Raw genomic sequence first — 54,824 nt, 5'->3', positions numbered from 1 at the left:
ACTTTGCTGCCGTATTTCAGGTGTGCGACACATGGTATTGATTACGCTTTCGCTCGGACTTGGCAGCGATTGTTGATCTGTCTTCGGCCCCAGGATGACAACGCGCCATTGGTCGGCGTGGTAATGCCGGTTGAGCGCGGTTTTGATTGATGCGAGGTTCAGCTTCAAGGCTGCTTGCGTGGCGAAGTCGAGGTCCAGCGGCAGATTGTGAGCGCTGATGGCGTGCAACTGTCTCAGAATCTGCACATTGGTAGCGCTGTTCAACGGCGCGCTACCGGCCAGTTGCTGTTGGATGTCGTCGAGTTCCTGTTGGGTCGGCCCTTGGGCGAGGAAGTCGCTGAACATCGTCTTGATATGGGCCAGCACGGCATCGGCCTGCTCTGGTCGGGTCTGTAATTCAATGGTCAGCAACCCTTGTGCCTGAAGGGCTGAGAGGTCGGCTTCAACGTGGTAGGTCAGGCCTCGGCGTTCACGGAGTTCATTGCTCAGTCGGTTGGTGAAAACCCGCATGGCCATCTGCAGCGCGTCGTAGTCCGGACTGCTCCGCAGGACACTTGGCTGGGCAAGGTGCAGGTAAGCCTGGGTCGATGGTCGCTCAACGCGCAGCAGACTCGGGGCCGTTAGACTTGTCACTGGCTGGATCGCGGCAGTGGCAGGCCCCAGGGGTAAGGCCGCGGATATCTGCGCACCGATGCGCTGGGCTTCTTCCTCGGTGAGGTCACCGACCAGCGTGATCTGGGTATTGCCCGCGGCATAGGCTTCGCGATGAAAGTCTTGCGCCTGGGTGCGGGTGATGGAGGCAAGCCCGGCCCGGGTTCCGTAGAGGGACTGAGAATAACCGTGGTCAGGAAACAACTGGCCGAGATTGGCTTCTCGGGCTTGAGCGGCATGGGACTGGTCATCACGGTCTAGAAAGTACTGCAATTGGGATTTCACCGCAGGCAGGGACTCTTGCGGCAACAGCGGCTTGCCGAGTACTTGGGCAAACAGTTCCAGGGCTGGAGTGCGCCGGGCTTCGTCACTCAGGCTGCGCAAGGAAAAATGGGTCCGATCCTGGCTGATCTCCATACCCATCCGTGCGCCCAAGTCATCGAGCGTCGCCTGTATGGCATTGACGTCTTTACCGGCCACGCCTTCATTCAAAAGGCTGAGGGTCACCGCTGCCAGGCCGGGTTGATGCGGTGTGTGGGCGCTGCCAGCGGCAAAGCTCACAAGGATGTCAAACATCGGCAAGCCAGGCGTGCGGATGAACAGGATCTTCGTTCCGCTGAGAGTTTTGTAACCCTTGATCGACAGCGTGCGGTGGATCGCCGGAGTCTGTGGCTCATTGAGCGATTGCAGCACTGGTTTCTGGGGCGCCGTAGTTGCAGCGGCAGGGGCCTGTGCACTCAGCAGCATGCCAGCCAGGATCAATCCATTGATGAAGCCTTTGAGCTTATCCATTGTTTTTCTCCGGCAAGATTTTCGCGGTGCTCAGGCGTTCACGTGTCAGGTACGTCTTTGCGACCTCTTGAATCTCCAGGGGCGTAACCTTGTTCAACTCAGCCGTATCCTGATCGGCCAGCCGCCAGTCCAGCCCGATGGTTTCCAGCAGGCCCAAGGTGTAGGCCTGCCCTTCCAGATCATCTTGTGCATAAACCGTGTTAGCGATCAGGAGGTTTCGCGCGCGCTCCAGTTCTGCCGGTTCCGGTGCCTTGCTCTTCAGTGAATCGATCACTTGCCATAGACGGGCGAGGGCTTCGTCAGCGTCATTGAGCTTGTCCGGGTTGAGCTGTGTGCTGATCGTCAGCAACGAATCGCCGCGATTGAAGGCGTCGTACCCTGAGTGGGCCTCAGTGAATATCGCCTCGCTCAGTTGCAGTTGCTGTTTGATCCGCGCGCTGTTGGACCCGGCCAGTAACGCATTGAGCAGGCGCAAGGCATGAACGCTCCGTCGATTTTGTGCCGTGGTCAGGCTGGGCGTGTTGAAACTCATGATGAGGCGCGGGGACGATATCGGTGCATGCAGGGTCAGTGAGCGCTCACCGGCAGCGGCCAACTCAACGGGTGTTGGGGCCACGGGTGTCGCACGTCGCTCAAGGTGGCCGAAGTGCTGCTGTGCCAGGGCCTTGATCCGCTCAGGCGCAACATCGCCAACGACCACCAGCGTCGCATTGCCCGGCGAATACCAGGCCTGATACCACTGTTGCAATTGAATGGCATTCATTCGTTGCAGGTCGTGCATCCAGCCAATTGTCGGGGTGCGGTTGCCGCTGGCCGGGTAGGCGATGCTGTTCAGTCGTTCGTGAGCCGACGCGGTGATTTCATCATCAACACGCATCCGACGCTCTTCCTGAATGACCTTGAGCTCCGGTGTGAAGTCCTGTGCATCCAGCTCGGCCGTACTCATCAGGTCGGCCAGTATTTCGAAAGCGACGCCTGTCCGGGCGGAAGGCAGTGTCTGGTAAAAGACCGTGAAGTCAGTGCCGGTAAATGCGTTTTGGCTGGCGCCCAGTTTTTCCAGTATCGCCGCGAACTCTCCGGCGCAGGCCTTGCTGCTGCCTTTGAAGACCATATGTTCGAGGGCGTGGGACAGGCCCGACTGGCCGGGCGGTTCGTAGCTTGAGCCGACCTTGATCCAGAGTTGGGCGGTGACGATGGGGGAGCGGTGGTCCTCGCGCACGACAACCTTGAGGCCGTTATCCAGTAAGAAATCTTGTGTTGCAGGGGGTGTTGCCGCGGCAGCCATGAGTGGCAACCAGGCGATAAAGGACAGCACCAGCGTGCTGCAGGAGATGTTCATCCGTGTACATCCTCAGTGGTTTGCAGGTAGTTGCGCAAACCACTGTGGATCATCCGGATAGGTGTCAGGCGGTAACTATGTAGTGCACTCCACAATCGACTCGGGAGTCGTCATCTCGCCGGAGTATCAGGCGCTTCGTTGCCACAACGAGTAGTAGACGCGCCCGGATTTCTGCTCCCGGTGCAGGCGCCAGTTCTCCGGCAGGCCCAGGGTCGACGGCGCGGACTCGCTTTCGGTGTACACCCAGGCATCTTCGGCCAGCCATTGGCGCTCTTCGAGCAACTTGCAAACGGCGGGCAGCAGGTTCTGGTTGAACGGCGGATCGAGGAATACCAGGTCGTAGGCCGTTGCGGTCTGGGTTTCCAGGTAGCGCAGGGCGTCGGCGGTCTGGACCTGGCCGTTGGTGCACCGCAGGGTGCCCAGGTGCTCCTTCAGGCTGGACACCGCGATGCTGCTGGCGTCCAGCGCCTGGCCCATGGCCGCGCCACGGGACAGGGCTTCGAGGAACAGCGCGCCGCTGCCGGTAAACGGGTCGAGCACCTTGGCGCCCGGCACGTACGGCGCGAGCCAGTTGAACAGGGTTTCACGCACGCGGTCCGGCGTCGGGCGCAGGCCCGGGGCGTCGGGGAAGCTCAGTTTCCGGCTACGCCACTCGCCGCCGATGATGCGCAGCTGGTTGACGCCGTTATGGACATTGCGTGCAGGTTTTTTTGGACTGGCCATTAATGCTCCGGAACCCCGAGCGGCTGCTCGGAAGGTTTATCAGTAGGGGCCGGTAACGGCTTTTGCGGCACGGTTGGGCCAGCGCTGACGATGACCATTTTGTCCGTGCTCAGGTGTTTGTTCATGGCGGCCTTGACCTGTTCGACGGTCAGGGCCTGGGATTGCTGCATGAAATCTTCCAGGTGGCTCAATGGCAGGTTATAGAAGCCAATGGCACCCAGTTGCCCGACGATGTCGGCGTTGCTGGCGGTGGACAGCGGGAAGCTGCCGGCCAGTTCACGCTTGGCGTCGTCGAGTTCTTTTTCGGTCGGGCCGGTTTTAAGGTAGTCGGCGAGCACTTCCTGCACCAGTTTCAGGGTGCCTTCACTCATTTCGGCGCGGGTTTGCAGGTTGATCATGAACGGACCGCGTACCTGCATCGGGGTGAAGCCCGAATATACGCCATACGTCAGGCCGCGTTTCTCACGCACTTCGCTCATCAACCGGGTGCCGAAGCCGCCACCGCCGAGGATCTGGTTACCCATGGACAACGCTGCGTAGTCCGGATCGTCACGGTCGATGCCCAGTTGCGCGAGCATCAGGTTGGTCTGCTTGGACGGGAACTCGATGTGGCCGATGCTGGCCTTGGGCTCGACGGGTTGCGCGATTTTCGGCAGAGCCGGGCCTTTGGGCAGGGCGCTGGAAACCTGTGCGGCAATCGCCTCGGCTTCTGCGCGGGACAGGTCACCGACCAGCGCGATCACCACGTTACCCGCTGTGTAGGCTTTCTCGTGGAACGCCCGAAGCTGCGCCAGGGTAATCGCCGGTACGGTTGTCGCCGTGCCGTCGCTGGAATGGGCGTACGGGTGGTCGCCGTACACGCGATTCATCAGTTCCAGGCTGGCCAGTTTGCCGGGGTTCTGCTTCTGGTACTCGAACCCGGCGAGCAGCTGGTTCTTGATGCGCGCAAACGAATCGGCAGGGAAGGTCGGCTTGCCGACGACTTCGGTGAACAGCTTCAGGGCCGGCTCGCGTTTGTCATTGGCACTGAGGCTACGAAGCGAGGCAATCGCCATGTCTTTATAGGCGCCATTACCGAAGTCGGCCCCCAGGCCTTCGAAGCCTTGGGCGATGGCGCCGACATCTTTCCCTGCCACGCCTTCGTTGAGCATGGCGTTGGTCAGTTGCGCCAAGCCTGGTACGTCGCCGTCCTGGCTGCTGCCGGCGGCAAAGATCAGGCGCATGTCGAACATCGGCAGCTCACGGGCTTCGACGAACAGGACTTTTGCGCCTTCGGTGGTGCTCCAGGTTTGTACGTCGAGTTTGCGGTGGCTCGGCGCCTTGTCGTTGAGTTCGGTCAGCGATTGCAGCTTCTGGCTGGCCTTGGCTTTGTCGAGGGCTTCGCTGGCGCTGGTTTCGCCGGAGCGCGACAGGTAGAACGCGGCGGAGCCGATAACGGCGACGGCGATCAGGCCGATCAGGGCCAGACGGGATTTTTTACGCTCACTCATGAGTCGTCTCCAGTGGCAGTACATGGGCGACGCTGAGACGTTCGCGGGTGAAATACAGCTTGGCGGCGTTCTGGATGTCTTGCGGTGTCACGCTTTCCAGATCGGCCAGTTCGGTGTCCATCAATTTCCATGACAGGCCGACGGTTTCCAGTTGGCCGATGGCGGTGGCCTGGCTGGTGATCGAGTCGCGCTCGTAGACCAGGCCGGCGATGACTTGCGCACGCACGCGCTCCAGCTCTTCAGCGGATGGCGCGGTGGTTTTCAGCTGTTCGAGCAGCTTCCACAAGCCGGCCTCGGCCTGGGCGATGGTCTTGTGTTTCTGGCTGTTGGGTGTGGCCGACAAAGTGAACAAGCTGTCGCCGCGGGTATAGGCGTCGTAACTCGACGAACCGCCGGACACCAGTTCCTCGCCCCGTTCCAGTTGCGCCGGGATGCGTCCGCTATAGCCGCCGTCGAGCAGCGCCGAAATCAGTCGCAGGGCATTGACCGGGCGCTTGTCTTCGGCGGTGGCAATGCCCGGCACGTTGAAGGCCAGCATCAGGCTTGGCAGTTGGGTCTGCACATGCAGGGTGATCTGGCGTTCGCCGGGCTCGGCCAGCTCCAAAGGTTTTTTCGCGGCCGGCACATCGCGCCTGGCGATCGGACCGAAATAACGCTGGGCCAGGGTTTTGACTTCGTCAGGCGTCACGTCGCCGACCACCACCAGCGTGGCGTTGTTCGGCACGTACCAGGTCTGGTACCAGTGGCGCAGTTCTTCGACTTTCATCCGCTCAAGGTCAGCCATCCAGCCGATGGTCGGCGTGTGATAGCCGCTGGCCGGGTAGGCCATGGCCTTGAAGCGCTCATAGGCTTTGGACATCGGCTTGTCGTCGGTGCGCAGGCGACGTTCTTCCTTGATGACTTCGATTTCCTTGGCGAACTCGTCGGCCGGCAGGCGCAGGCTGGCCATGCGGTCGGCTTCCAGTTCGAAGGCTACGCCCAGGCGATCCCGGGCCAGTACCTGGTAGTACGCGGTGAAGTCGTCGCTGGTGAATGCGTTCTCTTCGGCGCCGAGGTCACGCAGGATCAACGAGGCTTCGCCGGGGCCGACTTTCTCGCTGCCCTTGAACATCATGTGTTCCAGGGCATGGGACAGGCCGGTATTACCCGGCGTCTCGTAGCTGGAGCCAACCTTGTACCAGACCTGGGAAACCACCACGGGTGCGCGGTGGTCCTCACGCACGACCACCTTCAGGCCGTTGTCGAGGGTGAATTCGTGGGTGGGTTGCGGGTCGGCAGCCAGGGCTGAAAGGGGCAGGCAAACTGTGCTGAGCAGCAGGCCTGCAGCGCGGCGGGCTAGAGCATTCATTCGTTTTTAAACCTTTGGGGCTGCCCGCTTGGTCTTAGCGTCAGCGGGCGAGAGGGTGCTAGGATACTGATCCGTTTTAGCGGCGGCCACGCCTATCAGGCACGCATGTTTGATCAGGTTGTATGGGTTTGCGACGGAATGTGGATATTTATCAGCTAAACTCCGCTTTTTCGCCGATTTTGCCGCATCTGTCCCGTGTGAAATCGTTTCCTTGAGGTGGTGTTGTCCATCTCGACAAAATGTTGCGCGTGAACAAGCTGCGTCAATCGCAGTCTGTTCTGCATCGAATTTTTATTTGCCGAGGCGCCATTGGCGCGTCGCTACCGTGAGATAGCCGTCCTCCATGTTTGGTTCCAACGACGACAAGAAGACCCCAGCTACGGCTGGCGAGAAGAAAAGCCTGTTCGGATGGCTGCGCAAAAAGCCGCAGGAAGCCGTCGTCGAACAGCCACCAACCATTCCTGAACCCGCGCCGGCCCCGGCCCCGGTAATAGAGGTGCCCGCACCGGTTGTCCTGCCGATTGCCGAGCCGGTGCTGCAATCGCAGGCCTCGCCTGTCAGCGAGATCATCGAACAGCCGCTGGCCACTGCTGCCGAACCGTGGCTGACTTTGCCGGTGGCGGAAGAGCCGGTGGCGTTGGTCGAAAATGACCTGGCTCCCCACGTGACGCCACCGATTCCGGCACCGACTGCTTTTGCGCCTGCACCGGTTGAAGCGCCTGTGGTCGAACCGGTCGTTGCACCCGTCGTTATGGCTGAGCCCGAGCCGGTTGTGATCGAGCCAGTAGCGCCGATTGCTCCAGTTGCTCCAGTTGTCCAAGCGTCTGCGCCTGCGCCTGCACCTGCACCTGTGCCTGCACCTGCACCTGTGCCAGTAGTTGCACCGGTCATCGCTCCCGTCGAAACCCCGGTCGAACCTGTACGTACTGAAGAAACCAAGGCCGGTTTCTTTGCCCGCCTCAAACAAGGGCTGTCCAAGACCAGCGCCAGTATTGGCGAAGGCATGGCCAGCCTGTTCCTGGGCAAGAAGGCCATTGATGACGAGCTGCTCGAAGACCTCGAGACTCGCCTGCTGACCGCCGACGTTGGTGTCGAAGCCACGTCTGTGATCATTCAGCGTTTGACGCAGAAGGTCGCGCGCAAAGAGCTGGCCGACTCCGATGCCCTGTACAAATCCCTGCAAGCCGAGCTGGCTGCGATGCTCAAGCCTGTCGAGCAGCCGCTGAAGATCACCTCGCAGAACAAGCCGTTCGTGATTCTGGTGGTCGGCGTCAATGGCGCGGGTAAAACCACCACCATCGGCAAGCTGGCCAAGAAGCTGCAGCTGGAAGGCAAGAAGGTCATGCTGGCTGCCGGCGACACCTTCCGCGCCGCGGCGGTCGAGCAATTGCAGGTATGGGGTGAGCGCAACAAGATCCCGGTGATCGCCCAGCACACCGGTGCCGACTCGGCCTCGGTGATCTTCGACGCCGTGCAGGCCGCCAAGGCCCGTGGCATCGATGTGTTGATCGCCGACACCGCCGGTCGCCTGCACACCAAAGACAACCTGATGGAAGAGTTGAAAAAGGTTCGCCGGGTGATCGGCAAGCTCGACGCCGACGCGCCGCACGAAGTGTTGCTGGTGCTCGATGCCGGTACCGGTCAGAACGCCATCAACCAGGCCAAGCAATTCAACCAGACCGTCGAACTGACCGGCCTGGCTTTGACTAAACTCGACGGCACCGCCAAGGGCGGGGTGATTTTCGCCCTGGCCAAGCAGTTCGGTCTGCCGATCCGCTACATTGGTGTCGGTGAAGGCATCGATGATTTGCGTACCTTTGAAGCCGAACCCTTTGTCCAGGCATTGTTTGCCGAGCGGGAGCGTTCATGATTCGTTTCGAACAGGTCGGTAAACGCTACCCGAACGGTCACGTCGGCTTGCATGAGCTGAGCTTTCGAGTCCGTCGTGGCGAGTTTCTGTTTGTCACCGGCCATTCCGGCGCCGGTAAATCCACGCTATTGCGCCTGTTGCTGGCCATGGAGCGCCCGACCAGCGGCAAGTTGCTGCTCGCCGGGCAAGACCTGAGCACTATCAGCAACGCGCAGATTCCTTTCTTGCGTCGGCAGATCGGCGTGGTGTTCCAGAATCACCAGTTGCTGTTCGATCGTACGGTGTTCAATAACGTCGCGTTGCCTTTGCAGATCCTGGGTCTGTCCAAGGCCGAGATCGCCAAGCGCGTGGACTCGGCACTGGAGCGCGTGGCGCTGTCGGATAAAACCGATCTGTACCCGGGTGACCTGTCCACCGGTCAGCAGCAGCGCGTCGGCATCGCCCGCGCCATCGTCCATCGCCCGGCCTTGCTGTTGGCGGACGAACCGACCGGTAACCTCGACCCGCGCCTGGCGGCGGAAATCATGGGTGTGTTCGAGGATATCAATCGTCTGGGCACCAGCGTGCTGATCGCCAGCCACGACCTGGCCCTGATCGCCCGCATGCGCCACCGCATGCTGACCTTGCAGCGCGGTCGATTGATCGGCGACGGGGAGGCCGCAGTATGAGTGCGACACGCAGTCCAAAGGTTTCCGAGCGCGTGGCCCCCAAGGCCGCGGATCCGCAACCGACCAAGAAAAAACACGACGATGATGACGGTCCGGACTTCGCCACGTTGTTCCGCGCCTGGATCGAAAGCCATCGCGCCAGCCTGGTGGACAGTTTGCGCCGCCTGGGCAAGCAACCCATTGGCAGTTTTTTCACCTGCATGGTGATGGCGGTGGCCCTGAGTTTGCCCATGGGCCTGTCACTTTTGCTAAGTAACGTCGAGCGTCTTGGCGGGTCCTGGCAGCGCGCGGCGCAAATTTCCCTGTATCTGGACCTTGAGGCCAAACCGGCTGAAGGCGAATCGCTGCGCGATCAGATCAAGGGCATGCCTGGCGTGGCCGATGCCGAATATGTTGGCCGGGAGCAGGCCCTGGAAGAGTTCCAGCAACAGTCCGGTCTGGGCGAGGCGCTCAAGGAATTGCCGGAGAACCCGCTGCCGGGCGTGGTCCTGGTGACGCCGAACGAAGTCGACAAGCCGGCCCTTGAAGCATTAAGACAAAAACTATCCGAGCTGCCGAAGGTACAGCAGGCGCAACTTGATTTAGTCTGGGTCGAGCGTCTGGCAGCCATCCTCAAGCTGGGTGACCGGTTTGTCTTCGGTCTGACTGTGCTTCTGGTTTCTGCATTACTTTTGGTGATAGGCAATACCATTCGTCTTCATATTGAAAACCGCCGCACAGAGATAGAAGTGATTAAACTGGTCGGCGGCACTGACAGCTATGTACGCAGGCCCTTTCTATATATGGGCGCGCTGTATGGCTTCGGTGCGGGGATTCTGTCCTGGGGCGTACTGGCGTTCGGCCTTGACTGGCTGAACGACGCGGTGGTTGGGCTGGCCGGTTTGTACGGCAGTGATTTTGCGCTGGCTGGAGTGCCAGTTGCCGACGGTCTGTCTCTCTTGCTTGGCGCGGTGCTGTTGGGGTATATCGGTGCATGGATTGCAGTCGCACGCCACCTGAGGGAGCTTGCGCCTAAGTAGTATCACTTTGCTCGTATTGACCTTTCAGCGTTTTTGGGAACTTGTCTTTTGGTTTCCGGTCAATTTTCGCAGTGCTGAACTGCACGAGTTTGTAAGTCGGAGGTTTTTTCGTATGACCAATTCTTTGCAACCTGCATATGCTCTGGTCCCGGGTGCGAACCTGGAGGCCTATGTGCACACCGTCAACAGCATTCCATTGCTGTCGCCGGAGCAGGAGCGTGAACTGGCCGAGAGTCTCTATTATGAGCAGGATTTGGGGGCGGCTCGGCAGATGGTGCTCGCCCACCTGCGTTTTGTCGTACATATCGCCCGTAGCTATTCCGGCTACGGCCTGGCTCAGGCTGACCTGATCCAGGAAGGCAACGTCGGCCTGATGAAGGCCGTGAAACGCTTCAACCCGGAAATGGGCGTGCGCCTGGTGTCCTTTGCCGTGCACTGGATCAAGGCGGAAATCCACGAGTTCATCCTGCGCAACTGGCGCATCGTGAAAGTCGCGACCACCAAGGCCCAGCGCAAGTTGTTCTTCAACCTGCGCAGCCAGAAGAAACGCCTGGCCTGGTTGAACAACGAGGAAGTCCATCGCGTGGCAGAAAGCCTGGGTGTAGAGCCCCGGGAAGTGCGCGAAATGGAAAGCCGCCTGACGGGCCATGACATGGCGTTCGACCCGGCTGCCGAAGCGGACGACGACAGTGCTTTCCAGTCGCCGGCCAATTATCTGGAAGACCACCGGTACGACCCGGCCCGTCAACTGGAAGACGCCGACTGGAGCGACAACTCCAACCACAACCTGCACGAAGCACTGGAAGTGCTGGACGACCGCAGCCGTGACATCCTCTACCAGCGCTGGCTGGCGGAAGAAAAAGCCACGCTGCACGACCTGGCGCAGAAGTACAACGTGTCGGCCGAGCGTATTCGCCAACTCGAGAAGAGTGCGATGAACAAGCTCAAGTTGTCGATCGCGGCGTAACCGGCGACCCGGCAATAAAAAACGCCCCGATCATTGATCGGGGCGTTTTTGTTTGTGCCGATGATCCCTGGTACACCACAGAGCAAATGTGGGAGCGGGCTTGCTCGCGAAGGCGTTCTGTCAGTCGACATTTATGATATCTGACACACCGCTTTCGCGAGCAAGCCCGCTCCCACAGGGGATCTTCAGTGTTATTCGGCCCAAGGCGCCCGGCGCGAGTCGTTCAGCCCGACCAGATAGCTGTCCCCGCCCAACTGACTCATCTGCTGCCTGATCCAGCCAGCCCGACGTGAAACGTAGGTGGTCGGATGGCTCGCACTCCAAACCCGCGGGTTGGGCAGTACGGCGGCGAGCAGGCTCGACTGCTGGCGGCTGAGGCCTTTGGCGCTCACGCCAAAGTGATGCCGGGCCGCCGCTTCGGCGCCAAACACGCCGTCATCCCACTCGACACTGTTGAGGTACACCTCAAGAATCCGCTGCTTGGGCCAGAGCACTTCGATCAGTCCGGTGAACCAGGCTTCCAGGCCTTTGCGCAGCCAGCTGCGGCCAGACCACAGGAACAGGTTTTTCGAGACTTGCTGGCTCAGGGTGCTGGCGCCACGGATCGAACCGCCGCGCTCGTTATGGGCAAACGCCGCCTGAATCGCGCCGATATCGAAGCCCCAGTGCTCGGAGAACTTCTGGTCTTCCCCGGCAATCACCGCAACTTTCAGGTCATCGGAGATCTCGTCCCAGGGTTTCCAGGTGCGTTGCAGGTCAATGGGTTCGCCGTCGAACCAGGATTCGATCTTGCGCTCGACCATCAGCGCCGTCCCCGGTGGCGGCACCACGCGAAAGATCAGCACCAACAATACGCTGCCACTCATGAACCAGAGCACGGCCTTGGTGAAACGACGAAAATAGATACGCAGCATAGAGATGGCTTGGCCGAACCCGTTGAGCGGGCCATTATACAGACCCTTTAGATCGAAACTGACTGGAGTTCTGCATGCTGCGTGGCTTTCTGATGCTGGCCGCTTTTTTCGGCTTCACCGGTGTCGGTCTCGGGGCCTTTGCCGCCCACGGCCTGAAAAGCCGCCTGAGCGCCGAGTACCTGGCGATCTTCCATACCGGCGTCACCTATCAACTGGTGCATGCCCTGGCGCTGCTCGGTGTCGCAGCGCTGGCCACGCAAATTCCCGGTCGACTCGCCACTTGGGCCTGCGTATCGTTTGCCATCGGTATCCTGCTGTTCTCCGGTAGCCTGTATGTGTTGACGCTGACGGGCATCAGCAAGCTCGGCATCATCACCCCGTTCGGTGGCCTGGCGTTTCTGGTGGGCTGGTTTTGCCTGGGCCTGGCCGCCTGGCGTTTGTAACCTACCGCTTGACGCTTGTTGCTGACCTTTAGGTCCTGATCAAGCTAGAATGCCTGCCCCAAAAAATGATGGCGGCATCCGGCATGCGCATTCAGTTGAACGGCGAATCCTTTGAACTGCCCGACGGTGAAACCGTTGCGGCCCTGCTGACCCGTCTGGACCTGACCGGACGCCGGGTGGCGGTCGAACTCAATCTGGATATCGTCCCGCGCAGTCAGCATGCAGACACCACGTTGAACGACGGCGACAACGTCGAAGTGGTGCACGCCATCGGTGGCGGCTAGTCGTCTCGGCCGAGTGGTCACAGAATTCTGCAAGTACCTCACCCCTACAGAGGATTTCCCATGAGCATCGTTCGCAGCGACAAGCCTTTCGTCCTGGCCGGTCGTACTTACCAGTCGCGTTTGCTGGTCGGTACCGGCAAGTACCGTGACATGGAAGAAACCCGCCTGGCCATCGAAGCCTCGGGTGCCGAGATCGTCACTTTCGCCGTGCGCCGCACCAACCTCGGTCAGATCGAGGGCGAGCCGAACCTGCTCGAAGTGCTGTCGCCGGATCGCTACACCTTCCTGCCGAACACCGCCGGTTGCTACGACGCCATCGAAGCCGTGCGCACCTGCCGCCTGGCCCGTGAGCTGCTCGACGGCCACAACCTGGTGAAGCTGGAAGTGCTGGCCGACCAGAAAACCCTGTTCCCCAACGTGATCGAAACCCTCAAGGCCGCCGAAACGCTGGTCAAGGAAGGCTTCGACGTGATGGTCTACACCAGCGATGACCCGATCATCGCCCGGCAACTGGCGGAAATCGGCTGCATCGCGGTGATGCCGCTGGCCGGTCTGATCGGCTCCGGCCTGGGGATCTGCAACCCGTACAACCTGCAGATCATCCTCGAAGAAGCCAAAATTCCGGTGCTGGTGGATGCCGGTGTCGGTACCGCTTCCGACGCCACCATCGCCATGGAACTGGGTTGTGATGCCGTGCTGATGAACTCGGCCATCGCCCACGCCCAGCAGCCGGTCATGATGGCTGAAGCCATGAAACATGCGATCGTCGCGGGCCGCCTGGCTTACCTCGCCGGCCGTATGCCGAAAAAACTCTATGCCAGCGCCTCTTCGCCGCTGGATGGTCTGATCAAGTAAGAGCCATTGATGACTGAATCGAACGACACGCCTATCCAGACGGAAGAAGGCGACGAGCGCCAACACCGCCGCATCAAGAGTTTCGTGATGCGTGCCGGGCGCATGACCGAAGGCCAGCAACGCGGCCTGGAGCAGGGCGCGCCGCTGTACGTGCTGCCGCTGGCCGATGCGCCGGTGGACTTCGACCAGGTGTTCGGTCGCTCGGCACCGCGCTCGCTGGAAATCGGTTTCGGCATGGGCCATTCGTTGCTGGAAATGGCAGCGGCTGCGCCGGACCAGGATTTCATCGGCGTCGAGGTTCACCGTCCGGGTGTCGGGGCGCTGCTCAATGGCGTGCTGACCCAGGGTTTGACCAACCTGCGGGTCTACGATTGCGATGCCATCGAAGTGCTCAACCGCTGCGTGGCCGATAACAGCCTCGATCGCCTGATGCTGTTTTTCCCGGACCCGTGGCACAAGAGCCGTCATCACAAGCGTCGCATCGTTCAGGCGTCCTTCGCCGAGCTGGTACGCAGCAAGTTGAAGGTCGGCGGCATTCTGCACATGGCCACCGACTGGGAACCGTACGCCGAATACATGCTGGAAGTGATGAACGTTGCGCCGGGTTACCGCAACCTCGCCGAAGACGGCAAATGCGTACCGCGCCCGGCCGAACGGCCGATCACCAAGTTCGAACGCCGTGGCGAACGTCTTGGGCATGGTGTGTGGGATTTGAAGTTCGAGAAGCAGTCTTAAGACTTACACAGTAAACAATGTGGGAGCGGGCTTGCTCGCGAAGGCGTCGTGTCAGTCGACATTAATGTTGTCTGATACACCGCTTTCGCGAGCAAGCCCGCTCCCACAGTTGTTTTGTGTATGGCTCGGGATTAGCGGCGGTCGGCGACTACGCCAATCAACACCAACACCACCAACAACACCGGCGCCAAGCTGTAGTTGTTGAACTGGCTCAAGCCGCGTACGACCCATGGCGTGGCGTAGATCAGTGCCGCGCCGCTGCCGATCATGCACAGCAGGGACATCAGCGGCACGCGCAAGGCGCCGGCGATGCTGCCCAGACGCTGCTCGACCCAGCCTTTGAAATCCGCACCAAACAGCACCAGCAGGCAGCCCACCAGGGCCAGGGCTATTTCCGAGAGGTTGCTGCGGCTCCAGCGAGACACGGTGGCAAGCAGGTCGAGTACCAAATCCATTCGATTTCCTTATGTCAGAAATTTCTGCAGCAAGTCGTTGAGGAAGAGTTGTCCGCGTTCGGTGGCTACCAGACGTGACGGTTCGACCTGCAACAGGCCGCTTTGTTCGGCTTCACGGCGTCCTTCAGCAAGGCTTTCCAGGGTCATGCCGGTACGTTCCGGGTATAGCCGCGATTCGACGCCTTCAGTCAGGCGCAACGCGTTCATCAGGAATTCGAACGGCATTTCATCGTTGCCCAGCGCTTTCTCGCCGGCCCGGAAGCTTTTTGCCGGATTCAGGTAATCCTTCGGCAAGCGGGTTTTCCAGGTGCGAACAATGCGCCCGTCCGGGTGACTGAGCTTGCCGTGGGCGCCGGCACCGATGCCAATGAAGTCGCCAAAACTCCAGTAATTGAGGTTGTGTCGCGCCGGACGTCCGGGCAGGGCATAGGCCGAGACTTCGTACTGGGCGTATCCGTGTTCAGCCAGCAGCGCTTGCCCGGCTTCCTGAATGTCCCACAGCGTGTCGTCTTCCGGCAGCGTCGGCGGCTGGTTCCAGAACACCGTGTTCGGTTCCAGGGTCAGTTGATACCACGACAGGTGTGTCGGTTTCAGGGCGATGGCTGTGCGCAGGTCGGCCAAGGCATCGTCCAGTGACTGATTCGGCAAGCCATGCATCAAGTCCAGATTGAAGTTGTCGAACCCGGCCTGCCGCGCCATGCCGGCGGCACGTACGGCTTCGTCGCCGTTGTGAATCCGCCCCAGGGCTTCGAGCTTTTCTTGCTGAAAACTCTGGATGCCGATCGACAGGCGATTGATGCCCAGCTTCCGGTATGCCACGAACTTGTCTTGCTCGAACGTACCCGGATTGGCTTCCAGCGTGATTTCGATGTCGCTGGCAAAGGGGATGCGTTGTTCGACGCCTTTGAGCAAGCGACCCAGCGAATCGGCACTGAACAGGCTCGGCGTGCCGCCACCAAAGAAGATCGAGCTCAGCTCACGACCATAGACGGCGTGCAGGTCCTGATCGAGGTCAGCCAGCAGTGCGTCGACGTACTCTTCTTCCGGCAGCACCGGGCTGGCGGTGTGGGAGTTGAAGTCGCAATAAGGGCATTTGCGTACACACCACGGAATGTGGATGTACAGCGCCAGGGGCGGCAGTACTGGCAGGGCCGCCCGAGGCGATTGAACGTCGCCGCCGAAGATCAGCGGCGACGCGGATGATTCACGGGTCATTTCAAGCCCAGACGCTGGCGCAGCAGATCCATTGCACGGGCGCGGTGGCTGATCTGGTTTTTGTCGCCCGGGCTCAACTCGGCGCTGGAGCAATCGCGCTCCGGCACCCAGAACAGCGGGTCGTAGCCAAAACCGTGTTCGCCGCTGGCCTGGGTCAGGATTCGCCCGTGCCACAAACCTTCACAGAGGATCGGCAATGGATCATCGGCGTGACGCACCAACGCCAGCACGCAGACGAACTGCGCACCACGCTCGGCTTCAGGCACGTCTTTCAACACGTCGAGCAGCTTGGCGTTGTTCGCTGCATCGCCCTTGCCGTCGGCATAGCGCGCCGAATAGATGCCTGGCGCACCACCGAGGAAATCCACCGCCAGCCCGGAATCGTCGGCCAGCGCTGGCAGGCCGGAAATGCGCGCGGCATTGCGGGCCTTGAGGATGGCGTTCTCGACGAACGACAGACCGGTTTCTTCAGGCTCGACGCTGCTGAACTCGCCGATCGAGCGCAGATGCACTGATTCGCCGAGCATGGCCTGGAGTTCCTTGAGTTTGCCGGCGTTATGGCTGGCCAATACGAGTTGCGTGAAGTTGATCATTGGCCGGGGAAGAGCTCTTGGTTGAAATTGATGGTGTTGATTTTGTCACCGGTCTGCACCTTGATGTCGAAAGTGCGGACCTCCGGTTGATCTACCGGATATTGTGCGATGTAGTAGATCGCGCCTTGTTCGGTGATCTGTTTGAACTTCAGTGGCACGGTCTGGCTGGTCAGGTCTTTGACCGAGCCGCTCACCTGGGCTATCAATGGCTTGCCTTCCTTGAGCACCGAGATATTGATCACGCCCTGGTTCTTGCTGCGGATCAGTTCGGCGGACTTGGCAATGTCCGGGGTCAGGTAAGTGGAGTTGAAGGTGTTGTAGTGCACCGTCACGTCGCCGAAGGTTTCCTGGCGCTCGCTCTTGATGGGTTCGGCGCCCATGGCGGTGACGCTCAGGCAGGCAGTGAGTAGAAGCAACGCTAGACGACCCATGATCGTTCTCCTTGAAATAGGGTGGATCAGACCGCGACCTTGTGGTCGGAAAGTCCCGGACTGCTGACGCGGTAGATTCCGATCTCACCTAACAGATTAGGCCATAGCTTACTGGCCCACCCGTGCCGATGCTGTTGATCCACGGCAAGCCGATCAATGACCTTCGCCTCACGTTCGCGACACAAGGCTTCAAAGTCCGCGAAGGTGCAGAAGTGAATGTTCGGTGTGTTGTACCAGGTGTACGGCAGGAACTCGGAAACCGGCATCCGGCCCTTGCTCGCCAGGTACCAGCGGCAGCGCCAGTGACCGAAGTTGGGGAAGGTGATGATGCATTGGCGACCGACACGCAGCATTTCGTCGAGGATCTTGTCCGGATAGTGCACTGCTTGCAGCGCCTGGGTCATGACCACGATGTCGAAACTGTTACTGGCAAAGTTGCCCAGGCCCTTGTCCAGGTCCTGCTCGATGACGTTGATGCCTTTGGCTACGCACTCGGCGATGTTGTCGGCGTCGTTTTCCAGGCCATAACCGGTGACTTGCTTGTTGTCGCGCAGCCAGGTCAGCAGTTCGCCATCGCCGCACCCGAGGTCGAGCACGCGGCTGCCGGCGGGGATCCATTCCTGGATGATTTCCAGATCAGCTCTCATGGCTTTCTCACAACGTAATGCGGTTCATGTAATTGCCGAATGCCTGCAGGTAGCGCGGGATCGGAATCAGGAAGGCGTCGTGGCCTTGCGGTGCGTCGATCTCGAGGTAGCAGACGTCCTTGCGCGCGGCCATCAGCGCGTCCACCAGTTCCCGCGAACGGGCAGGGGAGAAGCGCCAGTCGGTGGTGAACGACATCACGCAGAACTTGGCTTTGGCGCCTTCAAAGGTTTTTGCCAGGTTATCGTCGAAGTTCGCCGCCGGATCGAAGTAGTCGAGCGCTTTGGTCATCAACAGATATGTATTGGCATCGAAGCGCCCGGAGAACTCTTCGCCCTGATAACGCAGGTAGCTTTCAACCTGGAACTCGACGCTGTGGAAGTCGTAGTTGAGTTTTTCGCTCTTCAGCCCGCGGCCGAATTTCTCGCCCATGGAGTCATCGGACAGGTAGGTGATGTGCCCGACCATCCGCGCCAGCATCAGGCCGCGCTTGGGGATCACGTTGTGTTCCTGGAACGAACCGCCGTGGAATTCCGGGTCGGTGAGGATCGCCTGGCGCGCCACTTCGTTGAACGCGATGTTCTGTGCCGACAGCTTGGGCGCCGAGGCGATGGCCAGACAGTGACGGATGCGGTCAGGGTAGGTGATGCTCCATTGCATCGCCTGCATGCCGCCGAGGCTGCCGCCGATCACGGCCGCGAACTGGGCGATGCCGAGGCGATCGGCCAGGCGCGCCTGACTGTGCACCCAATCCTCGACGGTCAAGACCGGGAAGTCGGCGCCGAACGGCTTGCCAGTGTCCGGGTTGATGCTGCTCGGCCCGGTGGAGCCGTTGCAACCGCCAAGGTTGTTCAGGCTGACCACGAAGAATTTGTTGGTATCGATCGGCTTGCCCGGGCCGATGCAACTGTCCCACCAACCGGGTTTGCGGTCGTCGGCGCTGTGGTAGCCGGCGGCGTGGTGGTGTCCGGACAAGGCGTGGCAGATCAGCACGGCGTTGCTCGCCATGGCGTTCAACGTGCCATAGGTTTCGTAAATCAGGTCGTAGGCCGGGAGCGAGCGACCGCAAGCGAGGGCTAGGGGTTCGCTGAAGTGCGCCACTTGCGGCGTCACCAGACCAACAGAATCGGGGGGAAAGGCAGCTGGCATCGACCCTGCTCTCATTGAAATGAGGCGTAAGTCTAAAGACCGCTGGGGTTAGCGGCAAGCAAAGGCCGGGCCTGATTTCATTCATTCAGACCGAGGTGCGCCATTCGCGAGCAAGCCCGCTCCCACAGGGGAATGCATTCCAATGTGGGAGCGGGCTTGCTCGCGAATGAAGCGACTCGGTGGATCAGGCTGGACGCACCAGATCAGGCAAATCCGGCAACTTCTTCGGCGAACAAATTCGCACCCGTTTCTGCCGGTTCAACTCGCCGCTGATCAAACTGACCTGGCTCTTGGACACGCCAAAGGCCTTGGCCAGAAACGCCATCAGATACGCGTTGGCCTTGCCCTCGACTGGCGGAGCGGTCAGGCGAATCTTCAGGCGATCACCGTGCAGCCCGGCGAAGTCATCGCTACGGGCTGCCGGTTGCAGGTGACATTCCAGAATCAGGTCGTCACCGTCCCAGCGAAAGTAGCTCATCAGATCAGGCCGAGCAGCCCCTGCGGCATGAAGGCAAAGTACGCAAGGCGCGGGATCAGCCAGCTTTGCAGCAACTGGATCACGATGAACGCGAAGATCGGCGAGATGTCGAGCCCACCCAGGCTAGGGATGATCCGGCGGAACGGTGCAAGGACCGGTTCAGTGATCTGAGCGACCAGTTCTGCGCCAGGGTTGTGGCTACCCGGTGCAACCCAGGACAGAATCACACTGATGATCATCGCGTAGAACAGAACATTCAAAAACAGCGAGAAAAGGGCGATCAGAGCCCAAGGCACCAACAGCAGCAAGTCGACCTCGAAGCCTTTGAGCAGCAGGATGACCGCCATCAGCACTATCTGCACGACCAGCGCCAGTACCAGTGACGACATGTCCAGCCCGAACATGCTCGGGATGACCCGGCGCAGAGGCTTGAGCAGTGGTTGCGTGGCCTTGACGATGAACTGGCAGAGCGGGTTGTAGAAATTCGCCCGAACCAGTTGCAGGATGAAGCGCATCAGTACGATCAGCAGGTACAGGCTGCCAAGGGTTTTAATGATGAAAATGGCAGCGTCATTGAGTCCAAGCATCGTTGATTCCTTTGTAAGAGCTGATTAGCGACCGAGTTGCTCAGCCATCTCGGCCGAGCGATGCGCGGCAGCACTGAGTGCTTGTTCGACCAGGGCTTCAAAGCCATTGGCTTGGAACGACTTGATTGCAGCTTCCGTGGTGCCCGCGGGCGAGGTGACGCGGCGGCGCAGCTCGGCCGCGTCGACGTCGCTGGAGACGGCCATGTGTGCGGCACCCAGTGCGGTTTGCAGGGTCAGTTGCGCGGCGATGTCCGCCGGCAGGCCGAGTTTCACACCGGCGGCGGTCATGGCTTCGATCAGCAGGAAGAAATACGCCGGGCCGCTGCCGGAAACGGCGGTGACCGCGTCCAGTTGCTGCTCTTCGTTCAACCACAGGGCGATGCCGACTGCGGACAGCAGATCCTGGGCTTGCTGACGCTGTTCGGCGGTCACTTCGGCGGTAGCGAACAATCCGCTCACGCCCTGACGCAGCAGCGCCGGGGTATTGGGCATGCAGCGCACGATCGGCTGGGCGCCGAGCCAGTTGTTCATGCTGGCGCAGGTGATGCCTGCGGCAATCGACACCACCAGTTGATTGGGTTTTAGGCTTGGGCGGAGGGCTTCGCACACGGCTTTCATCGCCTGCGGCTTGACCGCCAGGACGACGACGTCGGCACCTTCGATGGCCTGGGCGTTGTCGGCGAAGGTTTCGATGCCGTGTTCAGCGCTCACGCGAGCGCGGGTTTCTTCGCCCGGATCGCTGGCGCGGATCTGCGCCGCTTCCAGACCCTTGGCCCGCAGGCCGCCGATCAGGCTGGCGGCCATGTTGCCGGCACCGATAAAGGCAATACGCGTCTTGCTCATGTCAGGTCCTTATTCAGATGTGTGTCAGCCATGGTTCATGGTTGACCGTAGTCGCGGGCACCAAACAGGGCCGTACCGATACGGACCCACGTGGCGCCTTGGGCGATGGCCGATTCGAGATCGTGGCTCATGCCCATGGAAAGTGTGTCGAGTGGCAGGTTCAGGCTGGCTTGCAGGCTTTGTACGGCAGCAAACGCAGCATCCTGGGCGGCGCGATCTTCAGTCGGCTCGGGAATTGCCATCAACCCGCGCAACTTCAGGCGTGGCAGAGCGCTGATGGCGTTGGCCAGAGCCGGCAGGTCGGCCGGGGTGCAGCCGGATTTGCTGGCTTCACCGCTGACATTGACCTGAATGCAGATGTTCAGTGGCGGCAAACCGGCGGGACGTTGTTCGGACAGGCGTTGTGCGATTTTCAGACGATCCACGGAATGCACCCAGTCGAAGTGCTCGGCGATAGCACGAGTCTTGTTCGATTGAATGGGGCCGATGAAGTGCCAGATCAAGGGCAGGTCGGCCAGTTCGAGTTGCTTGCCCAGCGCTTCCTGCAGGTAGTTCTCGCCAAAGTCGCGCAGGCCGGCGGCGTAGGCTTCACGCAGGTCTTGTGCGGGTTTGGTCTTGCTCACGGCTAGCAGTTGAACGCTGTTTTCGGCGCGGTTGGCGGCGAGTGTTGCGGCGTTTATACGCGAACTAACTTCGAGAATGTTGTCTGCTATGGTGGACATCAAGAGGCGCCAGCGGTCTGAAGGTTCGCGGCATTCTACTGGAATTGAGAGGCGCTATGGATATCACCGAACTGCTGGCATTCAGCGCCAAACAGGGCGCATCCGACCTGCACTTGTCCGCCGGCCTGCCGCCGATGATTCGGGTGGATGGCGATGTGCGGCGCATCAACCTGCCGGCCATGGACCACAAGCAGGTGCAGGCGCTGATCTACGCCATCATGAATGACACCCAACGGGCGGACTTCGAGAAGCACCTGGAAACCGACTTTTCCTTTGATGTGTCCGGTGTTGCGCGTTTTCGGGTCAATGCGTTCAACCAGAACCGTGGCGCAGGTGCCGTGTTTCGCACCATCCCGTCGAAAGTGCAGAGCATGGACGAACTGGGCATGGGAGAAGTGTTTCGCAAAATGACCGATGCTCCCCGTGGCCTGGTGCTGGTGACCGGTCCGACCGGCTCCGGCAAATCCACCACACTGGCGGCGATGATCGATTACCTGAACACCCATCGCCATCACCATATCCTCACGATTGAAGACCCCATCGAGTTTGTCCACGAATCGCGCAAATGCCTGATCAACCAGCGTGAAGTCCATCGCGATACCCGCAGCTTCGCCACGGCCTTGCGCTCGGCGCTACGGGAAGACCCTGACGTGATTCTGGTGGGCGAGATGCGTGACCTGGAGACCATTCGTCTGGCATTGACCGCCGCCGAAACCGGCCATCTGGTGTTCGGCACGCTGCACACCACGTCGGCGGCGAAAACCATCGACCGAGTGGTGGATGTATTTCCGGGGGACGAGAAGGCGATGGTGTGCTCGATGCTTTCCGAGTCGCTGCTGGCGGTGGTGTCCCAGACACTGGTGAAGAAGGTCGGTGGCGGGCGTGTTGCTGCCCACGAAATCATGCTGGGGACCTCGGCGATCCGCAATCTGATCCGCGAAGACAAGGTGGCGCAGATGTACTCGGCGATACAGACGGGAGGGGCGTTGGGCATGCAGACGCTGGATATGAGCTTGAAGAACCTGGTGACCAAGGGGTTGATCAGTCGTGATCATGCACAGGAGAAAGCGCGGTCGCCGGAAGGCTTTTGAGGAGGATGTGTGGTGCTTTCAAGGGCCTCTTCGCGAGCAAGCCCGCTCCCACAGGGGAATGCATTCCAAAGTGGGAGCGGGCTTGCTCGCGAAGGGGCCATTATGTTCGATACAGATTCAGGGCACTGAAATCAGCGCTGAACCACACGCAACTGATTCGGCTCTTTCGGCAGAACCCGCTTGGCAACCACGTAGTGGTTATCCCAGTACGGTTTATTCAAAGTGTCGATGGACACCGACTTGCCACGACGTGGCGCGTGGATGAAGCGGTCATTGCCCAAGTAAATGGCAACGTGATTGACCCGACGGCTCTTGATATTGAAGAAAATCAGGTCGCCCGGTTTCAGGTCGTTGCGATCGACTTTCTCCCCATGACCGCTGGCCATGGCGTTGGAGGTGCGTGGCAGGTCGAAGGTGGCGTCGTTGAACGCGTATTTCACCAGGCCGCTGCAATCGAAACCTTTGCTTGGGCTGCTGCCGCCCCAACGATAGGGAGTGCCGAGGACATTCACAGCGCGACTCAGCACGTTGCTGCTTTCCTTGGTGCCCATTGGTGGAACCAGGCCGCTTTTGTCGCTGGCCAGGGTTGGAGCATATTTAGCGGATTTTTTGTCTTTGCTCGAAGGAGCAGAGGCATGGGATTTTGGGGTGTAACCATTAACGTTAGGAAGACGTTGCTCACGATTGGTGGCGTGGGCGGCCAGTGGCATCAAAAGGCAAATGGTTAGCCATGTCTTGAAAAATGAACGCATTAGGCAAGGCTCTTAATAAGTTAGCGCGCAACTTTATAACAGCTTTTTTGCCGCTTCCGAGGCCGTTGGTCGATTCAACCTTGGGGGCAATGGTGGCAAAAATGCGGCAAAATGGCGCAATTGTCGGACAGGAGTCCGGTGTTACAAGGCTTTGACGGGGGTGAAGGTAGCACCTGCCATACGTCGGGTGCCTGTAAAAAAGTCACAAAGAATTAAAGAATATTTATCTATCGTGTGATTCGAGGCCATTCATGAACCCCTATCAACAGGCTGTCCCGCAGCAAGACACCCACAGCAAAGTGATCGGTTACCTGCTGTGGATTTTCGGTTTTACCGGCGCTCATCGCTTCTATTACGGCAAGCCGGTGACCGGGACGATCTGGTTCTTCACCTTTGGCTTGCTGGGGATCGGTTGGCTGATCGACCTGTTCCTGATCCCGTCCATGGACCGTGAAGCGGACCTGCGGTTCACCGCCGGGCCGATCGAATACAACGTGGCGTGGATTCTGCTGACGTTTCTCGGGGTATTCGGCGTGCACCGGATGTATCAGGGAAAATGGATCAGCGGGCTGCTGTACCTGCTGACGGGCGGGCTGTTCTTTATTGGCGTGCTGTATGACTTCTGGACGCTGAATGACCAGGTGTCGCTGCGCAACGCACAGCGTCGCTGATTAATGTGGCGAGGGAGCTTGCTCCCGCTGGGGCGCGTAGCGGCCCCAAGATGGGCCTGCTGCGCAGTCCAGCGGGAGCAAGCTCCCTCGCCACAGGGTCTTACGCCTGGTGGCTGATTCGCCCGTCCACCAGGGTGTAACGCACCACGCCCGGCAGGCTGTGGCCAATGAACGGGCAGTTTTCGCCCTTCGATAGCCAGTTTTCACCCGCGACGGTTGAAGCTGCCGGGTCGAACAGCACGATATCCGCCGCGCCACCTACCGCCAGGTTACCCGCTGGCAGGCGCAGGGCCTCGGCAGGGCCGGCGCTCAGGCGTTTGAGCAGCGTCGGCAGGTCCAGCAAGCCGTCTTCAACCAGGGTCATCGCCAGCGGCAGCAGTAGTTCAACGCTGCTGATGCCTGGCTCGGTCGCGCCGAACGGTGCCAGCTTGGCGTCACGCTCATGGGGTTGGTGGTGACTGGAGATGGCCGAGATCACGCCGGATTTCACCGCGGCGCGCAGGCCATCGCGGTCGGCGCGGGTGCGTAGCGGCGGCTGGACGTGATACAGGCTGCTGAAGTCGATCAGGGCCTCGTCGGTCAGGATCAGCTGGTACAGGGCGACATCTGCGGTCACCTTCAGGCCACGGGCCTGGGCCTGGGCGATCAGCTCCACGCCGCGAGCACTGGTGAGCTGGCTGAAGTGCGCGCGCACGCCGGTCTGTTCAACCAGCAGCAGATCCCGGGCGAGGGCGACGGTTTCGGCGCTTTCCGGAATGCCCGGCAAGCCAAGGAAACTGGCGGTCGGGCCTTCGTGGGCCAGGCCACCTTCGGCCAGGTCGTAGTCCTGGGAGTTGAAAATCACCGTCAGGTCGAAAGTCGCGGCATAGTCCAGTGCCCGGCACAGGGTGCGGGTGTTGCGGAAACTCTCCAGGCCATTGCCGAAAGCCACGCAACCGGCGTCGCGCAAGGCAACCAGCTCGGCGAGCTGTTCACCGTCCAGGCCTTTGCTCAGGGCACCAATCGGGAAGACTTTGGTGTTGCCGGCCTCACGGGCGCGGTCGAGGATCAGTTCGGCCACCGCCGAGGTGTCCAGTACCGGCTTGGTCTTCGGCGGGCAGCACAGGCTGGTGACGCCGCCAGCTGCCGCCGCGCGGGTTTCGCTGACAATCGTGCCTTTGCGGCTGTAACCCGGCTCGCGCAGGGCAACGTTGAGGTCGACCAGGCCGGGAGCGGCCACCAGGCCTTTGGCGTCGATCGTGTCGACGGCGACAAAACCGGCAGGCGCCGCGCCAAAGGCGACGACTTTGCAGGCTTCAATGTGGATATCAGTCACTTGATCCAGGCCACTGGCCGGATCGATCACGCGGGCGCCGAGAATGCTGAGTTTCACTGGGCGTTCTCCTGCTCGAATTGACGCTGGGCAGTCTGCCCGCTCATGGCCATGGACAGCACGGCCATACGAATGGCGATCCCGTAGGTCACCTGGTTGAGGATCACCGAGTGCGGGCCATCGGCCACCGCTGACTCGATTTCCACGCCACGGTTGATCGGTCCCGGGTGCATCACGATGGCATCGGGCTTGGCGCCGGCCAGGCGGGCGGTGGTCAGGCCGAACAGGCGATAGAACTCGCCTTCGCTCGGCAGCAGGCCGCCGGTCATGCGTTCACGCTGCAGGCGCAACATGATCACCACGTCGACGTCTTTCAGGCCTTCGGTCATGTCGGTGTAGACCTTCACGCCGTATTGCTCGATGCCGATCGGCAGCAGGGTTTTCGGTGCGATCACACGGATGTCCGGGCAACCGAGGGTTTTCAGGGCCAGCATGTTCGAGCGCGCAACCCGCGAGTGCAGAATGTCGCCGACAATGGCCACCGAAAGGTTTTCGAAGCCGCCCTTGTGCCGGCGGATGGTCAGCATGTCGAGCATGCCCTGGGTCGGGTGCGCGTGCCGGCCGTCACCGCCGTTGATGATCGCCACTTGCGGGCAGACATGTTCGGCGATGAAGTGCGCGGCACCCGAATCGCCGTGGCGCACGACAAACATGTCGGCGGCCATGGCTTCCAGGTTGCGCAGGGTGTCGAGCAGGGTTTCGCCCTTGCTCGCCGACGACGTGGACACGTTGAGGGTGATCACGTCCGCCGACAGGCGTTGAGCCGCCAGTTCGAAGGTGGTGCGGGTGCGGGTCGAGTTCTCGAAGAACACGTTGCACACGGTCTTGCCGCGCAGCAACGGGACTTTCTTGACGGCCCGGGCGCCGACTTCGAGGAAGGAGTCGGCGGTGTCGAGGATTTCCGTCAGCAGCTCGCGGCGCAAACCGTCGAGCGAGAGGAAATGGCGCAGCTGGCCCTGGTCATTGAGCTGCAGCGGGCGCTTGGTTTCTAGAGGCGTCATCGCAAGGGGGACTCTCAATAGGGCGAATTAAAGGGCGAGGTCTTGCAGTTCGAGCGCGAGCTCCGGGCCAGACAACTTCACGCGTTCGTGGGCCGCCAGTGACAGGGTGGCGCCGACCACGTTCGGGCGGATCGGCAGTTCGCCGGCGTCCAGGTCCAGCAGGCACACCAGCGTCACGCTGGCCGGGCGGCCGTAGTCGAACAATTCGTTCATGGCCGCGCGGATGGTGCGACCGCTCATCAGTACGTCGTCGATCAGCACCAGGTGCTGGCCTTCGATCTCGAACGGCAGCGCCGAAGGGCGAACCTGCGGGTGCAGGCCGTTCTGGCTGAAATCGTCGCGGTAGAAAGAAACGTCCAGGGTGCCGAGGGGCTCATTGCTGCCCAGTTCCTTGAGCAGGGCCTGGGCCACCCAGACGCCGCCGGTACGAATACCGATGAAACGCGGGTCGCTGATGCCTCGTTTGACCAGATAGGCGTCAAGTCGGGTCGCCATCTGGCTGATCAGTTCGACGGGATTGGGCAGGCTCATGGTTGCTCCTTCTTGGGCCCGGGCCGGCTTGTGCGGGAAGTGGCTCGGGTTGTAGCTAAGAGAGACGCACAGCGGTTCTTCAGGATTCAAACAGTGCGGTGTTTTCGTCAAGCCAGCCTTGCAGCAGCAGGGCGGCAGCGATGGCGTCGACGGGGTTGTCGCGGTAACTGCCTTTCTGGCCGCCCCGGGCCAGGCGTTCGCCCTTGGCCTCGAAGGTGGTCAGGCGTTCATCGTGGGTATAAAAGGGCAGGTTGAAGCGGCCGTTCAGGCGCCGGGCGAACTTTTCCGCGCGGGCGCACATGTCACTGGGCGTGCCGTCCATGTTCAACGGCAGGCCGACCACCACGGCATCGGGTTTCCACTCTTTGATGAGGGCTTCGACCTGTTTCCAGTCGGGAATGCCGTTTTGCGCTTTCAGGGTGCACAGCTCGCGAGCCTGGCCGGTAACCACCTGGCCGACCGCAACGCCGATCTGTTTGGTGCCGTAGTCGAATCCGAGAATCAGCCGCAGGGCCATCAGGCGTGCCCCGCCTGGCTGGTCAGCAGGCTGAGGTTGACGCCCAGGTGTCTGGCGGCCGCTTCCAGACGAAGTTCGCTGCTGGTGTTGAACAGGATGTCGGCGTCATACGGGCAGTTCAGCCAGGCGTTCTGCGCCAGTTCGGCTTCAAGCTGCCCGGCTTCCCAACCGGCGTAACCGAGGGCGATCAGGCTTTTCGCCGGGCCGATGCCGTCAGCGATGGCGAACAGCACATCCTGGGACGTCGACAGCGACAACTCGCCTTCCAGATCAACGGTTGCCTGGAAGCTCAGCCCCTTGGGGTGCAGGACGAAGCCGCGATCGGTCTGCACCGGGCCGCCGATAAAGATCGGCACATGCTGGCAGAGTGCAGGCGGTTCGATTTCCGGGCGCAATTGCTCAAGGATATCGGCCAGGTTCAGCTCTTGCGGACGGTTGACCACCAGCCCCATGGCACCATTGGCCGTGTGCTCGACGATGTAGGTCAAGGTGTGCGCAAAGTTCGGGTCGGCCATGTGGGGCATGGCGATCAGGAATTGATGCTTGAGGTAGCTGGGAATGACGTTTTTCATGTGCGCTAGTGTGGCGTTCGGGGGGCGAACTGACAAGCTGGGGATGCCGCAAATTGGCTGTCGACACCGAACAAATGTGGGAGCGGGCTTGCTCGCGAAGGTGTTGTGTCAGTCGAGATCAATGTTGAATGAATGACTGCTTTCGCGAGCAAGCCCGCTCCCACAGGGGATTTGTGGCGGTCAGTTGCTGGAAAGTCGATCGCCGCGGGCAAATTTCCAGGTGCGGATAATTTCCAGTCGGTCGATATCCGACAAATCCCCGGTAAATGGTGCAAACGGCGCCGCCAGCCGGACGATCCGCTGTGCCGCCTGGTCCAGCAGCGGCTGGCCTGAAGATTCCAGCACCAGCACCTCATACAGCGAACCGTCACGATTGATCGACACCATCAAACGCAAATTGCCGTAGATCTGTTTGCGCCGCGCTTCGTCGGGGTAGTTGAGGTTGCCGATACGCTCGACTTTCTTGCGCCATTCGTCCTTGTACCAGGCGCCCTTGTCGCGCATGGTCGAGGCCGCGCTCAAGCGGTGAATACGCGGGCGCTTGGCGTATAGCTGTTGTTCGGCGGCCAGTTCCGCTTCGAGGCTGGCGATGTCGCTGGACAGTTGCTCGCTGTCGAACGTCGGCGCCTGGATCTGGGGTTTGACTTCGGTCTTGGGCTCCTCGGTCTTGGCCGGGGCTTTTTTCGGCTTTGGCGCCACGGTGGTCACGGCAGCCTTCGGCGGGGCTTCCTGCACTTCAGGCTTGGCGGCCGGCGGTGGCGTGACTTTCTGCACCTTGTTGTCCTGGAACGGCGCGACCTCGGTGGTCTTGGGAATCGCCTTTTTATCCAGGGTGCCGCTGCCTTGCTGATTCTCTTGCGCGAGGAAGTCGGCCTTTTCAGGCTTCTTTTCGCTTTTGAAGGTGGCGAGGGTGATTTCTAGGGTTTTGCTGATCTGCTTGGGCTCGACCACTGCGAATCCGACGCCCAGCAGCAAGGCCAGGTGGATCAGTGCCGCCAGAAACAGGGTAAAACCGAGGCGATCGGCCGGGCGCACGCCACGGTGGGCGAGTTCGGCAGGCAGATCGGACGGGAGGGTCATGGCACAAAAACCAACATCGCGTTTTTACGGGCCCGGCATGATAACGCAATGTTGGTTTTTAGCTTCAAGCTTCAAGCTGCAAGCGACAAGCTGTAGAGGGGCAGCTTCAAGCTTGCTGCTTGAGGCTTGCAGCTTGCAGCTGCTTCTCAATGGCATCCATGAGCATGCCGCCAATGTCGGTGCCGAACGCGTTATCAATCTCGCGAATGCAGGTCGGGCTGGTGACGTTGATCTCGGTCAGGTGTTCGCCGATCACGTCCAGGCCAACGAACAACAGGCCTTTTTCCCGCAGGGTCGGGCCGACTTGCGCGGCGATCCAGCGGTCCTTGTCGGTCAGCGGACGGGCTTCGCCACGGCCACCGGCAGCGAGGTTGCCACGGGTTTCACCCTGGGCCGGAATCCGTGCCAGGCAGTAATCGACAGGCTCGCCGTTGATCATCAGGATGCGCTTGTCGCCGTCCTTGATTGCCGGCAGGTAGGCCTGGCCCATGATCTGCTGGGCGCCGAGGGCGGTCAGGGTTTCGAGGATCACCGACAGGTTTGGATCGCCCGCGCGGTGACGGAAAATCGAAGTGCCGCCCATGCCGTCCAGCGGCTTGAGAATCACATCGCCATGTTTGGCGGCGAATTCACGCAGCACGTCGGCGCGGCGGCTGACCACGGTCGGCGGCGTGCACTGCGGGAACAGCGTGGCGAACAGTTTTTCGTTGCAGTCGCGCAGGCTTTGCGGCTTGTTGACCACCAGCACGCCAGCGCGCTCGGCCTGTTCCAGCAAATAAGTGGAGTAGACGAACTCCATGTCGAACGGCGGATCCTTGCGCATCAGGATCACGTCCAGGTCGCTCAGCAACGCGTCGCTTTCGGCGCCCAGTTCGAACCATTTTTCCGGATTGGCGAACACCTGCAGCGGACGCATCCGGGCCCGGGCCTGGCCCTCACCTTGATACAGGTCGCGCTGTTCCATATAGAACAATTCCCAGCCACGCTTCTGCGCGGCCAGCAGCATGGCCAGCGAGCTATCCTTTTTATAGGAAATGCTGGCGATAGGGTCCATGACAATCCCGACGCGAACGCTCATTGGGTTTTCCTCGAAAATTGGGTGGCCTGTGTCTATCTGTAGGAGCGAGCTCGCTCGCGATAAACCTGAGAACCCCACGGGGTGTCAGGCTTTGCGTGTCATCGTTGACGATCATCGCGAGCAAGCTCGCTCCTACAAAAGATCAGCGTATAAAAGTGGCGTCAGAGTGGCGCTGAGTGTGTTCCCGGTCAAGGAAAAACCATCGCCCCGGTCGGCCGATAGATTGGTTCTGGAGACTGTGCTAAAAAGGCTGCCATGCCGTGCTGGCCCTTGAGTATCAAGGGTTTCGAGCCGCCAATTACCCGTAAGCGGACAATTTGATTCGTAAAGGCGACGCAGAGCATCTTATGGAACAGCACCCCAGCGCCTTGAAAGTCATGGTGATCGACGATTCGAAGACGATTCGTCGCACTGCCGAAACGCTGCTCAAGAACGTCGGGTGCGAGGTCATTACGGCCATTGACGGCTTCGATGCCCTGGCCAAGATTGCCGACAACCACCCCGGCATCATCTTTGTCGACATCATGATGCCGCGCCTGGATGGTTATCAGACCTGCGCCTTGATCAAGAACAACAGCGCGTTCAAGTCCACGCCAGTGATTATGCTGTCATCCAAGGACGGGCTGTTCGACAAGGCCAAGGGGCGTATCGTCGGCTCCGACCAGTTTTTGACCAAGCCTTTCAGCAAGGAAGAATTGCTTGATGCGATCCAGGCCCATGTGCCTGGCTTCGCCGCCGTTTTGCCGCAGTAGGACACGCACAGTGACGCTCGGCCATCGGGCCCGGCGCCGACAAGAAATGGGGAAGACCATGGCACGTATTCTGATCGTCGATGATTCGCCGACCGAAATGTACAAACTGACTGGCATGCTGGAAAAGCACGGTCATGAAGTGTTGAAAGCCGAAAACGGCGCCGACGGCGTGGCCCTGGCCCGCCAGGAAAAGCCCGACGCGGTGCTGATGGACATCGTCATGCCTGGCCTCAACGGCTTCCAGGCGACCCGCCAACTGACCAAGGACCCGGAAACCGGGCACATCCCGGTGATCATCATCACCACCAAGGATCAGGAAACCGACAAGGTCTGGGGCACTCGCCAGGGCGCCAGGGACTACCTGACCAAACCGGTCGATGAAGACACCCTGATCAAAACCCTGAACAACGTGCTGGCCGGTTGATCGTCAGGCCATGAACGAAGCGCTGACGGCTTTCGAACTGCTGCTGCAAATCGACCAGCGCTGTCGTTTGCTGGCGGCGGACTTGCCGTCCCAGCCGGCCCGGCGGGACAGCTGGAGCGGCATCGGTTTTCGCCTGGGCGAGCACTGGTACGTCGCGCCCATGAGCGAAGTCAGCGAAGTCTTGCACGAGCCGCGCTTTACCCAGCTACCGGGGGTCAAACCCTGGGTCAAGGGTGTCGCCAACCTGCGCGGGCGTTTGCTGCCGGTCATGGATTTGTGCGGCTTCTTCGGGCACGAGCTTTCGGCGGTGCGCCGACAGCGGCGGGTTTTGGTGGTGGAACATGAAGAGGTGTTTGCCGGGTTGCTGGTCGATGAAGTCTTCGGCCTCCAGCACTTTGCCCAGGACAGCCTGGAGCCGGTGTCGGCAGACGAGTTGAAGGGGGCGATGGCGGCGTTCGTCAAAGGCCGGTTTCAACGTGAGCAGTGCTGGCAGGTGTTCAGCCCGTTTGCGTTGACGCAGTCCCAGGGATTCATGAACGTCGCGGTTTAACCGGAACAACACAGATCCAATGTGGGAGCGGGCTTGCTCGCGAAGGCGGTAGATCAGCCAATATCAATGTTGAATGGACTGCCGCCTTCGCGAGCAAGCCCGCTCCCACAGGGTTCCGGACAGGCCCGGAAATGGGTAAACAGGCGAGGACCGATGATAAAAGCAAAAGCAGGCAAGCCAGTCGAAGGGTCGCGCAGCCGGTCGCAGATTATCGTGCTGTTCATCGCGCTGATCGTCTTCATCATGCTGCTGTTCGCCAACTTCGCGTACCTCAACACCCAGGCGATCTACGACAAACAGTACATCGGCCACGCCGGCGAACTGCGCGTGCTGTCCCAGCGTATCGCCAAGAACGCCACCGAAGCCGCCGCCGGCAAGGCTGCCGCGTTCAAATTGCTCAGCGATGCGCGCAACGATTTTGCCCAGCGCTGGGGTTATCTGAAGAAGGGCGACCCGGCCACCGGTCTGCCGCCGGCCCCCGCCACCGTGCGTCCAGAGATGCGTGCGGTGCAACAGGACTGGGAACGCCTGCTGAAAAACACCGATGCGATTCTTTCCAGCGAGCAAACCGTACTGTCGCTGCATCAGGTCGCCGCGACCCTGGCCGAAACCGTGCCGCAATTGCAGGTCGAGTACGAAAAAGTCGTCGAGATCCTCCTGCAACGGGGCGCCCCGGCGGCCCAGGTGGCGATGGCCCAGCGCCAGTCGCTGCTGGCCGAGCGGATCCTCGGCGCGGTCAACACGGTATTGGCCGGCGACGAAAATTCACAGCAGGCCGCCGATGCGTTCGGACGTGACGCGACGCAGTTCGGCAAGGTGCTCAATGGCATGCTCCAGGGCGACCCGGCGCTCAAGGTCAGCCAGGTCGAAGACCGCGACGCCCGTGCGCGACTCGCGGACATCGCCGAATTGTTCGAGTTCGTCTCGGGCTCGGTGGACGAAATCCTCGAAACCTCGCCGGAGCTGTTCAAGGTCCGCGAATCGGCCTCGAACATTTTCAGTCTGTCGCAAACCCTGCTCGACGAAGCCTCTCACCTGGCCAGCGGTTTCGAAACCATGGTCGGTGGACGCACCACCGACACCATTGGCGGTTATGTACTGGGCTTGCTGGCGCTGGCTTCGATCATCCTGATCGGCATGGTAATGGTGCGCGAAACCAATCGTCAGCTGCGGGAAACCGCCGAGAAAAACGAGCGTAACCAGAACGCGATCATGCGCTTGCTCGACGAGATCGAAGACCTGGCCGACGGCGACCTCACGGTGACTGCCTCGGTGACAGAAGACTTTACCGGCACCATCGCCGACTCGATCAATTACTCCGTCGACCAGTTGCGCGATCTGGTCGCGACCATCAACCTCACTGCCGGCCAGGTCGCCGCCGCCGTGCAGGAAACCCAGGCCACCGCCATGCACCTGGCCCAGGCCTCGGAGCATCAGGCCCAGCAGATTTCCGAAGCGTCCATGGCGATCAACGACATGGCCGAGTCCATCGACCAGGTGTCGGCCAATGCCGCTGAATCTTCGGCGGTTGCCGAACGCTCGGTGGAAATCGCCAACAAGGGCAACGAGGTGGTGCACAACACCATCCACGGCATGGACAACATTCGCGAGCAGATCCAGGACACCGCCAAGCGCATCAAGCGCTTGGGCGAGTCCTCCCAGGAAATCGGCGACATTGTCAGCCTGATCGATGACATTGCCGACCAGACCAACATCCTCGCCCTCAACGCGGCCATCCAGGCCTCCATGGCCGGTGACGCCGGTCGCGGTTTTGCCGTGGTCGCCGATGAAGTGCAGCGGCTGGCCGAGCGTTCATCCGCCGCCACCCGGCAGATCGAAACCCTGGTGCGGGCGATCCAGACCGACACCAACGAAGCGGTCATCTCCATGGAGCAGACTACGACCGAGGTGGTGCGTGGCGCCCGTCTGGCGCAGGATGCCGGTGTGGCCCTGGAGGAAATCGAGGGTGTGTCGAAGACGCTCGCGGCGCTGATCCAGAGCATCTCCAATGCCGCGCAACAACAGACGTCGTCGGCCGGTCAGATTTCCCTGACGATGAACGTGATCCAGCAGATCACCTCGCAGACGTCGTCGGGTTCCACCGCCACGGCCGACAGCATCGGCAACCTGGCGAAAATGGCCAGTCAGCTGCGTCGTTCGGTGTCCGGTTTCACCTTGCCGGATGCCAAGGCACAGGTTGTGGATAAAGCTTGAACCGCCCATGGGTATCTGAATTGTGATTGGAGTGGTTATGGGTGATCGGCACGACTACGTGGCCCTCGAGTGGGTCAAGGGCGAGATTGCCGAAACGCTGAAACAGGCTCATCACGCGATCGAAAACCTGCTCGATGACCCGCAGGCGACGCAGGCGCTGGATGAATGCCTGGCGTGCATCCATCAGGTCCACGGCAGTTTGCAGATGGTCGAGTTCTATGGCGCGGCGTTGCTCGCCGAAGAAATGGAACAACTGGCCGTGGCCTTGCAGGGCAACCGTGTCAGCCATCGCGACGAGGCGTTGCACCTGTTGATGCAGGCCCTCGGGCAATTGCCGATCTACCTTGACCGGGTGCAAGGTGCGCGCCGCGATTTGCCACTGGTGGTGTTGCCCCTGATCAACGACCTGCGCAGCGCCCGTGGCGAAAGCCTGCTGTCGGAAACCAGCCTGTTCAGCCCGCAATTGCTCGAGTTGCCAGCGTTGGGTGCAGAAACGCTGGCGCAGCTGGAACCGGACGAATTACCCAATGTGCTGCGCAAGTTGCGGCAGATGCTGCAAATGGCGCTGGTCGGCTTCCTGCGTGAACAGGACAGCGACACCAATCTCGATTACCTGGCCAAGGTCTTCGCCCGCCTCGAAGCACTGTGCGGCAACGCCCCCCTGAGCCCGTTGTGGCAAGTGGCTTCGGCCCTGGTCGAAGGCATGCAGGGCGGTGCGATTGCCAACAGCCCGGCCTTGCGCAGCCTGTTCCGGGATGCCGACAAGGAACTCAAGCGCCTGCTCGAAGAAGGCATGCGCGGCATCAATCAACCGGCACCGCCGGAGCTGCTCAAGAGTTTGCTCTTCTATATTGCCAAGGCCGAACATCCCACCGGGCAGATGCTGACCATGAAAGAACGCTACTCACTGGACGACGCGCTGCCCGACAGCGCGATGGTCGATGAAGAACGCGCGCGGCTGGCCGGTCCCGACCGTGACGCCATGCGCTCGGTGCTGGCAGCGCTGTGCGAAGAGCTGGTGCGGGTCAAGGAGCGCCTGGATCTGTTCGTGCGCAGTGACCGCCAGCACACCTCTGACCTCGACAGCTTGCTGGCGCCGCTGCGGCAAATTGCCGACACCCTGGCGGTCCTGGGCTTCGGCCAGCCGCGCAAGGTGATCATCGATCAATTGGCCGTGGTGCTCAGCCTCGCTCAGGGCCAGCGAGAACCCAACGATGCGATCCTCATGGACGTTGCCGGGGCCTTGCTGTACGTCGAAGCGACGCTGGCCGGCATGGTCGGTACCGTGGAGCCGGAGAGCCAGGATGACAACCGCCTGCCGACCACCGACCTGACGCAGATCCATCAGATCGTGATCAAGGAGGCCCGCATCTGTTTGCAGCAGGCCAAGGACATGATCGTCGACTACATCGACGCCGATTGGGACCGCCAGCATTTGCAGGCGCTGCCGGCCTTGCTGACCCAGGTGCGCGGCGCGCTGGCGATGATTCCGTTGAGCCGGGCGGCGAGCCTGGTCGAAACCTGCAATCACTTTATCCGCGAGCACCTGCTGCTCGAGCCGGGTCAACCGGGCTGGCAGGAGCTGGACAGCCTGGCCGACGTGATCAGCAGTATCGAGTACTACCTCGAGCGCCTTAGTGATGACCCGCAAGCGCAGGGTGAAAACCTGCTCGATGTCGCGGAAAACAGCCTGGCGAGCCTCGGGTTTTTCCCCAGTGAGCAGCATGTGCCAGTGCTTGATGAGGTGCTCAGCCCGAGCGAAGCGCAGGTCATGCAGATGATGCAGGAACTGGATGATCCGCAGATCGTCCAGACCCTGGCCGATGTGCTCGCCAGCCCGGTCTCGAGCCTGAACCCGCCGGCCCTGAACACCCCGGGCAGCCTGCTGCCGCCGCCCGCCGGCGAAGAGCCGGTGGACGAGGAACTGCGCGAAGTGTTCCTCGAGGAAACCGACGAAGTCCTGGAAATCCTGCGCGAGTACTTGCCGCGCTGGTCGGTCAACCCCGACAACCGCTCGGCCCTGAGCGAACTGCGCCGCGCCTTCCACACCCTCAAGGGCAGCGGCCGCATGGTGCGCGCCCTAGTGCTGGGGGAGCTGGCCTGGGCCGTGGAAAACCTGCTCAACCGCGTACTGGAGGACAGCGTGGAGCCAGGCGCTACGGTCCAGCAATTGGTCGGCGATGTGCTGCATCTGCTGCCGGAACTGGTGGCTGAATACGCCGCCAATGCCCAGCGTCAGCGCAACGATGTCGACCAGTTGGCCGCCCGTGCCCATGCCCTGGCCAAGGGCGATGAACCGGTGTCCGATGAGGATACGCAAGACGTCGCGGCCCTCGACCCGTTGTTGCTGGAGATCTTCCGCAAAGAAGCCGAAACGCACCTCGGCACGCTGGACCGCTTCCTTGATCAGGCCGCCGAACATGTGCCGTTGCAGGCCAGCGACGAGTTGCAGCGCGCCTTGCACACCCTCAAGGGCAGTGCCTCCATGGCCGGTGTCTTGCCGATTGCCGAGCTGGCCGCACCGCTGGATCAACTGGCCCGGGAATACAAGGCGCACCTGATTGCGCTGGATCTGGATGAAGTCGAACTGTTGCTGGAAGCGGGGGGGCTGTTTCGCCTCGGCTTGCGTCAGCTCAAGCGCGATCCGCTGGCGCAAATTCCCGGTGCCCTGCATTTGATTGAGCGAGCCAGGGCACTGCAGGCCGAGCGTCTGGAATCCCTCCTGAGCACACCGAATACCGGGCTGCGGATCAAGCGCGATCCGCAGTTGATCAACAACTTCCTCGCCCAGGGCATGGACATCCTGCTGGACGCTGAAAGCCTGTTGCAGCGTTGGCAGCAACACCCCGGCGAACGTCAGGAACTCAGCGCGCTGCTGGACGAGTTGACCACCCTCGGCGAAGGCGCCCATCTGGCCGACCTGCATCCGGTGGATGAGCTGTGCGAAGCGTTGCTCGACCTGTACGGTGCCGTGGAAGAAAGCAGCCTGGCGGTCAGCGAGCGGTTTTTCCATGAGGCACAGAATGCCCACGAAGCGCTGATCAACATGCTCGATGAACTGGCCGCCGGCCAGGAAGTCAGCCCGCAACCGCAACGGATCAGGGCCTTGCGCGAACTGCTCGACGAGAGCCTTGATCCGTCGGCCATGGGCCTGATCCGCAGTGATGGCAGCCGCACCCTGAACATCCGCGAATTGGGGGCTGCCACCGAGGAACTTGAACGTACGCTACCCCCTGCCCCTGTAGGAGCGAGCTCGCTCGCGATGGACTCAAATGCGCCGCGCTTATCCAATGACAACGCGTCATCGTTAACGCCCATCGCGAGCGAGCTCGCTCCTACAGGAGAGGGGCGCGAACTGGACGATGAAATCGTTGCGATCTTCCTTGAAGAAGCGGTGGATATCCTCGAAAGCGCCGGCCAGGCCTTGCAGCGCTGGTTGCGCGACTCGGACAACGCCGCGCCGCTGTCGTCCCTGCACCGGGATTTGCACACCCTCAAAGGCGGCGCGCGCATGGCCGAGGTCGGGCCGGTCGGCGATCTGGCCCATGAACTGGAAAGCCTTTACGAAGGTCTGGTGGATCGTCGCTACGCCTACAGCGAGTCATTGGCGGTGCTGTTGCAGCAGAGCCATGACCGCTTGGCGCAGTACCTTGACCAGTTACAGCACAACCAGCCCCTGGACGATTGCGCTGAGCTGATCGAGGCCATTCGCGCCTACCGGCAGGGCCACTCGGGCGCCGCCGAGGTCAGCGAACTGGCGGCCACTAATGACTCGGCCGCCCATGATCCGGAGTTGCTGGAGATCTTCCTCGAGGAAGGTTTCGACATCATCGAAAGCTCCGGGGCGGCGCTGGAGCGCTGGCAGGCCCAGCCTTCGAATCGCCAGGAAGTGGAAACCCTGCTGCGCGACCTGCACACCCTCAAGGGTGGCGCGCGCATGGTGGAAATCGCCGCGATTGGCGATCTGGCCCATGAGCTGGAGTTCCTCTACGAAGGCCTGTCCACTGGCGTGCTGCAACCGACGGCGCCGTTGTTCGCGCTGTTGCAGCGCAGCCATGACCGTCTGGCGCAGATGCTCGACGCGGCCCGCGCCGGTGAGCCGATGCCGCCGGCCGACCGCCTGATCGATGCGATCAAGAACTTCAGTCACCCGGTCGTGCCTGAAGCGCCCGCGCCGGTTGCGCCGCCAGCCACGCCCAAGGCCGAGCCGCTGGCACCGCCGCCCGATGCCGGCGCCGACATGGTCAAGGTCTCGGCGGAGCTGCTCGACGATCTGGTCAACCTGGCCGGTGAAACATCGATCTTCCGTGGCCGGATCGAACAGCAGGTCAACGATGCACACATTGCTCTGAGCGAGATGGAAACCACCATCGAACGGATGCGCGACCAGTTGCGCCGACTCGATACCGAAACCCAGGGGCGGATCCTCAGTCGCCAGCAAGTCGACGCCGAACGCCTGGGCTACGAAGAATTCGACCCACTGGAAATGGACCGCCATTCACAGTTGCAGCAACTGTCCCGGGCGCTGTTCGAATCGGCCTCCGACTTGCTCGACCTCAAGGAAACCCTCGAGCGACGCAATCAGGATACGGAAAACCTGCTGCAACAGCAGGGCCGCATCAACACCGAACTGCAGGAAGGCCTGATGCGCACGCGCATGGTGCCGTTCGAGCGCATGCTCCCGCGTTTGCAGCGCATCGTCCGCCAGGTGTCCAGCGAGCTGGGCAAGGACGTGGATTTCATCGTCGATAACGCCGAAGGTGAAATGGATCGCAACGTCCTCGAACGCATGGCCGCGCCACTGGAACACATGCTGCGCAACGCCGTCGACCACGGCCTGGAGTCCGTCGAAGCGCGGCTGGCGGCGGGGAAACCGGCCAAGGGCAAGATCACCCTCGATCTGTTGCGCGAAGGTGGCGACATCATTTTTGACATTCGCGACGACGGCGCCGGTGTGCCGCTGGACGCGGTGCGGCGCAAGGCGATCAAGCGCGGCCTGCTCGCCCCGGACAGCGTCATCAGTGATCACGATGTGTTGCAGTTCATCCTGCAACCGGGGTTCTCCACCGCCGAGAAAATCACCCAGATCTCCGGGCGCGGCGTCGGCATGGACGTGGTGCACGAAGAGGTGCGGCAACTGGGCGGCACCATGAGCATCGACTCGGTGCCCGGGCAGGGCGTGCATTTTCGCATTCGCCTGCCGTTTACCGTATCGGTCAACCGGGCGCTGATGGTGCAGTGCGGTGAAGACCAGTATGCGATCCCGCTCAATACCATCGACGGCATCGTTCGTGTCCTGCCCAATGAGCTTGAAGGCTATTTCCGTTTCGATGCGCCGACCTACGAATACGCCGGGCAACGTTACGAGCTGTGCTATCTGGGCGAGCTGCTGAAAACCAGCCCGCGTCCGAAACTGTTGGGCCAGAGCCTGCCATTGCCGGTGTTGCTGGTGCAGTGCAACGAACGGCACATCGCGGTGCTGGTGGACGCCATGGCCGGCACTCGCGAAATCGTGGTCAAGAGCCTGGGGCCGCAGTTTGCGGCGGTGCAAGGGGTGTCCGGGGCGACGATTCTCGGGGATGGCCGGGTGGTGCTGATTCTGGATTTGCTGGCGCCGATCCGCGCCATGCAAGCCCGTGTACCCCAGCGTCCGGCGGGGCAGGAGGTCGAGGTCGAACCGCATCGGCCGTTGCTGGTGATGGTGGTCGACGACTCGGTCACCGTACGCAAGGTCACCAGCCGCTTGCTCGAACGCCACGGCATGAACGTGCTAACCGCCAAGGACGGGGTCGATGCCATGCTGCTGCTTGAAGAGCACATGCCCGACCTGATGCTGCTGGACATCGAGATGCCGCGCATGGACGGCTTCGAAGTCGCGACGCAAGTGCGCAACGACGAACGCCTGCAACACCTGCCAATCATCATGATCACCTCCCGCACCGGGCAGAAGCACCGCGACCGCGCCATGGCCATCGGCGTCAACGACTACCTTGGCAAGCCGTACCAGGAATCGGTGCTGCTCGAAAGCATCGCCTTGTGGAGCAAGACCCATGCTTGAGCACCGCACCAGCAACCTCACCGGCCTGCTGCTGCCGTTGGCCGACCGCAACCTGATCCTGCCCAACGTCGCCGTGGCCGAGCTGATCGATTACCAGCAACCGGGGACCTTCGACCTCGACACACCGCCGTGGTACCTGGGCCTGGTGACGTGGCGCGAACGGCAGATACCACTGCTGAGTTTCGAGTCGGCATGCGGGCAGAAAACTGTCATTGGCGAGCGTGCGCGGATCGTCATTCTCAATACCCTTGGCGGGCGCCCCGAGCTGAAATTCATCGCACTGCTGGTGCAGGGGATTCCGCGCTCCTGCAAACTCGATAGTCAGTTGAGTTATGTGGACGTGCCGTTGTGTACGCTGGAACAGGCGGCGGTGCAGGTGGGGGAGCAGGTGGCGAAAGTGCCGGATCTGTTGGCGCTGGAGGCGTTGCTGGTGGATGCCGGGTTGGTCGACTGATTGCGGTTTTTGTGTTGATTGTGCTGGCCTCTTCGCGAGCAAGCCCGCTCCCACACTGGATTTGTGTTCGCCGCGGATCCAGTGTGGGAGCGGGCTTGCTCGCGAAGGCGCCAGTCCAAACAACCATTACTCCAAGCGTAACGATCCGCCACTCTGCTTGATTGATGCCCCCACCCAACACTCCTAAGGTGACCCCACGACAGCGAACCCGTGGAGTGGTCATGACAACAACAATATCCCCCGACTCGCGATGGACGCGGCGGCGCAGCGAAAAGCAGCGGCGCCTCGAGCTGGTGCGAGGTCTTGCCGACGGTGTGGTGTTGCCCACCGACAACATCGTCGCAGCGCTGGAAGCGTTGATCCTGCCCGGCGACCGCGTGGTGCTCGAAGGCAACAACCAGAAGCAGGCGGATTTCCTCTCGCGCTCCCTGGCCAAGGCCGACCCCGCGAAGCTGCATGACCTGCACATGATCATGCCCAGCGTCGGGCGCGCCGAGCACCTGGACCTGTTCGAACGCGGCATCGCCCGCAAGCTCGACTTCTCCTTTGCCGGCACTCAAAGCCTGCGCATCAGCCAGTTGCTCGAAGACGGCCTGCTGGAAATCGGCGCGATCCACACCTACATCGAACTCTACGCACGGCTGGTGGTGGACCTGATTCCCAACGTCGTACTCTCGGCCGGGTTCATGGCCGACCGCGCCGGCAACATCTACACCGGACCGAGCACCGAAGACACCCCGGCACTGATCGAACCGGCAGCCTTCAGCGACGGTATCGTCATCGTCCAGGTCAACCAGTTGGTGGACGACGTCAGCGACTTGCCGCGGGTGGACATCCCGGCGTCCTGGGTCGACTTCGTGGTGGTGGCCGACAAGCCGTTCTACATCGAACCGCTGTTCACCCGCGACCCACGGCACATCAAGCCTGTGCACGTGCTGATGGCGATGATGGCGATCCGCGGCATCTACGAAAAACACAACGTGCAATCCCTCAACCATGGCATCGGTTTCAACACCGCGGCCATCGAACTGATCCTGCCGACCTACGGCGAATCCCTTGGCCTCAAAGGCAAGATCTGCCGCAACTGGACGCTCAACCCGCACCCGACGCTGATTCCGGCGATTGAAAGTGGCTGGGTCGAAAGCGTGCATTGCTTTGGCACCGAGCTGGGGATGGAAAACTACATTGCGGCGCGCCCGGATGTGTTCTTTACCGGGCGCGACGGTTCCCTGCGTTCGAACCGGATGTTCAGCCAACTGGCCGGGCAATACGCCGTGGACCTGTTCATCGGCGCGACGTTGCAGGTCGATGGCGACGGTCATTCTTCCACCGTGACTCGCGGGCGCCTGGCCGGTTTCGGCGGGGCACCGAACATGGGCCACGACCCGCGCGGGCGTCGTCACGGTACCCCGGCCTGGCTCGACATGCGCAACACCGATGTGGCCGAACCGATGCTCGAGCGCGGCAAGAAACTCGTGGTGCAGATGGTCGAGACCTTCCAGGAGGGCGGCAAACCGACTTTCGTTGAAACCCTCGATGCGGTCGATGTGGCGAAGAAAAGCGGCATGCCGCTGGCGCCGATCATGGTTTACGGCGACGACGTGACCCACCTGCTGACTGAAGAAGGCATCGCCTATCTGTACAAGGCGCGCTCGCTGGAAGAACGTCAGGCGATGATCGCCGCCGTCGCCGGGGTGACCGCCATCGGCCTGCGCCACAACCCCAAAGACACCGCACGCATGCGCCGCGAGGGCTTGATCGCCTTGCCAGAAGATCTCGGCATTCGCCGCACCGACGCTACCCGCGAGCTGCTCGCGGCGAAAAGCGTGGCCGATCTGGTGGAGTGGTCCGGTGGCCTCTACAACCCGCCCGCCAAGTTCAGGAGCTGGTAATGCACGCACTCAACCTGCAACCGAAAACCCTGAGCCTGGCCGAGCGGCTGGCGGACCTGGCGGTGGACGCGCTGATCGACGAGGCTGATCTGTCGCCGAAACCGGCACTGGTCGACCGTCGCGGCAATGGCGCCCACACCGATTTGCACCTGGGGCTGATGCACGCTTCGGCGCTGTCCCTGTGGCCAGCCTTCAGGGCGATGGCCGATGCCGCGATTGCGTTTGGCGAAATCGGCCTACCCCTGCGCGAGGCTGTCGGCCGGATCGGTCGTGAAGGCGAGCAAGCGATGCTCGACACCACGGGCGGCGTGAATACTCATCGCGGGGCGATCTGGGCCTTGGGCCTGTTGGTGACGGCCGCTGCGCTGGAACCTGAATCCACGGCTGCAAGCAGCGTATCGATTCGTGCGGCGCGCCTGGCTCTGCTCGACGACCGTTACGCACCGCGCCCACTCAGCCACGGCGCTCAAGTCGCCCAACGCTACGGCGCACGAGGCGCCCGTGAGGAGGCGCAACTCGGTTTTCCGGCAGTGACCCAACGTGCTCTGCCGCAACTCTTGCGCAGTCGTGCAGCCGGTCATGGCGAGCAGAACGCCCGGCTCGATGCGCTGCTGGCGATCATGACGAATCTGGCCGACACCTGCGTGCTGTACCGCGCTGGAGAACAAGGTCTGCAAACCATGCAACTCGGCGCCCAAGCAGTGCTCGATGCCGGGGGCAGTTCCAGCCTCGCCGGACGTCGCCGTCTGCATGAGCTGGATCAACAACTCATCGCGTTGAATGCCTCGCCCGGCGGCGCTGCGGACTTGCTCGCAGCCTGCCTGTTCATCGACCGTATCGCGTCGGGCGACAGCCTCAAACAGGGAGCTTTCTGATGGAAACCTTATCCTTTGAATTCCCCGCCGGGCAGCCGCCACGCGGTCGTACCCTGGTGGGCTGTGTCGGCTCGGGTGATCTGGAAGTGCTGATCGAACCGGGTCAGGCCGGCAAGCTGACAATCAACGTGCAGACCTCGGTCAATGGCAGTGAACAACGCTGGCAGCATCTGTTCGCACGGATGTTCGACGGCCAGACGCCACCGGCGATGGATATCGACATTCACGATTTCGGCGCGACCCCCGGCGTGGTGCGTCTGCGTCTGGAACAGGGCTTCGAGGAGATCAGCCATGACTGACAGCACATCGCTGCTCAACAAGCACAGCTTCGTCGAACTCGGTGCGCGGCAACGGGCCAGGGCCCTGCTCGACGCGGGCACCTTTCGCGAATTGCTCGATCCGTTCCAGCGCGTCATGTCGCCATGGTTGTCGCGCCAGGGTGTGGTGCCCCAGGCCGACGACGGAGTTGTTATCGCCAAGGGCAATCTCGATGGTTTGCCGGTGGTGATCGCGGCCATCGAAGGTGCGTTCCAGGGTGGCAGCCTCGGTGAAGTCGGCGGGGCAAAAATCGCCGGCGCACTGGAACTGGCCGCTGAAGACAACCGCAACGGTATCCCGACCCGCGCCGTGCTGCTGCTGGAAACCGGCGGCGTGCGCTTGCAGGAAGCCAACCTCGGTCTGGCGGCGATTGCTGACATTCACGCGGCGCTTGTCGACTTGCAGCAGTACCAGCCCGTGGTCGGTGTCGTGGCGGGCAGCGTCGGTTGTTTTGGCGGCATGTCGATTGCCGCAGGGTTGTGCAGCTATCTGCTGGTGACCCAGGAAGCACGGCTGGGCCTGAACGGTCCGCAGGTGATTGAACAAGAGGCCGGGCTTGAAGAGTACGACTCTCGCGACCGGCCCTTTATCTGGAGCCTGACCGGTGGCGAGCAGCGTTTCGCCAGTGGCCTGGTGGATCGCTATGTTGCCGACGACGTGGCGCAGATTCGCCAGCAAGTCAGCGAGTTGCTTGAGCAAGGTTTGCCAGCGCAACCGCGCAGCCGTCAGGCCGAGTTGTTCCTGCAGCGGTTGGCGCGACTGGACGCCGAACCGCAAATCGAGCCGTCCGTGGTTCGCGATCTGTACCAAGGAGAACGCCCATGAGCTCGTATTCCCTGCGTGGTTTGAACTGGTTCAACGCGTTGAGTGCCGGTGCAAACGCGGTCGAAGGCTTGCCGGCTTCGCTGAAGGTCGCGGACGGTGTGCTGGGCGATCAGCCGGTGCGTTTCATCGCGGTGGTGGCCGACCCGGAAAACCGCTTCGTCCGTGCACGCAATGGCGAAGTTGGCTTGCTCGAAGGCTGGGGCCTGGCCGAGGCCGTGGATGAAGTTATCGCCGCCGACCAGAACAAGACGCAAAAACGCGCCCTGATCGCCATCGTCGACGTGCCTAGCCAGGCTTACGGTCGACGCGAGGAAGCGCTCGGCATTCATCAGGCGCTGGCCGCAGCGGCGGGCAGTTACGCCCGTGCCCGTCTGGCCGGCCATGCAGTGATCGGTTTGCTGGTGGGCAAGGCGATGTCCGGGGCGTTTCTGGCCCACGGCTATCAGGCCAATCGCTTGATCGCCCTGCGCGATCCGGGGGTGATGGTGCATGCCATGGGCAAGGCGTCGGCGGCGCGGGTGACCTTGCGCAGTGTCGAAGAGCTCGAAGCCTTCGCCGCCAGCGTGCCGCCGATGGCTTATGACATCGACAGCTATGCCAGCCTCGGGCTGCTGTGGGAAACCTTGTCGGTGGAACAGATCGAGCAGCCGGCTGCGGCGGATCTGGCACGGGTGATCGAGTGCCTGCATCAGGCGATTGGCGATGTGGCCGCCGGTGGTCGTGATCTGAGTGGTCGCCTGGGTGCGAGCAATCGTGCAGCGTCGAGCAAGGTTCGCCAATTGCTGAGGGCGCAGTGGTGAATACGCTCCTGGCTCACGACTTGCTGTGGGGCATGACCCCGCAGCAATTGCCTGCGGATGCGCCTTCGTGGGTGATCGAGTCGATCAGTGCCGGGCAGCCGGTGGTGGTCCGTCGTGCCTTGTGCGCGGCGGGACAGGTGGCAGTGGGCGTGCGTGGGCCGCTGCGTGAACAGCGCTTTGCGACACGGATGGAAGTCGCCGTCATCACGCGGCGGGTGCGGCCGGAAGAACTCTGCCATGTTCAAGGCCTGCGTGACTTCCCGGCGCTGCGTGCCTTGGCACAACTGCGCTCGCACCTTGATGAGAGTGGCTGGGTTTGGGGTGTCAGCGGCAGCGCCGGATTCGAGTTGGCCAGCGGATTTGCCGCATTGCACAAGGGCAGCGATCTCGACCTGATTCTGCGTACACCATGTTCATTGACCCGCATCGAAGCGCAAGCCTTGGTCGCTGTGCTCGATACTGCCGAGTGCCGCGTGGACATGCAGTTGCAGACGCCATTTGGCGCCGTCGCCCTGCGCGAGTGGGCCGGTGCTTCGTCGCGGGTTCTGTTGAAAAATGCCACTCAAGCCAGTCTGGTGACTGACCCGTGGAACCCGCAGGAGCAGGCAGCGTGAGCAGCTTGCTGGTGTTCCCCGGTCAGGGCGCGCAGCAGCCGGGTATGCTCCAGCGTTTGCCTCGGGAAACCCTGAACGAGGCAAGTAGCGTGCTCGGTGAAGATGTATTGCTGCTGGATTCCGCCAAAGCACTGCAGTCGACGAGGGCAGTGCAGCTTTGCCTGCTGATCGCTGGCGTTGCCGCTTCACGCCAATTGGCGATGACGCCGGATTACGTGGCCGGTTTGTCCATTGGTGCCTACCCGGCCGCGGTGGTGGCCGGTGCCTTGAGTTTCAGCGATGCGTTGCATCTGGTCAGCCTGCGCGGTGAGCTGATGCAGCAGGCTTATCCACAGGGCTACGGCATGACCGCGATCATCGGTCTGGACCTGGCCACGGTTGAGGCACTGCTGGCCCGGGTGCATAGCGCAGAAACGCCGGTTTATCTAGCCAATATCAACGCCGATAACCAAGTAGTGATTGCCGGCAGCGATGCGGCGATGCAAGCGGTGACCGAATTGGCGAAAGGTTACGGAGCTGGCTTGGCCAAGCGTCTGGCAGTCAGCGTGCCGTCCCATTGCCCATTGCTTGAGGCCCCCGCGCAACGACTAGCCGAAGCCTTCGCCAAAGTGCCGCTGCACACACCGAAGTTGGGTTACCTGAGCGGCAGTCGTGCGCGTCCGCTGATCAAGCCCGAAGCCCTGCGTGACGACCTGGCTTTCAACATGTGCCGCATCGTCGATTGGCGCGGCACAGTACAAAGCGCCTACGAGCGCGGCGTGCGTCTACAGATCGAACTGCCGCCCGGTGCGGTGCTGACCGGGCTGGCGCGCCGGGTGTTCGAGCAAGGCACCGTGATTGCCTTCGACGGTGCGCGGCTCGATACCCTGCAGGCGCTGATGCGAGAGGAGGGTAGCCGCCACTCCTAAAACTCAGGCTTCGAACAACAAAAACAACATTCGAAATGCACTTTGAGGACTACAACAATGATTATTTACGGTGTGGCGCTGTTGGCGATCTGTACGCTGGCAGGGGTGATCATGGGTGACATGCTCGGTGTGTTGCTGGGTGTGAAGTCAAACGTCGGCGGTGTCGGGATCGCGATGATCCTGCTGATTTGCGCACGGTTGTGGATGCACAGGCATGGCGGCATGACCAGGGAGTGCGAGATGGGCGTCGGCTTCTGGGGCGCCATGTACATTCCAGTGGTGGTCGCGATGGCGGCGCAACAAAACGTGGTCACGGCGCTACACGGTGGTCCGGTGGCGGTGCTGGCGGCAATCGGTTCGGTGGTGGTTTGCGGTTGCACCATTGCCCTGATCAGCCGGACCCACAAAGGCGAACCCTTGCCCGATGAACCGGTGGATGTAACGTCGGCCGGCGCACCGGCAGGAGGTCGCTGATATGTGGGAACTCTTTGAGAAAGGCTTGGCAACTAACAGTCTGGTCACCGCATTCGCTTTCGTCGGCATCATCATGTGGGTGTCGGTAATACTCTCCAAACGCCTGACCTTCGGACGGATTCACGGCTCTGCCATCGCTATCGTCATCGGCCTGGTACTGGCCTGGGTCGGTGGCACGATGACCGGCGGGCAAAAAGGCCTGGCGGACTTGACGCTGTTTTCCGGCATCGGGTTGATGGGCGGCGCGATGCTGCGGGACTTCGCCATCGTCGCCACGGCGTTCGAGGTGCAGGCCACCGAAGCGAAAAAGGCCGGTTTGATTGGTGTGATCGCGCTGCTGTTGGGCACTGTGCTGCCGTTTATCGTCGGCGCGTGCATGGCCTGGGCGTTCGGTTACCGCGATGCGGTGAGCATGACCACGATTGGCGCAGGTGCGGTGACTTACATCGTCGGGCCAGTGACCGGAGCGGCCATTGGCGCCAGTTCCGATGTGGTGGCGCTGTCGATTGCCACCGGTCTGATCAAGGCGATTCTGGTGATGGTCGGTACACCGATGGCGGCGCGCTGGATGGGCCTGGACAACCCGCGTTCGGCGATGGTGTTTGGTGGATTGGCCGGGACGGTCAGTGGCGTGACCGCCGGCCTGGCGGCGACGGATCGGCGCCTGGTGCCTTATGGCGCGTTGACCGCGACTTTCCACACCGGGCTTGGGTGCTTGCTCGGGCCTTCGCTGTTGTTCTTCATTGTTCGCGGGATTGTCGGCTAGTCCAGTGAGCGCTTTTTGTGGCGAGGGAGCTTGCTCCCGCTGGGCTGCGTAGCAGCCCTGAGATCGGCTACCGAGATGAGTCAGGTAAATTCGGTGGCCTGGTTTTGCGGGCGCTTCGCACCCGAGCGGGAGCAAGCTCCCTCGCCACAAGGGTTTCAAGCCTGGCGATTGGCATACATCCGACACTCCGCCAGCAACGCCAGCAGGTTCGGATCACGCTCCTTGGCCTTCAGAAACACCACGCCAATGTGTTGCTGCAAGCGGTACTTTTCCTGCAACGGGATCAGCTTCACCCGGTTCTCGTACACCGCCGCAATCCGCCCCGGCAGCAACGCATAACCCACGCCCGAACTGACCATGCTCAGCAGCGTGAAGATGTCGTTGACCTGCATCGCCACCTTCGGCTCGAACCCTGCCTGCTCAAAAACCCGCTTGCCGTCCTGATGGGTGGCGAAGCCCTGGGTCAGGGTGATGAAGGTTTCGTCGCGGACCTCGGCCAGGTCGACTTCGGTTCGCTGGGCAAACTTCGAGTCGGCGGGTGTGGCGAGGAAAATGTCGTCGGAAAACAGCGGGATCTGTTCGCAATCCGGGTCATTGACGGTGTCGTCCAGCGACACCAGGATCGCATCGACTTCCATGTTCTTGAGCTTGTAGAGCAGGTCGATATTGGAGCCCAGAATCAGGTCGATGTTGAGCTCGCTGCGGCGGATCTTCAAACCCATGATCAGCTGCGGCACGGTCTTCACCGTCAGGGAATACAGTGAGCCCAGTTTGAAACGTTCGGCCGAGAACCCGGCGGCTTCGCGGGTCAGGCGCACACTTTCGACGACGTCCTGAATCAGCTTCTGCGCCCGTTCCTCCAGCACATAAGCGCTTTCCAGCGGCGTCAGGCTGCGGCCTTCGTGCTTGAACAACGGGCAGCGCAGGGCGCTTTCCAGGGAATGGATCGCCCGATGCACGCTGACGTTGCTGGTCTGCAACTCGGCGGCCGCCCGCGCCAGGTTGCCGGTGCGCATGAAGGCCAGGAACACCTCGAGTTTTTTCAGGGTCAACTCTTCATCGATCAGCATGGGGCGGACTCTTTTTGGAATGACTCGATTGTGCCCAATTACACCGGGTGCGTCGTACAGAAACATTGCGCTTTTACACTTGAAGCCTGAGCCTTGCGCTCTGCGGCAATGGAATTCGAGGTGAGCAACGCATGTATCACGGGGAAAAACTGAACGCCTGGACGCATTTGGTCGGGGCAGTGGCGGCGTTTGTCGGAGGGGTGTGGCTGATTGTGCTGGCCAGTCTCGACGGCAGTCCGTGGAAGATTGTCAGCATGGCGATCTACGCCTTTACCTTGCTGGTGCTTTACAGCGCTTCAACCGTGTACCACAGCGTGCGCGGACGCAAGAAAGAGATTATGCAGAAGGTCGATCACTTTTCGATCTACCTGTTGATCGCCGGCAGCTACACGCCGTTTTGCCTGGTGACCCTGCGCGGGCCGTGGGGTTGGACGTTGTTCGGCATCGTCTGGGGCCTGGCGCTGATCGGCATCCTGCAAGAGATCAAGCCGCGTTCCGAAGCGCGGATTCTATCGATCGTGATCTACGCGGTGATGGGCTGGATCGTACTGGTGGCGGTCAAGCCGTTGCTCGCGGCGCTGGGCACCGCCGGGTTTGCCTGGCTGGCCTCGGGCGGCGTGTTGTACACCGTGGGGATCATCTTTTTCGCCCTCGACCATCGGTTGCGACATGCCCACGGGATCTGGCACCTGTTCGTGATCGCCGGGAGCCTGCTGCACTTTGTGGCGATTCTGTTCTACGTCCTGTAAATCACCACAGGTTGTTCATCAGGCTTCAGGGTTGCGCAGGACTCAGGTTCTCCAATTGCTCCCGGGCGCGGCGACTGAAGATCTGCAACAGGTCATTGAGCGTGTGCGGCAGTGGTTCGCTGGCGCGAGTCACGGCGTACAGGGTGATCGGCAGTGGCGGGGCCAGCGGGCGGATGGTCGTGGTGCCCGGTGATGCGCCGAGGGCGGTGAACGGGTCGATCACCGCCAGGCCGGCACCGGATTCCACCATGGCCCGGGCCAGTGAATAGGTCTGTACGGCGATGCGTATCCGGGGCGGCGGCTCGACGGCTTCCAGATAACTGTCGAGCCGCGCGGCCAACGGATCGGCGCTGGACAGCCCGATCAGCGGCGCATTCGCCAGGGCCATCAGCGGCAGTGGCTGGCCGGCGTCGGCCGTCGGCCAGAAACCGTCGGGCGCCAGCGCCACCAGCACCCCCGAGGCCAGCGCCTGGGCCTTGAGCCCTGGGTGATCCGGGCATTGCAGGGTCAGGGCGACATCCACTTCGCGCATTAACAGGTTCTGCACCAGTTCGCGACTGTGGGCGCTGGAGAGTTCGCAGACGATATCCGGGTAACGCCCGGTCCATTCGTGAATGGCCGGCGGCAGTAATGACAGGGCCAGGGCCGGGGTGGCGCCGATGCGCAGACTGTGGCCGGGCTCGCGGCGCAGGCTCTGCGCCAGGCGTCGCACGCCTTGCAGGCTTTCGCTGACCTTGTCCACTTCGCGCTCCAGCTCCAGCGCTTCCGGCGTTGCCTGCAACTTGCCGCGTACTCGCAGGAACAGCGCAAAGCCCAATTGTTGCTCGGCGTGCTGCAACACCTTGCTCACCGCCGGCTGCGAGACGTGCAGCAATTGCGCGGCAGCGCTGATCGAGCCGGTCTGGCGGATGGCCTGGAAAATCTCGATGTGACGAAGGCGCATGGCAAGTCCATAACCTTTGTTTATGGGTTTGCCATCTTTATGCATTGTTCAACGCCTGTCACCTGGCTCTAACCTTGGCCTCGTCTTCACAACGGTTTTAAGGACGGACATGGCTCAGCGTGTGTGCATCATCGGAGGCGGCGTGATTGGTCTGGCAACGGCCTATGCGCTGGTGCGCGACGGCTTGGAGGTGACGGTGGTCGAGGCCCGGGACTCGCTGGGCAGCGAAACCAGCTTCGCCAACGGCGGCCAGTTGTCCTATCGCTATGTCGCGCCCCTGGCCGACGCCGGTGTGCCTTTACAGGCCATCGGCTGGATGCTGCGCGGCGATTCACCGCTGAAGCTGCGTCCGCGCTTCGACCCGGCCCAGTGGCGCTGGATGGCGTCGTTCCTCGGCGCCTGCCGGCGCTCGGTCAACCGTGAGAACGCCGCGCACTTGCTGCGTTTGGCGCTGTTCAGCCAGGACACTTTGAAGTCCTGGCGCGAGGACGATGGACTGACGGGATTCCAGTGGCGGCGCAATGGCAAACTGGTGACTTTCCGCCAGAACAGCAGCTTCGAGCGTGCGTGCCAGGGTTTGGCCGACCCGCAGCAACAGCAGGTGTTGTCGCCGGCCGAATGCGCACAACTGGAACCGGCGCTGATCGATGCGCCCTTTGTCGGGGCGATCTACACCCCGGACGAAGAGGTCGGCGATTGCCACGGTTTCTGCCAGCAACTGGCCGCCCGGTTGCGAGCGTCCGGCCGTTGCGAGTTTCGTCTCGGGCAAGCGGTGACTGGCATTCGCCACAGCAACGGCAGCGTCAACGCCATCGAACTGGGCGAGCAAGTAGTGCCGGTCGATCAACTGGTGATCGCCGCCGGCCACCGCAGTCCGCTGTTGGCGCTGCCCGGACTGCAACTGCCACTTTATCCGCTCAAGGGCTACAGCCTGACCGTGCCGATCGGCGCCGGTCACCTGGCGCCGGACGTAAGCATCACCGACTACGACCGCAAGATCGTCTTCGCGCGCATCGGCGAGCAATTGCGGGTGGCGGCGATGGTCGACATCGTCGGCTTCGACCCTGCTTTGGACCCCAGGCGCCTGGCGCTGATCAAGCGCCAGGCCCATGACACCTTTCCAAATGCCGGCGCCTATGACGAAGCCGTCGAATGGGCCGGCATGCGCCCGGCCACCCCCAACGGCGTGCCGTTGCTGGGCGCGACGGCGTACCGCAACCTGTGGCTCAACCTCGGCCACGGCGCACTGGGTTTCACACTGGCATGCGGCAGCGGGCGTTTGCTCAGTGAACTGATCGGCGAGCGCCGGCCTTCCATCGACCTGCGCGGTTTCAACCACCGGGCCGCCTGAATACTGATTTCTGAGGAGGACACTGCAATGACCATTACCCGACTGCACAGCAACTCGCGCCTGTCTGGCGCCGTGACCTTTGGCGACCTGGTGTTTCTCTCCGGGCAGGTGCCGGGCGATGCTCTGGATGCCAGCGGCCAGACCCGCGAAGTGCTGGCGAAAATCGAAACCTTGCTGGCCGAGGCGGGCAGCGACAAGGATCATCTGCTCAGCGCGACCATTTACCTGAAGAACATCACCGAGGATTTCGCCGCGATGAACGAGGTCTGGTCGGCATGGCTATCGCCGGGACAGGCACCGAGCCGCACCACTGTGCAGGCTGAACTGGCCCGCCCGCAGGTGCTGGTGGAAATCACCGTCATCGCTGCACGCGTCTGATAAACCAACACCCACAACGGAGAATAACAATGCAAAAAATCACGTTGCTCACTTGTACGCTCGGCCTGTTGCTCGGCAGTCAGGTTCAGGCCAATGAAGCGCCGCTGACCGGCACCCTGAGCAAGATCGCCAGCGCCAACAGCATCACCCTGGGCTATCGCGATGCTTCAGTGCCGTTCTCCTACGTGGGTGATCACAGCGGCACGCCGATGGGTTACTCGGTGGATCTGGCGGGCAAGATCGTCGAGCGCATCCAGCAGCAACTGGCGCTGCCGGACTTGAAGGTGAAGTACAACCTGGTGACCTCGCAAACCCGCATTCCACTGGTGCAGAACGGCACCGTTGACCTGGAATGCGGCTCCACCGGCGTGACCGCCGAACGGCAGAAACAGGTGGCGTTCTCCTATGGCTTCATCTACGTCAAAGGCCAGTTGCTGACGGCCAAAGACAGCGGGATCAAGAGCTTCGCCGACCTGCGCGGCAAGAACGTGGTGACCACCGCCGGCACCACCAACGAGCGCTTCTTGAAAAGCTACAACGTCGATCACAAGATCGACATGTTTGTGATCAGTGCCAAAGACCACGGCGAAGCCTTCCAGATGCTGCAATCGGGCCGGGCGGCGGCATTCTACATGGACGATGCGCTGCTCTACGGCGAGCGCGCGAAGGCCCATGACCCACACAAGTGGGTGGTGGTCGGGGAGGAGCAATCGCGGGAGATCTACAGCTGCATGGTGCGCAAGGATGATCCGCAGTTCCTGGCGCTGGTCAACGGCGCGCTGGCGGATTTGTACAGTTCGGGCGAGATCAATGGCATCTACAAACGCTGGTTCGAGCAGCCGATCCCGCCGAAGGGTTTGAACCTTGAATTCCCGATGACCAGCGAACTCAAGGCGATCATTGCCAAGCCGGTGAGCGATCCGGTGCAGTAGCAGCCAGATCGGCCTCTAGGCCGTGTCGTGGCCATTCGCGAGCAAGCCCGCTCCCACAATGATTGGGTTGACCACAACTTTTGTGCTCAACACAAAACCTGTGGGAGCGGGCTTGCTCGCGAAGAGGCACTAGAAGTCACCCCAGAGTTGCTGGGCCACCGCCAGTGCAACAACCGGTGCGGTTTCGGTGCGCAGCACTCTTGGACCGAGGCGGGCGGCGTGGAAGCCGCCGGCCTTGGCCTGATCGACTTCGGCATCGGACAAACCACCCTCCGGACCGATCAGGAATGCCAGACTTGAAGGTTTGGCGTGGCTCACCAGCGGCTCGGCCACCGGATGCAGGACCAGCTTCAGCCCGGCTTGCGTCTGCTTCAACCAGTCAGCCAGCAACAGTGGCGGATGAATCACCGGTACCCGTGAACGGCCGCACTGCTCGCACGCGCTGATCGCCACCTGGCGCCAGTGCAGCAGGCGTTTGTCGGCACGCTCGTCCTTGAGCCGGACTTCGCAGCGTTCGGTGAAGATCGGGGTGATTTCGCTGACGCCCAACTCCGTGGCTTTCTGAATCGCCCAGTCCATGCGCTCGCCCCGGGACAGGCCCTGGCCGAGATGGATTTGCAGCGGCGATTCGATTTGCCCGGCGAAGCTTTCATCGATCTGCACCACGACGCGCTTTTTGCCGACCTCGACCAGCCTGGCGCGAAACTCCTGGCCCGAGCCGTCGAACAACTGCAACGCATCGCCTTCGGCCATGCGCAGCACACGGCTGATGTAATGGGCCTGGGCTTCGGGCAATTCGTGCTCGCCGGTGCTCAAGGGGGCGTCGATGAAGAAGCGGGACAGTCTCATTGTGAATCTCTAAAAATTGGATCGGAGTCGCATTTGTGGCTGACGGGCCTCTGTGGCGAGGGGGCTTGCCCCCGTTGGGGCGCGAAGCGGCCCCTAATTCGGCCATTGGGTTACATCAGTTAAAACGCATTGGCCGTTTTACGACTGCTTCGCAGCCGAACGGGGGCAAGCCCCCTCGCCACAGGGTAATCAGTGACTGTCAGCCCGGATCACGGAACCCCGGATGGAAGTCTTTCGGCACCGCCACACTGACACTGTCACGGGTGGCGATATCGATCCCTTCGCTGGCCACTTCGGCAAGGAAATCGATTTGCTCCGGGGTGATCACATACGGCGGCAGGAAATACACCACGCTACCCAATGGACGCAGTAAAGCACCGCGCTCCAGGGCGTGCTGGAACACCTTCAGGCCACGGCGCTCCTGCCATGGGTAGGCTTCTTTGGTGGCCTTGTCCTTGACCATCTCGATGGCCAGTACCATGCCGGTCTGACGCACTTCGGAGACATTCGGGTGATCGACCAGGTGCGCGGTGGAGGAGGCCATGCGCTGCGCCAGGGCCTTGTTGTTCTCGATGACGTTGTCTTCTTCGAAAATATCCAGCGTCGCCAGGGCCGCCGCGCACGCCAGCGGGTTGCCGGTGTAGCTGTGGGAGTGCAGGAAGGCGCGCAGGGTCGGGTAGTCGTCGTAGAAGGCGCTGTAGACCTCGTCGGTGGTCATGCACGCCGCCAACGGCAGGGAACCGCCGG

Annotated in this window: 57 protein-coding genes (1 of these 57 running past the window's edge); 29 read left to right on the top strand and 28 right to left on the bottom strand. The window is 61.6% G+C overall.

Features of this window, described 5'->3' with window-relative positions; all coding sequences use genetic code 11:
- From PMI28_RS12280 to PMI28_RS12300, 5 genes are all read right to left on the bottom strand, one after another.
- Positions 1–1,443: the 5' portion of a M16 family metallopeptidase gene (locus tag PMI28_RS12280; protein WP_007987847.1), read on the bottom strand. It extends 9 nt beyond the left edge of the window; only the first 1,443 of its 1,452 coding nucleotides appear in the window; its start codon is at positions 1,441–1,443; its stop codon lies beyond the left edge, outside the window.
- A complete protein-coding gene (locus PMI28_RS12285) occupies positions 1,436–2,782 on the bottom strand; it encodes a M16 family metallopeptidase (RefSeq protein ID WP_007987845.1) in 1,347 nt (448 codons plus the stop codon). Before PMI28_RS12285 ends, PMI28_RS12280 begins: the two co-directional genes overlap by 8 nt.
- Positions 2,783–2,908: 126 nt before the next feature.
- On the bottom strand, positions 2,909–3,505 hold the full coding sequence (gene rsmD / locus PMI28_RS12290) for a 16S rRNA (guanine(966)-N(2))-methyltransferase RsmD (RefSeq protein ID WP_007987844.1): 597 nt from the start codon (positions 3,503–3,505) through the stop codon (positions 2,909–2,911).
- Positions 3,505–4,995 carry a M16 family metallopeptidase gene (locus PMI28_RS12295; RefSeq protein WP_007987841.1) on the bottom strand — a complete coding sequence of 497 codons (1,491 nt, stop codon included), beginning with the start codon at positions 4,993–4,995 and terminating at the stop codon, positions 3,505–3,507. The genes rsmD and PMI28_RS12295 overlap by 1 nt, the downstream gene beginning before the upstream one ends.
- Positions 4,988–6,343, bottom strand: a complete 1,356-nt coding sequence (locus tag PMI28_RS12300; protein WP_007987839.1) for a M16 family metallopeptidase — start codon at positions 6,341–6,343, stop codon at positions 4,988–4,990. The genes PMI28_RS12295 and PMI28_RS12300 overlap by 8 nt, the downstream gene beginning before the upstream one ends.
- Positions 6,344–6,686: 343 nt before the next feature.
- Between PMI28_RS12300 and ftsY the strand changes: the two genes are divergently transcribed.
- The 4 genes from ftsY (at position 6,687) to rpoH (ending at position 10,867) form a co-directional block, all read left to right on the top strand.
- Positions 6,687–8,213 carry a signal recognition particle-docking protein FtsY gene (gene ftsY, locus PMI28_RS12305; protein WP_007987837.1) on the top strand — a complete coding sequence of 509 codons (1,527 nt, stop codon included), beginning with the start codon at positions 6,687–6,689 and terminating at the stop codon, positions 8,211–8,213.
- Positions 8,210–8,881 carry a cell division ATP-binding protein FtsE gene (gene ftsE, locus PMI28_RS12310; RefSeq protein ID WP_007975383.1) on the top strand — a complete coding sequence of 224 codons (672 nt, stop codon included), beginning with the start codon at positions 8,210–8,212 and terminating at the stop codon, positions 8,879–8,881. Before ftsY ends, ftsE begins: the two co-directional genes overlap by 4 nt.
- A complete protein-coding gene (gene ftsX / locus PMI28_RS12315) occupies positions 8,878–9,900 on the top strand; it encodes a permease-like cell division protein FtsX (RefSeq protein WP_007987835.1) in 1,023 nt (340 codons plus the stop codon). Before ftsE ends, ftsX begins: the two co-directional genes overlap by 4 nt.
- A 112-nt stretch (positions 9,901–10,012) precedes the next feature.
- On the top strand, positions 10,013–10,867 hold the full coding sequence (gene rpoH, locus PMI28_RS12320; protein WP_007975386.1) for an RNA polymerase sigma factor RpoH: 855 nt from the start codon (positions 10,013–10,015) through the stop codon (positions 10,865–10,867).
- Positions 10,868–11,058: 191 nt separating this feature from the next.
- Here rpoH and mtgA read toward each other — a convergent pair whose 3' ends face one another.
- Positions 11,059–11,781, bottom strand: coding sequence for a monofunctional biosynthetic peptidoglycan transglycosylase (gene mtgA, locus PMI28_RS12325; RefSeq protein ID WP_007987833.1), 723 nt, complete (start codon positions 11,779–11,781; stop codon positions 11,059–11,061).
- 74 nt (positions 11,782–11,855) lie between these two features.
- On the opposite strand from mtgA, the gene PMI28_RS12330 reads away from it, so the two are divergent.
- The 4 genes from PMI28_RS12330 to trmB all read left to right on the top strand — a co-directional run bounded on the left by PMI28_RS12330 (position 11,856) and on the right by trmB (position 14,098).
- Positions 11,856–12,224, top strand: a complete 369-nt coding sequence (locus PMI28_RS12330) for a DUF423 domain-containing protein (protein ID WP_007987831.1) — start codon at positions 11,856–11,858, stop codon at positions 12,222–12,224.
- An 83-nt stretch (positions 12,225–12,307) separates the two neighbouring features.
- The gene (gene thiS, locus PMI28_RS12335) at positions 12,308–12,508 is read left to right on the top strand and encodes a sulfur carrier protein ThiS (protein WP_007953386.1); all 201 of its coding nucleotides are present in this window, start codon (positions 12,308–12,310) and stop codon (positions 12,506–12,508) included.
- A gap of 60 nt (positions 12,509–12,568) precedes the next feature.
- Complete coding sequence (locus PMI28_RS12340) at positions 12,569–13,363, top strand: thiazole synthase (protein ID WP_007975390.1); 795 nt, start codon at positions 12,569–12,571, stop codon at positions 13,361–13,363.
- A gap of 9 nt (positions 13,364–13,372) precedes the next feature.
- Positions 13,373–14,098, top strand: a complete 726-nt coding sequence (gene trmB / locus PMI28_RS12345) for a tRNA (guanosine(46)-N7)-methyltransferase TrmB (protein ID WP_007987828.1) — start codon at positions 13,373–13,375, stop codon at positions 14,096–14,098.
- Positions 14,099–14,229: 131 nt separating this feature from the next.
- Here the strand turns inward: trmB and PMI28_RS12350 are convergent, their stop codons facing one another.
- The 10 genes from PMI28_RS12350 to PMI28_RS12395 all read right to left on the bottom strand — a co-directional run bounded on the left by PMI28_RS12350 (position 14,230) and on the right by PMI28_RS12395 (position 21,216).
- Positions 14,230–14,553, bottom strand: a complete 324-nt coding sequence (locus PMI28_RS12350; RefSeq protein ID WP_007987827.1) for a DUF3392 domain-containing protein — start codon at positions 14,551–14,553, stop codon at positions 14,230–14,232.
- Positions 14,554–14,562: 9 nt separating this feature from the next.
- On the bottom strand, positions 14,563–15,768 hold the full coding sequence (hemW, locus tag PMI28_RS12355; RefSeq protein ID WP_007987825.1) for a radical SAM family heme chaperone HemW: 1,206 nt from the start codon (positions 15,766–15,768) through the stop codon (positions 14,563–14,565).
- Entirely contained in the window at positions 15,765–16,361 is a 597-nt protein-coding gene (gene rdgB / locus PMI28_RS12360) for an RdgB/HAM1 family non-canonical purine NTP pyrophosphatase (protein ID WP_007987823.1), read from the bottom strand. The genes hemW and rdgB overlap by 4 nt, the downstream gene beginning before the upstream one ends.
- Positions 16,358–16,792, bottom strand: a complete 435-nt coding sequence (locus tag PMI28_RS12365; protein WP_007987821.1) for a DUF4426 domain-containing protein — start codon at positions 16,790–16,792, stop codon at positions 16,358–16,360. Before PMI28_RS12365 ends, rdgB begins: the two co-directional genes overlap by 4 nt.
- 26 nt (positions 16,793–16,818) lie before the next feature.
- Entirely contained in the window at positions 16,819–17,439 is a 621-nt protein-coding gene (gene metW / locus PMI28_RS12370) for a methionine biosynthesis protein MetW (protein ID WP_007987819.1), read from the bottom strand.
- A gap of 7 nt (positions 17,440–17,446) precedes the next feature.
- Positions 17,447–18,586, bottom strand: a complete 1,140-nt coding sequence (metX, locus tag PMI28_RS12375; RefSeq protein WP_007987818.1) for a homoserine O-succinyltransferase MetX — start codon at positions 18,584–18,586, stop codon at positions 17,447–17,449.
- Between the two features lie 184 nt (positions 18,587–18,770).
- Positions 18,771–19,064: a DUF167 domain-containing protein gene (locus PMI28_RS12380; RefSeq protein WP_007987815.1), complete on the bottom strand. Its 294-nt coding sequence runs from the start codon at positions 19,062–19,064 to the stop codon at positions 18,771–18,773.
- Positions 19,064–19,651, bottom strand: a complete 588-nt coding sequence (locus PMI28_RS12385; RefSeq protein ID WP_007987813.1) for a YggT family protein — start codon at positions 19,649–19,651, stop codon at positions 19,064–19,066. The genes PMI28_RS12380 and PMI28_RS12385 overlap by 1 nt, the downstream gene beginning before the upstream one ends.
- A gap of 24 nt (positions 19,652–19,675) precedes the next feature.
- Positions 19,676–20,494 (bottom strand): pyrroline-5-carboxylate reductase, encoded by an 819-nt coding sequence (gene proC, locus PMI28_RS12390; RefSeq protein WP_007987812.1) that lies wholly within the window; start codon positions 20,492–20,494, stop codon positions 19,676–19,678.
- Positions 20,495–20,529: 35 nt separating this feature from the next.
- On the bottom strand, positions 20,530–21,216 hold the full coding sequence (locus PMI28_RS12395; RefSeq protein WP_007987811.1) for a YggS family pyridoxal phosphate-dependent enzyme: 687 nt from the start codon (positions 21,214–21,216) through the stop codon (positions 20,530–20,532).
- A gap of 56 nt (positions 21,217–21,272) precedes the next feature.
- On the opposite strand from PMI28_RS12395, the gene PMI28_RS12400 reads away from it, so the two are divergent.
- Complete coding sequence (locus PMI28_RS12400; protein WP_007987809.1) at positions 21,273–22,307, top strand: type IV pilus twitching motility protein PilT; 1,035 nt, start codon at positions 21,273–21,275, stop codon at positions 22,305–22,307.
- 131 nt (positions 22,308–22,438) lie between these two features.
- Here PMI28_RS12400 and PMI28_RS12405 read toward each other — a convergent pair whose 3' ends face one another.
- The gene (locus PMI28_RS12405; RefSeq protein ID WP_007987807.1) at positions 22,439–23,059 is read right to left on the bottom strand and encodes a C40 family peptidase; all 621 of its coding nucleotides are present in this window, start codon (positions 23,057–23,059) and stop codon (positions 22,439–22,441) included.
- Between the two features lie 251 nt (positions 23,060–23,310).
- Here PMI28_RS12405 and PMI28_RS12410 point away from each other — a divergent pair, with 251 nt between their 5' ends.
- Positions 23,311–23,730: an NINE protein gene (locus PMI28_RS12410; protein ID WP_007987805.1), complete on the top strand. Its 420-nt coding sequence runs from the start codon at positions 23,311–23,313 to the stop codon at positions 23,728–23,730.
- A 100-nt stretch (positions 23,731–23,830) separates the two neighbouring features.
- Here the strand turns inward: PMI28_RS12410 and PMI28_RS12415 are convergent, their stop codons facing one another.
- The 7 genes from PMI28_RS12415 to gshB form a co-directional block, all read right to left on the bottom strand.
- Complete coding sequence (locus tag PMI28_RS12415) at positions 23,831–25,102, bottom strand: dihydroorotase (protein ID WP_007987802.1); 1,272 nt, start codon at positions 25,100–25,102, stop codon at positions 23,831–23,833.
- Positions 25,099–26,103 carry an aspartate carbamoyltransferase catalytic subunit gene (locus PMI28_RS12420; protein WP_007939362.1) on the bottom strand — a complete coding sequence of 335 codons (1,005 nt, stop codon included), beginning with the start codon at positions 26,101–26,103 and terminating at the stop codon, positions 25,099–25,101. The genes PMI28_RS12415 and PMI28_RS12420 overlap by 4 nt, the downstream gene beginning before the upstream one ends.
- 27 nt (positions 26,104–26,130) lie before the next feature.
- Positions 26,131–26,634, bottom strand: a complete 504-nt coding sequence (gene pyrR / locus PMI28_RS12425) for a bifunctional pyr operon transcriptional regulator/uracil phosphoribosyltransferase PyrR (protein ID WP_007987800.1) — start codon at positions 26,632–26,634, stop codon at positions 26,131–26,133.
- Positions 26,635–26,713: 79 nt separating this feature from the next.
- Positions 26,714–27,151, bottom strand: a complete 438-nt coding sequence (gene ruvX / locus PMI28_RS12430) for a Holliday junction resolvase RuvX (protein ID WP_007987798.1) — start codon at positions 27,149–27,151, stop codon at positions 26,714–26,716.
- A complete protein-coding gene (locus PMI28_RS12435; RefSeq protein ID WP_007987796.1) occupies positions 27,151–27,723 on the bottom strand; it encodes a YqgE/AlgH family protein in 573 nt (190 codons plus the stop codon). Before PMI28_RS12435 ends, ruvX begins: the two co-directional genes overlap by 1 nt.
- Positions 27,724–27,903: 180 nt before the next feature.
- Positions 27,904–28,803, bottom strand: a complete 900-nt coding sequence (locus PMI28_RS12440) for an energy transducer TonB (protein WP_007987795.1) — start codon at positions 28,801–28,803, stop codon at positions 27,904–27,906.
- Positions 28,804–28,909: 106 nt separating this feature from the next.
- On the bottom strand, positions 28,910–29,881 hold the full coding sequence (gshB, locus tag PMI28_RS12445; RefSeq protein WP_007987793.1) for a glutathione synthase: 972 nt from the start codon (positions 29,879–29,881) through the stop codon (positions 28,910–28,912).
- A gap of 347 nt (positions 29,882–30,228) precedes the next feature.
- On the opposite strand from gshB, the gene pilG reads away from it, so the two are divergent.
- From pilG to madM, 15 genes are all read left to right on the top strand, one after another.
- A complete protein-coding gene (gene pilG / locus PMI28_RS12450) occupies positions 30,229–30,633 on the top strand; it encodes a twitching motility response regulator PilG (RefSeq protein WP_007987791.1) in 405 nt (134 codons plus the stop codon).
- 58 nt (positions 30,634–30,691) lie between these two features.
- Complete coding sequence (gene pilH / locus PMI28_RS12455; RefSeq protein WP_007987790.1) at positions 30,692–31,057, top strand: twitching motility response regulator PilH; 366 nt, start codon at positions 30,692–30,694, stop codon at positions 31,055–31,057.
- Between the two features lie 10 nt (positions 31,058–31,067).
- Positions 31,068–31,607 carry a chemotaxis protein CheW gene (locus PMI28_RS12460; RefSeq protein ID WP_007987788.1) on the top strand — a complete coding sequence of 180 codons (540 nt, stop codon included), beginning with the start codon at positions 31,068–31,070 and terminating at the stop codon, positions 31,605–31,607.
- A gap of 153 nt (positions 31,608–31,760) precedes the next feature.
- Positions 31,761–33,821 carry a methyl-accepting chemotaxis protein gene (locus PMI28_RS12465; RefSeq protein WP_007987786.1) on the top strand — a complete coding sequence of 687 codons (2,061 nt, stop codon included), beginning with the start codon at positions 31,761–31,763 and terminating at the stop codon, positions 33,819–33,821.
- A 37-nt stretch (positions 33,822–33,858) separates the two neighbouring features.
- Positions 33,859–39,879, top strand: coding sequence for an Hpt domain-containing protein (locus PMI28_RS12470; protein WP_007987784.1), 6,021 nt, complete (start codon positions 33,859–33,861; stop codon positions 39,877–39,879).
- Positions 39,872–40,333: a chemotaxis protein CheW gene (locus tag PMI28_RS12475; RefSeq protein WP_007987783.1), complete on the top strand. Its 462-nt coding sequence runs from the start codon at positions 39,872–39,874 to the stop codon at positions 40,331–40,333. Before PMI28_RS12470 ends, PMI28_RS12475 begins: the two co-directional genes overlap by 8 nt.
- Before the next feature lie 221 nt (positions 40,334–40,554).
- Positions 40,555–42,225, top strand: coding sequence for a malonate decarboxylase subunit alpha (mdcA, locus tag PMI28_RS12480; RefSeq protein WP_007987781.1), 1,671 nt, complete (start codon positions 40,555–40,557; stop codon positions 42,223–42,225).
- Complete coding sequence (locus PMI28_RS12485; RefSeq protein ID WP_007987779.1) at positions 42,225–43,100, top strand: triphosphoribosyl-dephospho-CoA synthase; 876 nt, start codon at positions 42,225–42,227, stop codon at positions 43,098–43,100. The genes mdcA and PMI28_RS12485 overlap by 1 nt, the downstream gene beginning before the upstream one ends.
- Complete coding sequence (locus PMI28_RS12490) at positions 43,100–43,399, top strand: malonate decarboxylase subunit delta (RefSeq protein WP_007987775.1); 300 nt, start codon at positions 43,100–43,102, stop codon at positions 43,397–43,399. The genes PMI28_RS12485 and PMI28_RS12490 overlap by 1 nt, the downstream gene beginning before the upstream one ends.
- Positions 43,392–44,243 carry a biotin-independent malonate decarboxylase subunit beta gene (locus tag PMI28_RS12495; protein ID WP_007987773.1) on the top strand — a complete coding sequence of 284 codons (852 nt, stop codon included), beginning with the start codon at positions 43,392–43,394 and terminating at the stop codon, positions 44,241–44,243. The genes PMI28_RS12490 and PMI28_RS12495 overlap by 8 nt, the downstream gene beginning before the upstream one ends.
- On the top strand, positions 44,240–45,043 hold the full coding sequence (gene mdcE / locus PMI28_RS12500; RefSeq protein WP_007987771.1) for a biotin-independent malonate decarboxylase subunit gamma: 804 nt from the start codon (positions 44,240–44,242) through the stop codon (positions 45,041–45,043). Before PMI28_RS12495 ends, mdcE begins: the two co-directional genes overlap by 4 nt.
- Complete coding sequence (locus PMI28_RS12505; RefSeq protein WP_007987770.1) at positions 45,037–45,657, top strand: malonate decarboxylase holo-ACP synthase; 621 nt, start codon at positions 45,037–45,039, stop codon at positions 45,655–45,657. The genes mdcE and PMI28_RS12505 overlap by 7 nt, the downstream gene beginning before the upstream one ends.
- Positions 45,654–46,565, top strand: coding sequence for a malonate decarboxylase subunit epsilon (gene mdcH, locus PMI28_RS12510; protein WP_007987767.1), 912 nt, complete (start codon positions 45,654–45,656; stop codon positions 46,563–46,565). Before PMI28_RS12505 ends, mdcH begins: the two co-directional genes overlap by 4 nt.
- Before the next feature lie 57 nt (positions 46,566–46,622).
- Positions 46,623–47,039 (top strand): malonate transporter subunit MadL, encoded by a 417-nt coding sequence (madL, locus tag PMI28_RS12515; protein WP_007987765.1) that lies wholly within the window; start codon positions 46,623–46,625, stop codon positions 47,037–47,039.
- A 1-nt stretch (position 47,040) separates the two neighbouring features.
- Entirely contained in the window at positions 47,041–47,805 is a 765-nt protein-coding gene (gene madM / locus PMI28_RS12520) for a malonate transporter subunit MadM (protein ID WP_007987763.1), read from the top strand.
- Positions 47,806–47,960: 155 nt separating this feature from the next.
- On the opposite strand, the gene PMI28_RS12525 is transcribed toward madM, so the two are convergent.
- Positions 47,961–48,875 (bottom strand): LysR family transcriptional regulator, encoded by a 915-nt coding sequence (locus PMI28_RS12525; protein ID WP_007987761.1) that lies wholly within the window; start codon positions 48,873–48,875, stop codon positions 47,961–47,963.
- 131 nt (positions 48,876–49,006) lie between these two features.
- Here PMI28_RS12525 and trhA point away from each other — a divergent pair, with 131 nt between their 5' ends.
- Positions 49,007–49,624, top strand: coding sequence for a PAQR family membrane homeostasis protein TrhA (trhA, locus tag PMI28_RS12530; RefSeq protein ID WP_007987759.1), 618 nt, complete (start codon positions 49,007–49,009; stop codon positions 49,622–49,624).
- Between the two features lie 25 nt (positions 49,625–49,649).
- Here trhA and PMI28_RS12535 read toward each other — a convergent pair whose 3' ends face one another.
- Positions 49,650–50,567 (bottom strand): LysR family transcriptional regulator, encoded by a 918-nt coding sequence (locus PMI28_RS12535; protein WP_007987757.1) that lies wholly within the window; start codon positions 50,565–50,567, stop codon positions 49,650–49,652.
- 109 nt (positions 50,568–50,676) lie between these two features.
- Between PMI28_RS12535 and PMI28_RS12540 the strand changes: the two genes are divergently transcribed.
- Genes PMI28_RS12540 through PMI28_RS12550 form a run of 3 tightly spaced genes read left to right on the top strand, consistent with a single transcriptional unit; the run spans position 50,677 to position 53,228 of the window.
- Positions 50,677–51,918, top strand: coding sequence for a D-amino acid dehydrogenase (locus PMI28_RS12540; protein WP_007987756.1), 1,242 nt, complete (start codon positions 50,677–50,679; stop codon positions 51,916–51,918).
- Positions 51,919–51,945: 27 nt separating this feature from the next.
- Positions 51,946–52,296 carry a RidA family protein gene (locus PMI28_RS12545; RefSeq protein WP_007987754.1) on the top strand — a complete coding sequence of 117 codons (351 nt, stop codon included), beginning with the start codon at positions 51,946–51,948 and terminating at the stop codon, positions 52,294–52,296.
- 29 nt (positions 52,297–52,325) lie between these two features.
- Positions 52,326–53,228: a transporter substrate-binding domain-containing protein gene (locus PMI28_RS12550; protein WP_007987752.1), complete on the top strand. Its 903-nt coding sequence runs from the start codon at positions 52,326–52,328 to the stop codon at positions 53,226–53,228.
- A 129-nt stretch (positions 53,229–53,357) separates the two neighbouring features.
- Here the strand turns inward: PMI28_RS12550 and PMI28_RS12555 are convergent, their stop codons facing one another.
- A complete protein-coding gene (locus PMI28_RS12555; RefSeq protein ID WP_007987750.1) occupies positions 53,358–54,077 on the bottom strand; it encodes a 16S rRNA (uracil(1498)-N(3))-methyltransferase in 720 nt (239 codons plus the stop codon).
- Between the two features lie 199 nt (positions 54,078–54,276).
- Positions 54,277–54,824: aminotransferase class III-fold pyridoxal phosphate-dependent enzyme (locus tag PMI28_RS12560; protein ID WP_007987748.1), on the bottom strand; the 548-nt coding region annotated here is incomplete at its 5' end.

The organism is Pseudomonas sp. GM48, from assembly GCF_000282335.1.
Taxonomy (GTDB): domain Bacteria; phylum Pseudomonadota; class Gammaproteobacteria; order Pseudomonadales; family Pseudomonadaceae; genus Aquipseudomonas.
Note: the sequence above shows the minus strand (reverse complement) of the source record. Positions and strands in the feature narration are given on the sequence as shown.

What these genes read in the sequence shown, in the direction of transcription:
- PMI28_RS12285 (WP_007987845.1), bottom strand. Translation starts at nt 2,782, where the DNA reads ATGAACATCTCCTGCAGCACGCTGGTGCTGTCCTTTATCGCCTGGTTG.
- rsmD (WP_007987844.1), bottom strand. Translation starts at nt 3,505, where the DNA reads ATGGCCAGTCCAAAAAAACCTGCACGCAATGTCCATAACGGCGTCAAC.
- PMI28_RS12295 (WP_007987841.1), bottom strand. Translation starts at nt 4,995, where the DNA reads ATGAGTGAGCGTAAAAAATCCCGTCTGGCCCTGATCGGCCTGATCGCC.
- PMI28_RS12300 (WP_007987839.1), bottom strand. Translation starts at nt 6,343, where the DNA reads ATGAATGCTCTAGCCCGCCGCGCTGCAGGCCTGCTGCTCAGCACAGTT.
- ftsY (WP_007987837.1), top strand. Translation starts at nt 6,687, where the DNA reads ATGTTTGGTTCCAACGACGACAAGAAGACCCCAGCTACGGCTGGCGAG.
- ftsE (WP_007975383.1), top strand. Translation starts at nt 8,210, where the DNA reads ATGATTCGTTTCGAACAGGTCGGTAAACGCTACCCGAACGGTCACGTC.
- ftsX (WP_007987835.1), top strand. Translation starts at nt 8,878, where the DNA reads ATGAGTGCGACACGCAGTCCAAAGGTTTCCGAGCGCGTGGCCCCCAAG.
- rpoH (WP_007975386.1), top strand. Translation starts at nt 10,013, where the DNA reads ATGACCAATTCTTTGCAACCTGCATATGCTCTGGTCCCGGGTGCGAAC.
- mtgA (WP_007987833.1), bottom strand. Translation starts at nt 11,781, where the DNA reads ATGCTGCGTATCTATTTTCGTCGTTTCACCAAGGCCGTGCTCTGGTTC.
- PMI28_RS12330 (WP_007987831.1), top strand. Translation starts at nt 11,856, where the DNA reads ATGCTGCGTGGCTTTCTGATGCTGGCCGCTTTTTTCGGCTTCACCGGT.
- thiS (WP_007953386.1), top strand. Translation starts at nt 12,308, where the DNA reads ATGCGCATTCAGTTGAACGGCGAATCCTTTGAACTGCCCGACGGTGAA.
- PMI28_RS12340 (WP_007975390.1), top strand. Translation starts at nt 12,569, where the DNA reads ATGAGCATCGTTCGCAGCGACAAGCCTTTCGTCCTGGCCGGTCGTACT.
- trmB (WP_007987828.1), top strand. Translation starts at nt 13,373, where the DNA reads ATGACTGAATCGAACGACACGCCTATCCAGACGGAAGAAGGCGACGAG.
- PMI28_RS12350 (WP_007987827.1), bottom strand. Translation starts at nt 14,553, where the DNA reads ATGGATTTGGTACTCGACCTGCTTGCCACCGTGTCTCGCTGGAGCCGC.
- hemW (WP_007987825.1), bottom strand. Translation starts at nt 15,768, where the DNA reads ATGACCCGTGAATCATCCGCGTCGCCGCTGATCTTCGGCGGCGACGTT.
- rdgB (WP_007987823.1), bottom strand. Translation starts at nt 16,361, where the DNA reads ATGATCAACTTCACGCAACTCGTATTGGCCAGCCATAACGCCGGCAAA.
- PMI28_RS12365 (WP_007987821.1), bottom strand. Translation starts at nt 16,792, where the DNA reads ATGGGTCGTCTAGCGTTGCTTCTACTCACTGCCTGCCTGAGCGTCACC.
- metW (WP_007987819.1), bottom strand. Translation starts at nt 17,439, where the DNA reads ATGAGAGCTGATCTGGAAATCATCCAGGAATGGATCCCCGCCGGCAGC.
- metX (WP_007987818.1), bottom strand. Translation starts at nt 18,586, where the DNA reads ATGCCAGCTGCCTTTCCCCCCGATTCTGTTGGTCTGGTGACGCCGCAA.
- PMI28_RS12380 (WP_007987815.1), bottom strand. Translation starts at nt 19,064, where the DNA reads ATGAGCTACTTTCGCTGGGACGGTGACGACCTGATTCTGGAATGTCAC.
- PMI28_RS12385 (WP_007987813.1), bottom strand. Translation starts at nt 19,651, where the DNA reads ATGCTTGGACTCAATGACGCTGCCATTTTCATCATTAAAACCCTTGGC.
- proC (WP_007987812.1), bottom strand. Translation starts at nt 20,494, where the DNA reads ATGAGCAAGACGCGTATTGCCTTTATCGGTGCCGGCAACATGGCCGCC.
- PMI28_RS12395 (WP_007987811.1), bottom strand. Translation starts at nt 21,216, where the DNA reads ATGTCCACCATAGCAGACAACATTCTCGAAGTTAGTTCGCGTATAAAC.
- PMI28_RS12400 (WP_007987809.1), top strand. Translation starts at nt 21,273, where the DNA reads ATGGATATCACCGAACTGCTGGCATTCAGCGCCAAACAGGGCGCATCC.
- PMI28_RS12405 (WP_007987807.1), bottom strand. Translation starts at nt 23,059, where the DNA reads ATGCGTTCATTTTTCAAGACATGGCTAACCATTTGCCTTTTGATGCCA.
- PMI28_RS12410 (WP_007987805.1), top strand. Translation starts at nt 23,311, where the DNA reads ATGAACCCCTATCAACAGGCTGTCCCGCAGCAAGACACCCACAGCAAA.
- PMI28_RS12420 (WP_007939362.1), bottom strand. Translation starts at nt 26,103, where the DNA reads ATGACGCCTCTAGAAACCAAGCGCCCGCTGCAGCTCAATGACCAGGGC.
- pyrR (WP_007987800.1), bottom strand. Translation starts at nt 26,634, where the DNA reads ATGAGCCTGCCCAATCCCGTCGAACTGATCAGCCAGATGGCGACCCGA.
- ruvX (WP_007987798.1), bottom strand. Translation starts at nt 27,151, where the DNA reads ATGGCCCTGCGGCTGATTCTCGGATTCGACTACGGCACCAAACAGATC.
- PMI28_RS12435 (WP_007987796.1), bottom strand. Translation starts at nt 27,723, where the DNA reads ATGAAAAACGTCATTCCCAGCTACCTCAAGCATCAATTCCTGATCGCC.
- PMI28_RS12440 (WP_007987795.1), bottom strand. Translation starts at nt 28,803, where the DNA reads ATGACCCTCCCGTCCGATCTGCCTGCCGAACTCGCCCACCGTGGCGTG.
- gshB (WP_007987793.1), bottom strand. Translation starts at nt 29,881, where the DNA reads ATGAGCGTTCGCGTCGGGATTGTCATGGACCCTATCGCCAGCATTTCC.
- pilG (WP_007987791.1), top strand. Translation starts at nt 30,229, where the DNA reads ATGGAACAGCACCCCAGCGCCTTGAAAGTCATGGTGATCGACGATTCG.
- pilH (WP_007987790.1), top strand. Translation starts at nt 30,692, where the DNA reads ATGGCACGTATTCTGATCGTCGATGATTCGCCGACCGAAATGTACAAA.
- PMI28_RS12460 (WP_007987788.1), top strand. Translation starts at nt 31,068, where the DNA reads ATGAACGAAGCGCTGACGGCTTTCGAACTGCTGCTGCAAATCGACCAG.
- PMI28_RS12465 (WP_007987786.1), top strand. Translation starts at nt 31,761, where the DNA reads ATGATAAAAGCAAAAGCAGGCAAGCCAGTCGAAGGGTCGCGCAGCCGG.
- PMI28_RS12470 (WP_007987784.1), top strand. Translation starts at nt 33,859, where the DNA reads ATGGGTGATCGGCACGACTACGTGGCCCTCGAGTGGGTCAAGGGCGAG.
- PMI28_RS12475 (WP_007987783.1), top strand. Translation starts at nt 39,872, where the DNA reads ATGCTTGAGCACCGCACCAGCAACCTCACCGGCCTGCTGCTGCCGTTG.
- mdcA (WP_007987781.1), top strand. Translation starts at nt 40,555, where the DNA reads ATGACAACAACAATATCCCCCGACTCGCGATGGACGCGGCGGCGCAGC.
- PMI28_RS12485 (WP_007987779.1), top strand. Translation starts at nt 42,225, where the DNA reads ATGCACGCACTCAACCTGCAACCGAAAACCCTGAGCCTGGCCGAGCGG.
- PMI28_RS12490 (WP_007987775.1), top strand. Translation starts at nt 43,100, where the DNA reads ATGGAAACCTTATCCTTTGAATTCCCCGCCGGGCAGCCGCCACGCGGT.
- PMI28_RS12495 (WP_007987773.1), top strand. Translation starts at nt 43,392, where the DNA reads ATGACTGACAGCACATCGCTGCTCAACAAGCACAGCTTCGTCGAACTC.
- mdcE (WP_007987771.1), top strand. Translation starts at nt 44,240, where the DNA reads ATGAGCTCGTATTCCCTGCGTGGTTTGAACTGGTTCAACGCGTTGAGT.
- madL (WP_007987765.1), top strand. Translation starts at nt 46,623, where the DNA reads ATGATTATTTACGGTGTGGCGCTGTTGGCGATCTGTACGCTGGCAGGG.
- madM (WP_007987763.1), top strand. Translation starts at nt 47,041, where the DNA reads ATGTGGGAACTCTTTGAGAAAGGCTTGGCAACTAACAGTCTGGTCACC.
- PMI28_RS12525 (WP_007987761.1), bottom strand. Translation starts at nt 48,875, where the DNA reads ATGCTGATCGATGAAGAGTTGACCCTGAAAAAACTCGAGGTGTTCCTG.
- trhA (WP_007987759.1), top strand. Translation starts at nt 49,007, where the DNA reads ATGTATCACGGGGAAAAACTGAACGCCTGGACGCATTTGGTCGGGGCA.
- PMI28_RS12535 (WP_007987757.1), bottom strand. Translation starts at nt 50,567, where the DNA reads ATGCGCCTTCGTCACATCGAGATTTTCCAGGCCATCCGCCAGACCGGC.
- PMI28_RS12540 (WP_007987756.1), top strand. Translation starts at nt 50,677, where the DNA reads ATGGCTCAGCGTGTGTGCATCATCGGAGGCGGCGTGATTGGTCTGGCA.
- PMI28_RS12545 (WP_007987754.1), top strand. Translation starts at nt 51,946, where the DNA reads ATGACCATTACCCGACTGCACAGCAACTCGCGCCTGTCTGGCGCCGTG.
- PMI28_RS12550 (WP_007987752.1), top strand. Translation starts at nt 52,326, where the DNA reads ATGCAAAAAATCACGTTGCTCACTTGTACGCTCGGCCTGTTGCTCGGC.
- PMI28_RS12555 (WP_007987750.1), bottom strand. Translation starts at nt 54,077, where the DNA reads ATGAGACTGTCCCGCTTCTTCATCGACGCCCCCTTGAGCACCGGCGAG.